Here is a 57,671-nt window from a genome sequence, read left to right on the forward strand (position 1 = left end):
CTGCTCGGCTTGTGGTGCCCGATTGCACATCCCTGCCTCAAACGATGGCTCATCCACCCAAGGCATCGGTCCTGGACGTGAAAACGAGTACGCCAAGAAGATGCCGACGAGAAACGCGACCATCGCGAACGTCAAGACACCGGTCCACTTCATCGTCTGAACCGTTTACGGAGTCCTTTGACGAGCGGAAGTCCTTTTTCGAGGGCGAAATAGAGCAGACGATTCAAGACGAGGTCGAACTCTCCGACCTTCTCAATCATGTCACTGCCCCACCCTGACTTAAAGGCGTAAAGTCCCGCGTATTCATCATCCGGGTCCGTTTTACCGGAGACGCCGCCGAAATCGTAGCGCTCGGCACCGCTCTCTTTTGCGGCTTGCATCATCGTCCATTGCATGAGGTGGTTCGGCATGAATTCACGGAACTCGTTCGATGACGCGCCGTACAAGTAGTACGAGCGGCGACCGGCGAGCGTCAACAGACCACCCGACAAGACGAGGCCGTCCGGATAGCGCTTGTCGAGTTCGACGAGCTCCGGCAACGCTGTCTCGATTTTTTCAATCTGTTCGCGTGTCTGTTTCTCGCGATTCGTCAAGCTCGACCGTTTCTTCTCGACGGTCTCCTTCTCGAGCGCCCGCTCGATTTTCGCGAGCTCTCGCGTCGCTTTCTCGAGCGTCTGTCGCTGTTGCTCGAGGGCAAGGCTCGGCTCGAGTTTCGTCAAGAACAGGCGGGCGTCATTCGGTTGAAGGCAGTCATACAGGTTCTCGAAGTAATCGAGTCCACGCGTGGAAAACCCGTCCCGTTCCCCTGTCACTTTCATCAACTCGGCGAACGTCTTCAGACCGTCACGACCGACCTCGGTACAGACGATGCCTTTCTTTTCCGCGAGCCGAACGTTATAGCGGAACTTATGATGAAATTTCCCGAAAATCTCTTTCTCGCTCGGGCGCAAATCCGTCTCCATCGTGAAGCGGGGCTGTGCATAATCGAATCCGCCGCCATACCCTTTATGAATAAAACCGAGCTCGGTCATCTCCGTCATCAAGCCCGGGACTTCATCGCGGTCGATGTTCGGGTCGATTTTGATCGTGATGGCACGTCGGTCTTTCGCGACACGTTTCGCCTCTTCGGTCAATACTTTGAGCGACTCTGTGTCGTCATAGTCGACGACGAAGCCACGCGGGGCGTAACATAGCGTGAACGGGAGCTTCGGCACTTGTTTGAACAATAACAGAGCGACCCCTGTCGTCGTTCCGTTCGTCCCGACGGCGATGCGTTCTCCTGACCAACCGTTTTGACGCTTGACGCTGGCCCAACTTGAAAGTTGGAGCAAATCTCCCCGGTCATGGGCTTTGACGAAATCGTCATGCTGTTTCTCTGTCAAACTGATAGGTTGTACTGCCATAAATCATGATTCCTCCGTCTTCAAGATTGTCGCTCGAACAATTTTCTCTTCATCGAGCGGTATTTTTTCGTTGCCGATGATTTGATATTTTTCGTGCCCTTTTCCGGCCAAGACGACGATGTTCGTCGGTTTCGCGAGGCTTGCCGCATATCGGACCGCTTCTTCACGGTCACCAATCTCGACGAAGTTGTCGTGCGTCATGCCTGAAGCGATGCCGCTCGTGATGGAGTCATATGCTTCAAAGCGGGGGTCATCCGTCGTGATGACGACCGTGCCGGCGTACTTTGAGGCCATCTGGCCCATCGTCGGTCGTTTCGTCACATCACGATTGCCGCCCGTCCCAATCAAGAAGATGATGTCTTCCTTCGGGACGCCGACGAGCGATTTCAAACATTGCTCGATACCATCCGGCGTGTGGGCATAGTCAGCGTAGACGTTATAACCAGGCACGTCGAGCCGTTGCATCCGCCCTTTGGCCGGATGAATCGCCTCGAGCGCCTCAATAATCTTCGCGAGCGAATAACCCGCAGCGAGCAGACACCCTGTCGCAAGGAGAATATTGTACACGTTGAAGCGTCCGATGAACTGAACCGTCACCGGCAAGCTCTCCCCTTGATAGTGAAGATGGAAACTCGTATCAGACAACGTCTGCACGATATTCGTCGCCAAGACGTCAGCCGGGGCGTCGATGCCGTATGTCATGACACGCGCACCCGTCATCGTCTCATAGAGCTTGCTATATGGATCGTCCGCATTCAAGACGGCGACTTTGCCACGGGACGCGATTTGACCGAGCTGGGCGAAGAGCAACCCTTTCGCACGGGCATAATTATCAAACGTGCCATGGAAGTCGAGATGGTCATGGGTCAAGTTCGTGAAGCCGACGATATCGAAATCGGTGCCGATGACACGGCCGAGTTCGAGCCCGTGTGACGACACTTCCATCATGACGTCCGTCACCCCTTCGGCCTTCATCTGCGCCAACAGTTGCTGCAGTTCTGAACTTTGCGGCGTCGTGTTCTTGCTCGGTACGACCCGGTCGTTGATGCGGACTTCGACCGTCCCAATCAAGCCGGTACTATGCCCGAGCTCTGCGAGGACGTCGCGTAAAATCGTCGTCGTCGTCGTCTTCCCGTTCGTCCCGGTGATGCCGAACATGCGCATCTGTTCTGACGGGTAGCCATAAAATGCTGAAGCCAACAGTCCGACGGCTCTCGAGCTGTCCCGGACGACCAAGTTCGGTACCGGCACGTCGAGCGGACGTTCGCTGACGATGGCGACGGCACCGCGTTCAACGGCGGTCGCGGCGTAGTCGTGTCCATCGACCGTGTACCCTTTGATCGCGACGAACAGCGTCCCGGGGACGACTTCGCGCGAGTCGGTCGTCACGTGGGTCACGTTGATGTCAGAGTTTGATAGTTGGTTAATCAATTGAATGTGTTTTGCTAAATCGGTTAAGTTCAAGTCTTTCCCTTCTTTCACCTGTATCCTGTCCAAAGTAAAGAATACCTCTTAATCAGTGTAGAGAACTTACAATTCGGTTTCAAGTCAGTCTTCGGACGGAAGGACATAAGATTTGGCAGGAGCATGGCTGAGCACTTCACGAATGAGGGCGTTCACGTCACGCGTCTCGATCCGGTCTACTTTATCGAGGACGACATCGATCGGTTCCACTTCATCTAATAGGACGAGGTTGCGGCCGTTGCGATTCATCCGCGCGCTCGTGCTCTCATTGCCGAGAACGAGCGAGCCTTTCAGTTGCCGCTTCCCTTTCTCGACTTCGTCGTCCGTCAAGCCGCTCGTCTTCAACGCCGCGAGTTCACGGTCCATAATCGACTCGACTTGGTCGAGCGTGTCTTTCGACGTCCCGATATAAATCGTGAACGTCCCGTGATCGTCGAACGTCGTATAATACGAATAGATTGAGTAGGCGAGCCCTTGTTCTTCGCGAATCGACTGGAACAAGCGGGATGACATCGTCGCCCCGATGGCGTTGTTCAGAAGGGCCAGATGCGGTAACCGGTCATCGGTCGCGGCAATCGCCTCGAAGTTCCAACAGAGATGGGCTTGCTCGGTCTCTTTTTCTTTTTTCACGACCTCGGCGTGTAGCGTCGGTACGGTCGATTCTTTCGAAGATTCCCCTGTTGGGAGACCGGCAAACCTCGCTTTAACGGCCTCGATGAGTTCATCCGGCACGTGTCCGGCAATCGACACGACGACGCGGTTGCCTGTATACCGTGTTTCCACGTATCGAAGCAACTGGTCGCGGGTGAGGCCGAGCACGCTCGACTCCGTCCCAAGAATCGGTTCGGTCAGCACGTCGTCTTGATAGACGGCCGTTGCGAGCAGTTCGTGGACGAGGTCTTCCGGTGTATCTTCATACATTTTGATTTCTTCGAGTACGACGCGTTTTTCCTTCTCGAGTTCGGCTTCATCGAAGACCGAGTTGAACAGCATGTCCGCGAGCGCGTCAAACGCGATTAAAGCGTGGTCGTCGAGTGTCTTCACGTAATAACACGTATGGTCTTTCGATGTGAAGGCGTTGACGCTACCACCGAGCTCATCGAAGAACGAGGCGATCTCTTTCGCCGACCTCGTCTTCGTCCCTTTAAATAGCATGTGTTCAATCAAATGACTGATTCCAATCTCGGACTTGTCTTCAGTGCGCGTCCCGGCTTTGATGAACACCCCGGTCGACGTGCTCCGGACGTCTGCCATCGGTTCGATGACGATGCGGACGCCGTTGTCTAATGTGATCCATTCCATCTTATCACTCCTATGAAAAAGGCCATCGCGATAGACGATGGCCAGCATGAATTAGTTTGTCGATCTTGGCGGGCGACGATCTCCGTCACGACGCGGCGGACGGCTATCACGTGGTGGACGACTCTCACGTTGCGCTTTCCGTTTCGCTTCATAAGCTTCGCGTTCCTCCGGTGACAACCCTTCAAGGATGAGCACTTTGTGTGAAGCGTTGACGCGGCCTTTGTCATCAATCTCGGTCACGCGGACTTTGATTGTATCGCCAAGTTTGACGACGTCTTCGACGTTCGCGACACGCTCTAAGCTGAACTCTGAGACGTGGACGAGTGCGTCCTTCCCTTTGAACAATTCGACGAACGCACCAAACTTCTCAATCCGGCGGACGGTCGCGTCGAACTCTTCGCCGATGACGACTTCACGGACGATGTCACCGATGAGCGCCATCGCCATGTCGATGCCGTCTTGGTCGGTCGAGGCGATGAACACCGTTCCGTCCTGTTCGATATCGATTTTGACACCGGTCTGGTCGATGATGCTGTTGATCATCTTCCCACCTGGTCCGATGACGTCGCGAATCTTGTCCGGGTTGATTGTCATCGTGACAATCTTCGGTGCATACTTCGACAACTGCGGACGTGGCGCATCGAGCGTCTCGAGCATGTGGCTCAAGATATGGAGACGGCCCACACGCGCTTGTTCGAGTGCCTCGACCAAGATGTCGCGTGTGATCCCTGCAATCTTGATATCCATTTGAAGTGCCGTGATTCCGTCTTTCGTTCCCGCGACTTTAAAGTCCATGTCGCCGAGGTGGTCTTCGAGCCCTTGGATATCCGTGAGGACCGTGTAGTGTTCGCCTTCCATGATGAGACCCATCGCAATCCCGGCAACCGGGGCCTTGATTGGTACACCAGCGTCCATGAGGGCGAGCGTCGAGCCACAGATTGAAGCCTGTGAACTAGAACCGTTCGACTCAAGTACTTCCGACACGAGACGAATCGTGTACGGGAAATCCGCTTCCTTCGGGATGACCGGGAGCATCGCACGCTCACCGAGTGCCCCGTGACCGATTTCACGACGACCTGGTGCCCGGACCGGACGCGCTTCACCGACCGAGAACGGCGGGAAGTTGTAATGGTGCATGAAGCGTTTGTTCTCTTCGAGACCGATGCCGTCGATGATTTGCGCATCACCGATGACGCCAAGTGTCGCGACCGACATGACTTGCGTCTGACCGCGTGTGAACAAACCGACGCCGTGGGCGCGCGGCAACAAGCCGACTTCCGAAGCGAGCGGGCGAATCACGTCAGGACGGCGACCGTCAGGACGGACCTTCTCAACTGTAATCAAGCGGCGGACTTCATCTTTGACGAACTTGTTCAAAATGCCAGACACTTCTTTCAACTTGGCCGGCTCGTCCGCGAGACGCTCTTCGTAAATCGCGACGTACTTGGCGATGACTTCATTGATCGCCTCGTCACGGGCATGCTTCTCTTCGACTTGAACGGCCTCGACGATTTCAGGGCGGGCCGCTTCGAGCTCAGCTGACAACGTCTCGTCAAACTTCGACACGGTATATTCGAATTTCGGTTTCCCGACAGCTGCGACGATCTCGTTTTGGAACGCGACGAGCTTTTTAATCTCATCGTGACCGAACAAGATTGACTCGAGCATGATGTCTTCTGAGACTTCGTTCGCACCGGCCTCAACCATGTTGATGGCGTCAGCCGTACCGGCGACTTGAAGCTCGAGTTCTGTCTTTTCGAGTTGTTCCGTCGTCGGGTTGACGATGAACTCGCCATCGATGCGGCCAACCGTGGCACCGGCAATCGGTCCGTCAAACGGGACATCCGAGATTGAAAGGGCGACCGACGTTCCGAGCATACCGGCCATCTCTGCCGAGCAGTCCGGGTCGTTTGACATGACGTAAATCATGACTTGGATATCGTGACGGAATCCATCCGGGAAGAGTGGGCGAATCGGACGGTCGATGAGACGTGACGTCAAAATCGCGTTCTCACCAGGACGACCTTCCCGACGAAGGAATCCTCCTGGAATTTTACCGACCGAATACAGTTTTTCTTCGTAGTTGACCGTAAGCGGGAAGAAATCTAAATCTTTTGGTGCTTTCGATGCGGTTACCGTGGCGAGCACGACCGTGTCACCGTAACGCACGAGCGCCGAACCGTTCGCTTGTTTCGCGAGTTGGCCGACTTCTACAGATAGCGGACGTCCGCCCCATTCTGTAGAAAATACTTGTTTCGTACCTAACATGAACATTCTCCTCTCAAACCTTATCTAGTTTATTATGTAACTCATTCCTACGAATGTCTAATGATTTTCCTTTTAAAAAAGAAGAAACGGACTAGGAACAAATGTCCCAGCCCGTCACGTGGTCCGGTCGGATTAGCGACGAAGACCAAGGCGTTGAATCAATTCACGGTAACGTGTAACGTCCTTGTTACGAAGGTACGTAAGCAAGTTACGGCGACGTCCAACCATTTTCAAAAGACCGCGACGTGAGTGGTGGTCTTTCTTGTGTGTACGAAGATGATCGTTTAATGTGTTGATTTGTTCAGTCAATACTGCAACTTGAACTTCCGGTGAACCAGTGTCACCTTGTTTTGTCGCGTATTCCGCGATGATTTCATTCTTACGTTCTTTTGAGAGTGCCATTTGCCTCTCCACCTCCAATTAAATAAAATTGCCGCGTTGCCGAGCCGACGTTGGTGAATCGATCAGCCAAGCGAAACGGTGTACTTTGCGTACCAAAATAGAATACAGGAGTCCGTGTTTAAAGTCAAGATAGGATTGAGCGGGCCGTCGTCTCGTCTTGCTTCAACTGCGCGATGAGCGAATCGAGGCCGTCGAACGCCCGCTCGTTGCGAATGAATCGGACCCATTCGATCTCAATCAATTGTCCGTATAAGTCCTCAGAGAAATCAAACAAGTGACTCTCGATTGAGACGTCGCCCGTGTCATAAAACGTCGGGCGCCGCCCGACGTTCGTCATCGCATGAAACGTCCGACCGTCACGCAACCGGACCCGCGTCGCGTACACGCCGAGCCGTGGCATGACGTAAGAGGCGTCCATGACGACGTTCGCCGTCGGGTATCCAATCGTGCGTCCGCGGGCATCTCCGTGGATGACTTCCCCACAAATCACATAAGGGGAACCAAGCAGCGTTGCCGCCGCATCCACTTCCCCGGCACCGAGCAGTTTTCGAATCCGGGTCGACGAGACTTTCTCCCCACCCTCGGTCTGTTCATTGACGACCGACGTCGTGAAGCGACCGCGGGCATGGAACGGCATCGTCTCCATTGTCCCTTCCCCGAACTTGCCATACGAATAATCAAATCCGGCCGTCACGTGGACGGCACCGGCGCCAATCAAATAGTCGTCGACAAACTGTTGCGGCGATAGGCCCGCGAGTTCTTTCGTGAACGTCAAGACGAGGCAGCGTTCGACTCCGAGCGATTCGATGCGCTTCAACTTGCGCGAGAGCGGCGTGATGTAACGCACCGCGTCCGGTTTGTTGGACAGCACTTGCTTCGGATGTGGGTCGAACGTGACGACCGTGACCGGTACGTTCAGCCGCTCCGCTTGTTCCTGCGAATGGCGAATCACGGCTTGATGGCCCGTGTGGACACCATCGAAGAATCCGAGCACCATGACCGAAGGGACAACGTCCGGCGTCTCGGGATATGTGAGATGTATCGTTTCCATACTTTCGTTTCCCCCTTAGTCGATCGTCAACATGACCTCGACTGTTGCGTCTGTCGTTCCGTCAAGCCGTCGGTAGAGGGCGAGCGGAATTCCTTCTTCATTATAGACAGTAAACAGCTCGAATTCGAGCGAGACGTCGTTCAACTTGCCGCCGTTACGGATATACCGTTCCCGGTTCGCCGCAATCGTCATCGTCGGCCAGCGTTTGATGACTTCTTCGAGCGGGATGACATAGTGCATCCGTTCCTCGACCGTCTCAAGCGCCATGAGCGTCTCAAGGCTGACTGCGGCCGCTTCATCGAACGAACCCGACATGGTTCGGCGAAGGTCGCTCATGTGCGCCGGATACCCAAGCTGTTCGCCAATTTGAACGGCGAGTGTGCGGATGAACGTCCCTTTCCCGCAGTCGACTTCGATTCGGAAACGACAGACGTTGTCATTGAACGTAAGTTCGCTCGTCCTTACGAGTTGGTGAACCTCGACCATCCGGCGCGGCCGTTCGACCGTTTGCCCTTTCCGAGCATACTCATACAGCTTCTTCCCGTTCACTTTGACGGCCGAGTAGTAAGGGGGGATCTGTTCAATCGTTCCGGTCAGCGTCTGTAGGACACGATCGACGTCTGCGGCCGTGAACGCCGTTGCCTCGACGTCACGCGCCTCGACAACTTCGCTATGGGCGTCCTCGGTCATCGTCGCCGTCCCAATCGTCACCTCGGCAACATATCGCTTCCCTTCGTCCGTCAAAAAGCGTGATAACTTCGTCGCCCGACCGAGACAAATCGGCAACACCCCGGTCACTTCTGGGTCGAGGGTGCCCGTATGGCCCACTTTTTTCGTTTGGAATAACTTGCGCAGTTTGAAGACACAGTCATGACTCGTCATGCCGGCATCTTTATCAAGGATGAGTACTCCTGTCGGTTCCATGTTTTTCCCTCCACATGAAAAAGGGAGACGTGAGTCCCCCTTTCCATTATTCGCCTTTGTTCAAGTCGCGAATCAACGAGTCGATATGGCTACCATATGCGACCGATGAATCGTACGCGAACGTCAATTCCGGTGTTTTCCGAAGACGGATGCGGCTGCCGATTTCACGGCGGATGAAACCGCTCGCCTTATCGAGTCCTGCTTGCGTCTCTGCCTTTACTTCAGCGTCGTCTCCGAGCACGGTATAATAGGCGGTCGCTTGTTGTAAGTCTCCCGTCACTTCGACGCTCGTGATCGTCGCGTTCTTCGTACGCGGATCGCTCACTTCACGAAGTAAAATGTCTGTGATTTCTTTACGCATCTGTTCAGCGACGCGTTGGGCACGAATGTTCATACGTGTTCCCTCCTCGCTTTATTTCCGTTCGACTTCTTTCATGACGAACGCTTCGATGACGTCTTCGACTTTGATGTCATCAAACTTCTCGACTTTAATTCCACACTCATAACCTGTCGCAACTTCTTTGACATCATCTTTGAAGCGGCGGAGCGTGTCGAGTTTGCCTTCGTAGACGACAATCCCGTTACGGATGACGCGGACACCGGCGTCACGTGAGATTTTACCTTCCGTGACGTAACATCCTGCGATCGTTCCGACTTTTGAGACTTTGAAGACGTCACGGACTTCAACTTGTCCTGTGATCTCTTCAACGAACTCTGGGTCGAGCATCCCTTTCATCGCGCTCTCGATCTCTTCGATGGCGTTATAGATGATGCGATGGAGACGCATTTCAACGTTCTCTTGTTCCGCCATAGAACGGGCATTCCCGTCAGGACGGACGTTGAAACCGATGATGATGGCGTTCGCAGCCGAGGCGAGGATGACGTCACCTTCTGTGATCGCACCGACACCTTGGTGGACGATGTTAACTTTGACGCCTTCGACGTCAATCTTACGGAGTGACCCAGCGAGTGCTTCCGCTGAACCTTGAACGTCCGCTTTGATGATGACGTTCAAGTCTTTCACTTCGCCTTCTTGAATCCGGCTGAACAAGTCGTCAAGGCTGACTTTCGCCGACTCACGACGCTGTGATTCGAGGTAACGTTGGTAACGTTTTTCCCCGATGGCCCGTGCCTTCTTCTCGTCTTCAAACACGATGAACTGGTCACCGGCTTGCGGAACGTCGTTCAATCCTGTGATTTCGATCGGTGTCGATGGACCGACTTCTTTCACACGACGACCGATATCGTTGACCATCGCCCGGACACGACCGAACGTGCTGCCGACGACGATCGAGTCTCCGATGCGAAGCGTTCCGTGTTGAACGAGGAGCGTCGCGACTGGACCACGGCCTTTGTCGAGCTTCGCTTCGATGACCGTACCGCGGGCTGGCATGTCAGGCGTCGATTTGTATTCTTCGACTTCTGAAACGAGAAGGATCATCTCGAGCAACTCGTCGATGCCTTCACCTTGAAGGGCTGAAATCGGAACGAAAATCGTTTCGCCGCCCCACTCTTCAGGAATCAATCCAAATTCAGTCAACTCTTGTTTGACGCGGTCGGGGTTCGCCCCTTCCTTGTCCATCTTGTTGACTGCGACGATGATTGGAACGTTCGCCGCTTTCGCGTGCGAAATCGCTTCTTCTGTCTGTGGCATGACACCATCATCCGCTGCGACGACGATGATCGCGATGTCCGTCACTTCGGCCCCACGAGCACGCATCGTCGTGAAGGCGGCGTGACCAGGTGTGTCGAGGAACGTGATCTTCTTGTCGTTGACTTGTACTTGATACGCACCGATATGCTGTGTGATGCCACCTGCTTCGCCGGCAACGACTTTCGTGTTCCGAATCGAGTCGAGAAGCGTCGTTTTACCATGGTCGACGTGACCCATGATCGTCACGACTGCCGGGCGTTCTTCAAGGTCATATTCTGAGAAGTCGACTTCGACCGTCTCAAAGTCGATTTCATCGACGACGACCTCTTTCTCGACTTCAAACCCGAACTCTGATGCGAGCAATTCAATCGTCTCGTCATCGAGCGTTTGGTTGATCGTCGCCATGACACCAAGACCCATCAACTTCATGATGATCTCGTTTGGCTTTTTATTCATTTTCGAGGCCAAGTCCGATACGCTCAAGACGTCCTCATACTTGATGACGTTGCCCATCTCCGCCTCTTGTGCGAGACGCGCAGCTTTCCGTTGGCTCGTCTTCGAGTTTGGATCCGCTTCTTGCGGGATGGCTGCCTTCGCCGGCTTGCCTTTCCCTTTACCGCGTTTCTTGTTGCGGTTGTCGTTCCGGTTGTTCCCACCGAAACGGTTGCTTCCGCCGCGGTTTGATTGATTGCCTTGCGGAGCAGCTTGACGCGTTTTTGGCGCTTCTTTCTTCTCTTGCTTCGGTTGCTCTTTCGGCTGTTCAGTCGCCGCTTTCGGTGCCGCTTTCTGTTCAGCCGCACGATATTTCTCAGGGTTAAAAATTCGATCCAATTGTTTCACCGATTCCTCATCTAAAACAGCCATATGATTCTTCACCGGCTTGTTCAATTTTTCGAGCTGGGTAATGACTTGTTTACTTGTTACGTTCTGTTCTTTTGCAAATTCATAGACGCGTTTTCCCAAAGCATCCACCTCCGTTAATAGTTACGAGAGAAGTTGCTTAAGCTTGTTCGCAAATCCGGATTCGGTCACTGACACGACGACCCGCATATCTTTCCCCATGGCAGCGCCGATCGTATATCGGTCGCTCACTTCCACGTAAGGAACACCATACGATGTACATTTGTCGGTGACCCGTTTTCTCGTTGACGGTCCTGCGTCTCCGGCAAGGATGACGAGCTTGGCGCGGCCAGCCCGAATATCCTTTAATACAAACTCTTCTCCCATCGTTACTTTCCTCGCTCTTGCGGCAAGGCCTAACAATGATTCCCACTGGCTCATGAGACGTCTCCTTCAACTGCTTGTTTCAGCTGTTCATAAAGTGTCTCATCCGTCTTCACTTTCAAATGATGGTCGAGCGTCCGTTTTTTCTCTGCTAAACGGATGACGTCCATCTGTTTCGACAAGTATGCGCCTCGTCCGTTCATCTTCCCGGTCGGGTCGATGACGACGTCGCCTTCAGGCGTCCGGACGACACGAATCAAGTCTTTTTTCGGTAACATCTCTTGCGTGACCACACATTTGCGCAAAGGAAGTTTCTTTTGCTTCATGATCATTCCTCTTCTTTTACCGTCGTCGACTCAAGCACTGTCTCGTCAGCCTGTTCCATTTCATTGTGAACAATTTCTGGCTCCGATTCAACTTTTTCGGCGTACGTATCGAACAAGTCGAGCGCTTCCGCATCCGTTTCGCTCTTAATGTCGATCTTCCATCCTGTCAACTTGGCCGCAAGGCGCGCGTTTTGACCACGCTTCCCGATTGCGAGCGACAATTGATAGTCCGGGACGACGACCGTCGTCGACTTGGCCGGTTCATTTACGTAAACCGCCACGACTTGGGCCGGGCTCAGTGCGTTTTTGACGAACTCTTTCGGGTCTTCCGACCAGCGAACGATATCGATTTTCTCACCGTTCAACTCATCGACAATCGTTTGGACACGCTGCCCTTTCGGACCGACACACGCGCCGACCGGATCGACGATGTCGGAATGGACCGCGATCTTCGAACGGTCCCCCGCCTCACGCGACACCGACATGACGTCGACCGTCCCGTTCGCGATTTCCGGCACTTCGAGTTCGAATAGACGACGGAGGAGGCCCGGGTGCGTCCGCGACACTTGAATCGCAGCGCCAGAACCTTTCGTCGTCGAGTCGACTTTTGTCACGTACACTTTGATCCGGTCATGAATCTGGTACGATTCGTTCGGCATCTGTTCGTTCGGTGTGAGCACCGCCTCGATGTTGTTCTCAAGGCCGATATACAAGTTGCGCGGATCGAAACGTTCGACGATTCCCGTCATGATCTCGTCTTCTTTGTCCGCGAAGTGGTTGTAAATCCGCTCGCGCTCGGCTTCGCGCATCTTTTGCGTGACGACTTGTTTCGCCGTCATCGCCGCGACGCGACCGAAATCGCTCGGCGTCACTTCTTCCTTGTGGAAGTCACCGAGCTCGTAGTTCGGGTCGATTTCGTGCGCTTCTTCGAGCGAGAGCTGTTGCTCGGGCTGCGTGAGACGCTCGACGACTTCAAGCAAGGCGAAGACGCGAATATCGCCTGTCACTTGGTCGAACTCGACTTTGACGTGTTCGTTCGGGTTGGCGACATTTCGGCGATATGCCGAGATGAGCGCTTGCTCGAGCGCATCGATGATGATGTCTTTCTCGATCCCCTTTTCTTTTGCAATCTGTTCGATTGTTGTGAGTAATTGTGGCCCCATCTTTACCTCTCCTTAACTAAACGTGACCGCTAGGCGGGCTTGTGCAATTTTGTCTACTGGTAGCGAGATCGCTTTTTTACGTGTCTTGATTTTTGTCTCGACGACAGCCGTTTCACCGTCGTACGCCGTTAAAATACCTTCGAACTCTTTGGCACCCTCGATTGGGGCGAACGTCTTGATGTAGACGTTTTTTCCAATCGCCCGTTCAAAGTCGACCGGTTTCTTGAGCGGGCGCTCCGCACCGGGACTCGAGACGTCAAGATAATAGGCTTGTTCGATCGGGTCGGTTTCGTTTAGTTTCTCCGAGAGTTGTTCGTTGATATTGACGCAATCATCTAAATCGACACCCCCCGGCTTGTCGATGTAGACGCGCAAGAACCAGTCTGGACCTTCTTTCACGAATTCAACGTCGACTAATTCCATGTTCGCTTGCTCGACGATCGGCAAAGCGATGGCTTCGACGACCTCTGTTATTTTGGACACTCTCATCCCTCCTTCTTGGCTTTTACATACAAGAAAGGAGTAGGGTTCCCTACTCCTTTCCGTCGTAGTATCCAACTTTGTTCGATACTAATATATCATATTTTCCCGATATTCTGCAACTTACACCCCAAAATCAAAGAATGACAGCTGGTTCTCATCCGGCAGGCCTTCAAGACATTTCATCGTGTCGAGCGTCTCGATAATCGTTTTCGATAACTTGGCCCGTTTCCGGAGATCTTCTTTTGACAAGAACTGACCTTCGGCCCGTGCCTCGACGATGGCCTTGGCCGCATTCGTCCCTAAACCGTCGACTGCGTTGAACGGCGGGATGAGCGTGTTGCCTTCAATCAAGAATTCGGTCGCGCTCGAACGATATAAATCGATGTTTTGGAACTTCATGCCCCGCTCGAGCATCTCGAGTGCGAGTTCGAGCACGGTATGAAGCCCTTTGTCTTTCGCCGTCGCATCGAATCCTTTTTCGCGGATATCCGACATCGCTTTCCGGACGGCTTGCGACCCTTTGATCATCGCCGACAAATCGAAGTCGCCGGCCCGGACCGTGAAGTACGTCGCGTAATACAAAATCGGATGATGGACTTTGAAATACGCGATGCGGACGGCCATCAAGACGTACGCCGTCGCGTGCGCTTTCGGGAACATGTACTTAATTTTCTTACAAGAGGCGATATACCATTCCGGTACCGCGTTCGCGCGCATCTCGGACTCCATCTCCTCGGTCAAGCCTTTCCCTTTTCGAACCGACTCCATGATTTTGAAGGCGAACGACGGTTCAAGTCCGGCGTAAATCAAATAGACCATGATGTCGTCTCGACACCCGATGACGTCTTTTAACTCACACGTACCGTTGTAAATCAATTCGTTCGCGTTCCCGATCCAAACGTCGGTCCCGTGAGACAATCCTGAGATTTGGACGAGCTCCGAGAACGTCGCCGGCTTCGTCTCTTCGAGCATCTGCCGGACGAACTTCGTCCCGAACTCAGGGATGCCGAGCGTCCCCGTCTTCGATTCGATTTGTTCCGGCGTGACGCCGAGCACTTCCGGTGATGAGAAAATCTTCATGACCGTCGGATCATCCGTCGGAATCGTCAGCGGGTCGATGCCCGACAAATCTTGGAGCATCCGAATCGCGGTCGGATCATCGTGCCCGAGAATGTCGAGCTTGAGCAAGTTGTCATGAATCGAGTGGAAGTCGAAATGGGTCGTCTTCCATTCAGACGTCTTGTCGTCAGCCGGATATTGAATCGGCGAGATTTCCGCGATGTCCATATAGTCCGGGACGACGATGATTCCGCCCGGGTGTTGCCCGGTCGTCCGTTTGACACCGGTCACACCGGACACGAGCCGATCGACTTCGGCGTTCCGATAAATCTTATCGTTCTCGGTCGCATACCCTTTCACGTAACCGTACGCCGTCTTGTCAGCAATCGTCCCGATTGTCCCGGCACGATAGACGTACTCTTCACCGAACAATACTTTCGTGTAGGCGTGGGCGTGCGGCTGATATTCCCCAGAGAAGTTCAAGTCGATATCCGGGACTTTATCCCCTTTGAAACCGAGGAACGTCTCGAACGGGATATCGTGGCCGTCTTTCTTATACCACGTGCCGCATTCCGGACACTCCTTGTCCGGCAAGTCATATCCTGAACCGACCGACCCATCATTGAAGAAGTAAGAATGCTTACACTTCGGACAGACGTAGTGCGGTGGGAGCGGATTGACCTCGGTAATCTCGGTCATCGTCGCGACGAGACTCGAACCGACCGACCCCCGTGACCCGACGAGGTAGCCATCGTCGAGCGACTTCTTCACGAGTTTATGCGAAATGAGATAGATGACGGCGAACCCGTGACCGATAATCGATTTCAGTTCTTTCTCGAGCCGGGCCTCGACGATTTCCGGAAGTTCCTCGCCATAAATCGAGCGAGCCATGTCATAGCTCATGTTACGGACTTCGTCGTCCGCCCCTTCAATCTTCGGGGTGAACAGCTCATCCGGGATGATTTGAATCGACTCGATTTGGTCGGCGATCGCGTTCGGGTTCGTGATGACGATTTCACGGGCCAGTTCGTCGCCGAGGAACTTGAACTCTTCCATCATTTCCTTCGTCGTCCGGAAATGCGCGTGTGGGAGTTCTTTACGCGTGTTAATGAAGTTCGCCCCACCTTGCGTCCGAATCAAGATTTCACGGTACGAGCGGTCCGTCCGGTCGAGATAATGGACGTTCCCCGTCGCACAGACAGGCAGATTTGCTTGCTTCGCGACACGAATGATCCGTTTGATGATGTCACGGAGCTCGAGTTCGTTCGCGACGATTTCTTTATCGATTAAATGTAAATAAAGCGCCGGCGGATGAATCTCGATAAAGTCGTAGAACGCCATCATCTTCTCGAGTTCTTCGTCCGACTTGTTCAGCGCCGCGTCAAAAATCTCACCGTTGTCGCAGGCCGATCCTATCAAAAGGCCCTCACGACGTTTGATGAGTTCAGAACGTGGCATCCGGGCCATCCGGAACAAATAGTCGATATGTGAGAGCGAGATCAACTCATACAAGTGACGTAATCCAGGTTTCTTATTTTTCGCATAAATCGTCGCATGGAATGGCCGAATCTTCGAGACGTCACTCCCGACTTTCGCGTTGAGCGAGCGGTGCGTCTGCATCTCGAACATCTGCTTGGCGAGATCGAGCAGCTTCATCAATAGATAAGCCGTCGCCTCGGCATCGTATATCGCCCGGTGGTGCTGGGTCAATTCGATGTCGAATCGTTTGGCGAGCGTGTTCAGTCGATGGTTTTTGAGCGTCGGCAAAATCGTCCGCGCGAGCTCGAGCGTATCGATGACCGGATAGTCGTCCGGCTCATGGCCACCGCTCCGGAGCGTCGCCTCGAGGAAGCCCATATCGAACGCCGCGTTATGCGCGACGAGGATACTGTCGCCGCACCAGTCGACGAACTGTTTCGTGATCACTTCCGGGTCCGGCTGACCATGGACCATGTCGTCAGTGATGCCCGTCAACTCGATCGTCGTCGCCGAGAGCGGATGTTTCGGGTCTGCGAACGCCTCGAAGCGGTCGATGATTTCCCCGTCTTTAATCTTCACCCCGGCCAGTTCGATAATCTTGTTATAGACTGCCGAAAGACCGGTCGTCTCGACGTCGAAGACGACGTATGTCGCATCGTCGAGAGCGATATCGGTCGGATGGTAGGCGACCGGGACACCGTCATTGACGACGTTCGCCTCAACACCGAACAGCACTTTAATATCGTTTTTCTTGCCCGCGTAATACGCCTCAGGAAACGATTGGACGCCGGCGTGGTCCGTGATCGCGATGGCGCGATGTCCCCATTTGGCGGCTCGGGCGACGAGCGCCGACACGTTCGTGACGGCATCCATCTGGCTCATCTGCGTATGGGCGTGCAGCTCGACACGTTTCTCACCGTCCCACTCGTCACGGACGGGCTCGACTTTCACTTCTTGGAGCTGCGAGGCCATCATGCATAGTTCGCGCATGAAGCTATCGTCTTCGACACGTCCCGCCGCTTGAATCCACATGCCTTTTTTGACGGCGCTGAGCATGCGGTCGTCATCATCGTCACGGGCGAACACTTTGACGATGAGCGAATCGGTATAGTCCGTCATCTTGAACGTGAACAGTTTCTTCCCGCTCTTCAATTCTTTTCGTTCGGCCGAGAAGACGAGTCCACGAATGGCGACGCGTCGTTCTTCTTCGATGATCGTCTTAATTTGGACGATTTCATCTTTAATCAGCGCACCCATGCGCACCTCGGTAACCGGTTCCTCGTTCGACTCGGTCGTCTTGGCGAACTGGGCGGCGAGCGCCATTTTCGCTTGTTCGATGTCTTCCTGAACGACTTGCTCGCGGAGGGCTTGGTTCGCTTCCACGTCTTCTGAGAACTGGGCTTGGCACGGCTTTTTCGTGAAGCCGTACGCACTGTACAGCGCCTGGACTTCTTGACATAACTCTTTATCGACATAACTCGCCTCAGGTGCGGAGCGCACGGGGATGAGCAGTTTATTTTGCATAAAGCGCGGTTGGACGGAGGCGAAGTACGTACGCATCGCCCCGGACACTTGACTCAGTTCGCTGACGATACGCGGCCAGTAGTCGATATAATCGGCGTCTTTGCCGCCCTGTTCCGTCGTGAAGCGCGCATACACCTCATCGGCGAACGTCGCATAACGATTTTCAAGTCGGCTCATGAACAGCTGGTGCACCTCATACGGCAACACACGTTGCAACCGAAAATGGAACGTCCACGTCCGCCGTTGTTTATTGACGACGAGCCGTGTCAACTCGGCACCGTCAAATTGATCGGTCTCGGTCGTGATGCCGAGGTCATTCAGTAGCAATAACATTTTTTGATTGGCTTCCACGGGTCAGTAATCCCCCCTTATCGTTCAACATCGACAAATGAAGGTGACGGCGTGAACCGTCACCTTCATGTCATCATTGGAGTGCGTCTAACTGTGCGGTCAAAACGGCTGCTAGGTCGTCGACAGTTGTCTCGATGACTTCACCTGTCGTACGAAGCTTCACTTCGACGACACCTTCACCGGCCTTTTTCCCGACGTTGATTCGAATCGGGAGGCCAATCAAGTCCGCATCGGCGAACTTGACGCCGGCCCGTTCTTTACGGTCGTCGTATAAGACGTCATATGATGCTGACAATTCCTTGTACAAGCGGTCGGCGAGCGCGAGTTGCGCCTCGTCTTTCGCGTTGATCGCAATCAAGTGCACATCGAACGGCGCGATGCTCTTCGGCCAGACGATGCCACGGTCGTCATGATGCTGTTCGACGACCGCCGAGAGCGTACGCGACACCCCGATACCGTAACAACCCATGATGAGTGGCTCGGCCCGTCCTTCTTCGTTCAAGAACGTCGCACCCATCGCTTCTGAGTAACGTGTACCGAGCTTGAACACTTGTCCGACCTCAATCCCGCGGGCGAAGCGGACCGGCCCTGACTCGTCAGGTGCCAAATCCCCTTCCACGACGAAACGGAGGTCGTGGAACGTCAAGTCAGCCAAGTCACGTTCCGCGTTGACGTGCAAGAAGTGTGTGTTCGCCTCGTTGGCACCACATACCGCGTCGACCAAATACTTGACGGCGTAATCGGCGACGACTTTGACCGGCGAATCGATCGGCCCGAGCGTTCCTGGTTCACAACCGAACAAGTCGATGATTTTCGCTTCTTCTTCCATTTGAATATCGAGTCCACCGAGTGCGTTCTTTACTTTCACATCGTTCGCCTCGTGGTCGCCGCGGACGATCGCCATGACCGTCTCGCCATCGACGTTGAAAAGGACCGACTTGATCGTCGTCTTCACATCGACGTCAAGGAAACGTGCCACGTCTTCAATCGTCTTGTGCTCTTTCGTGTCGACTTTTTCAAGTTCTGTGACCGTTCCGGCTTGCATCTCATATCGGTCGAGCGTCTCGGCCATCTCGATGTTCGCTGCGTAGTTCGAGCTGTCCGTATAGACGATCGTGTCTTCCCCGATTGCGGCGAGCGCTTGGAACTCGTGCGTGTCTTTCCCGCCAATCGCACCTGAATCGGCAACGACTGGGCGGTACTCGAGCCCGACCCGGTCGAAGATGCGCGAATAGGCGTTATACATGTTGTCGTACTCTTCGTCTAAACCGGCTTGGTCGGCATGGAACGAGTACGCGTCTTTCATCAAGAACTCACGACCTCGGAGCAACCCGAAACGCGGTCGACGCTCGTCGCGATATTTCGCTTGAATCTGATACAAGTTGACCGGCAACTTTTTGTATGAGTTCAACTCGTCGCGAACGATTGACGTGATGAGTTCCTCGTGTGTCGCACCGAGGGCGAAACGACGGTCATGACGGTCCGTCAGACGCATGAGTTCAGGACCGTAAATGCCCCAGCGCCCCGTCTCTTCCCAAAGCTCGGCTGGCTGGATGGCCGGCATGAGCAACTCTTGTGCGCCCACACGGTTCATCTCTTCACGAATGATGGTCTGGATATTTTGTAATACTTTGTGACCGAGCGGCAAATACGAATAAATGCCGGCTGCGTTTTGACGAATGAACCCGCCCCGGACGAGCAGTTGGTGGCTGACCGCCTCGGCGTCAGCTGGCACTTCTCGGAGTGTAGGCATAAGCAATCTCGATTGTTTCATAGGTATCAACGTTTCCCTTCTCTAACACGTTCTATTTGAAAAATGATTGAATATCGTTCCACGTGACGATGAGCATCAACACCATCAACAAGGCGAAGCCGATGAAATGCACAAAGCCTTCTTTTTTCGGGTCGATCGGCCGACCGCGCACCGCCTCGAAGAAGAGGAAGATGAGTCGACCTCCGTCGAGTGCCGGGAGCGGCAACAAGTTGAAGATGGCCAAGTTGACGGAAAGTAGAGCCGTCCAGTTGAGGAGCATAATCAGCCCGCTCGCTGCGACTTCATCCGTCATCCGGACGATCCCGACCGGTCCGGCAAGTTGGTCGACACCGACTTGACCGGTCACGAGGTCTCCGACGGCAGAAAAGATGAGCGTCGACATCGTCCACGTCGTCTCAGCACCCGTCGTGAACGCTTTCGTCGGAGAGCGTTCGAGCGCGTTCGTCACCCCTAAAATTCCGACCGTCTCACCGTTTTGTTCGAGCGGTTGCGGTGTGAGCGTGACCGTCTGTTCGGTCCCGGCTCGGACGTACGTCACTTCAGTCGGGACATCAGCACGATCGGCGAGCGCTTCACGTAAGTCGGCCCAGTTATCGAGCTCGTTCCCTTCGATTGAGATGATTTCGTCTCCCGCCATGAGCCCGGCTTGTGCTGCGGCCGATTCTGGCTGTACGGTACCGATTTGGCCGTCATCCGTCGGCGTGCCTTGGACGAGGCCGACGATGACGAGCAGGATGAAGGCGAGGACGAAGTTCATCGCCGGACCAGCCGCGATGGCGAGCACGCGTTTCCACACGGACTGCGCCCCGAACGTCCGGTCGTACGGTGCAATTTGAATTTCCATCCCTTGGTCGACGAGAAGCGTCTCGCGCTCAAGTTCGTACACACGGACTTCCTCATCGACGAGCAATTGGACTTTCAATTCCCGAATCGAATCAAATTTATCGACCGTACCGACGACATGGACATCCGTCGCCTGGTCCGGCTGAAAGTAGACACGGTCGACCGTGCCGGCTGCTGTCAGACGCAGACCGACATGTTGCCCGGCTTTGACTTCGATCGGTTCAAAATCTTCCCCTGCCATCTTGACGTAGCCCCCAATCGGCAACAGCCGAATCGTGTAGAGCGTCTCGTTTTTTCTGAATGACAGAATTTTCGGCCCGAAGCCGATTGCAAATTCATGACAGAGAATTCCTGCCCGTTTCGCCATGACGAGGTGACCCCATTCATGCACTGAAATGAGAACACCAAACATCAAAACGATGGCGATAAAAGTCGTCATTGTTTATTCCCCACCTTCACTTTCCTTGCTGAATCTGTAATCGAACCGCACGGTCAACTTCTAAAATGTCCGCGAGCGTCGGTTCCGCAATGATTGTATGGGCGTCCATCGCCTGTTCGACGAGCCGTTCGATGTCTAGAAAGGCGATCTCGCCGTTCAAAAACTTCTCCACGGCCGCCTCGTTGGCGGCATTGAGTACCGTCGGCATCGACCCGCCGGCCCGGCCCGCCTCATAGGCGAGGCGAAGAGCCGGATAACGTTCGAAATCGGCTTCTGCGAAATGGAGCGTCCCGATTTCTCTCAAGTTTAACCGCTTGCTCCCTTCGATTTCAAGCCGTTTCGGTGCAGCGAGAGCATAGAGGATTGGACCGCGCATATCCGGGGTGCCGAGCTGGGCGATGACGGCCGCGTCTTTATATTCGACCATCGAGTGAATAATCGATTCACGATGGAGCACCACTTCAATATCATTATAGTCGATATCGAACAACCAGTGCGCTTCGATGACTTCAAGCCCTTTATTGAACATCGTCGCCGAATCGATCGTGATTTTTGCCCCCATCGACCAGTTCGGATGATTGAGCGCCTCGTCGACGGTCACCTCGGCGAGCTGTTCCCGCGACTTGTCACGGAAACTCCCTCCAGAGGCAGTCAAGATGATTTTCGCGACGTCTTCTCGGCGCTCCCCGTTCAAGCATTGAAAAATCGCTGAATGTTCGCTGTCGACCGGAAGCAAGTTGACGCCGTGCTCTTTGACGGCGGCCATGACGAGATGCCCGGCTGTGACGAGCGTCTCCTTATTCGCGAGCGCGATGTCTTTCCCGGCTTCAATCGCAGCGAGCGTCGGCTCGAGACCGACGGCACCGACGACCGCCGTCACGACCACGTCCGCCCGTTCTGCCGTCGCACATTCAATCAACCCTTCTAGTCCGATGAAAAAGAGTGGTTCGTATGTAAGGCGGGGCTTCAACTGTTCAAGTACTTCAATCGATTTGGCCGATACGTATTTCGGGCGAAGCCGGTTAATCCACTCCTCCGCCACTTCAACGTTCGTCCCAAACGCGTACGCCTCTAATTCAAACAAGTCGGGGTGCTGTTCGATGACGTCACACGTTTGTACGCCAATCGATCCAGTCGCCCCGAGTAAGCTGATTCGCTTCATCTTGACACTCCCTTATAACAAATTAAAAATCCAAATGACGGTAAAGACGGCAATCATGCTATCGAACCGGTCCAAAATCCCGCCGTGTCCCGGTAAAAGGTGCCCCGAGTCTTTCACCCCATAGTGGCGTTTATACGCCGACTGGACCAAATCGCCGAGCTGGCCGACGACCGCGACGACGAGGGCGAGAATGATCACTTCCCAAAGCGGCAAAATCGGATCGACGAGAATGAACGCGATGCCGATGACGATCCCGGAAAGAATTCCGCCGACCGCCCCTTCGATCGTCTTATTCGGACTGATGGACGGCCAAAGTTTCGTCTTCCCGATCGCTTTCCCGGTGAAATAGGCACCGGAATCGGTCGCCCAGATGATGAACAAGACGAGCAACACTTTACTCAGTCCGTCATCCGATAATCGCACGAGCGCGAAGCTCGTAAACCCGATGACGAGATAGACGGCGGAGACGAAATAAAAACTGGCATCTTCATACGTGAACCGATTTTTCGTCACGACGGTCCAAAACAGAAGCAACGTCAAACCGAGAATCATCCATTGGTTGACGGACATCGGCAGTTCGCTCATATCCATCTGCCGTTCGAGCAACATCATGACGAACGGGAAAGCGACGAGCAGTGCGGTGACGAGAAACGGGAAAGCGGTCAGTTTGTGACGCCGCATCAACGTGAATTCACTCAACCCAATCAAAGCGAGCACACCCATCAAGATGACGAACGGGCTGCCGCCGAGGGCGATGAGCGTGACGAAAATCGCGCCGGCCCAAAGTCCGGTAATAATTCGAGTCTTCATATTAGACACCACCAAATCGACGCGTCCGGGCATTGTATGCCGCAATCGCCTCTACGAAATGGTCGCGCTTAAACTCTGGCCATAAGACGTCCGTGAAATGTAGCTCGGCATACGCCCCTTGCCAAAGCAAGAAGTTCGAGAGCCGTTGCTCCCCGCTCGTCCGAATGATTAGATCAACGTCCTGTATGTTCGTCATGAGTCGTTCCCCAATCATCGCGTCATCGATGTCTTCCGGCAAAATCCGGCCGGCAGCCACGTCCATGGCGATGAGGCGCATCGCTTGAACGAGCTCATCGCGCCCACCGTAATTGAGGGCGAACACGAGGTCAAGTCCTGTATTCGTCGCGGTCCGCGTCCGCGCCTCCTCGACCGCTTCACGTGTGCCGCGCGGCAATTTTGACACGTCGCCGGCCACAAGGACACGGACGTTTTGTTCATCGAGTTCGTTTAAATCTGTCTCGAGAAACTGCTTCGGCAACTTCATCAAGAAGTTGACTTCTTCTTCAGGGCGCGTCCAGTTCTCGGTTGAGAACGCATAGAGCGTCAGCGACTTGATGCCAAGCTCTTGCGCCGTACGGACGGACTCGCGCACCGATTTCATCCCTTCCCGGTGACCCATGATGCGCGGGAGCCCACGTTTTTTCGCCCAACGGCCATTGCCGTCCATGATGATGGCGACGTGTTCGGGAATGCTCAGTTCCGCTTCGGTCTTCGTTTTAGGATTCACCCATTTAAACATACTCTGTCCTCCTGATTGTATGAAAGAGGGACCCTCTCATTAAAAGGGTCCCCACACAGCTTTTTGGTATACCACTTCCGTGATTACACTTCCATGATTTCTTTTTCTTTCGTCGCTGCAGACTCATCAATCTTTTTGATGTACGAATCCGTTAACGTTTGGACGTCGTCCGCATAACCACGGAGATCGTCTTCCGTCATCTCGCCGTCTTTCTCGAGCTTCTTCAAGTTCTCGTTCGCGTCACGGCGAACGTTACGGACAGCGACTTTCGCTTCTTCCGCATACTTCTTCGTGATTTTAACGAGTTCTTTGCGTCGCTCTTCCGTCAAAGCTGGGATAGCAAGACGAATGACCGTCCCGTCAGATGATGGTGAGAGACCGAGGTCCGCTTTTTGAATCGCTTTCTCGACTTCCGATACCATCGATTTATCCCACGGTTGAATCAAAAGAAGGCGGGCTTCCGGCGTGTTGATGTTGGCCACTTGGTTAAGCGGTGTCGGCACACCGTAGTAATCGACTTGAACCGGGTCTAAAATCGAGGCGCTGGCACGACCTGTGCGAAGCGTCCCGAAGTCGCGTTTGAGTGCGGCGTGGGCTTTCTCCATTTTTTCTTCAGCAGTTTTCAACACTTCGTTTACACTCATGAATTGATTCCTCCTACTACCGTCCCGATATGTTCCCCGAGTACGACACGTTTAATGTTTCCTTCTTCAAGCAATGAGAATACAATTAGTGGAATGTGGTTATCCATACAGAGTGATGTGGCTGTCGAGTCCATGACTTGAAGTCCGTCTTTAAGCACGTCCAAGTACGTGAGCGTCTCATATTTCACCGCTTCCGGGTCAAGTTTCGGGTCAGCCGAATAGACACCGTCCACGTTGTTTTTCCCCATCAAGATAACGTCTGCCTCAATTTCAGCTGCGCGAAGCGCTGCAGTCGTATCGGTTGAGAAATACGGGTTTCCGGTACCGGCTGCGAAAATGACGACCCGCCCCTTTTCAAGGTGACGCATCGCACGGCGACGGATATACGGTTCGGCGACTTGACGCATTTCAATTGATGTTTGGACGCGCGTTTGGACACCGTTCGTTTCAAGGCTGTCTTGAAGCGCAAGTGAGTTAAGAACAGTTGCGAGCATGCCCATATAATCGGCATTCGCCCGGTCCATCCCGAGTTCACTCCCAGTCTTGCCGCGCCAAATGTTTCCGGCACCGACAACGACGGCCACTTCGACGCCCATAGCGACGAGTTCTTTGATTTGTCCAGAAATCGAGTTGACAATCGATGGATCGATTCCATACCCTTGATCACCTGCGAGCGCTTCTCCACTCAATTTTAACACAATTCTCTTATATTTCGGTTCCATACTTTGCCTCCTCTTGCTTGAAAAAAGGGAACACGCTCCCTTAACGAACTAACTCAAGGTTATACAGACGTGTTCCCAATTTTGAATGCATCACGTGTGACGCAGATTATTTTTTAAGTTGGTTCATAACTTCTTCAGCAAAGTTTTCTTCGCGTTTTTCCATGCCTTCGCCGACTTCGAAACGTACGAACGAGTTGACACGGCCGCCTTTAGACTCTACATATTTCCCAACTTTGAAGTCAGCGTCTTTGACGAATGTTTGGTCGACGAGGCAGATTTCCTCGAAGTACTTGTTCATGCGTCCTGCGATCATCTTCTCGACGATGTTCGCTGGCTTCCCTTCGTTGAGGGCTTGTTCAGTCAAGACTTTCTTCTCACGGTCTGCTTCTTCAGCTGATACTTGGTCACGTGTCGCGTAAAGTGGACGTGCTGCAGCAACGTGCATCGCGACATCTTTCGCAACTGTCTCGTCAGTCGTACCGTCGATGATGACGACCGAACCGATGCGCCCGCCCATGTGGAGGTACGTGCCGAATACAGCATCGTCAGCTTTTTCAAGAACAGCGATGCGACGGAGTGAGATTTTCTCTCCGATTGTCGAAGCTTCTTCTTGAATGTGCGTCTCAAGCGTTTTGCCAACGACGAATTCAGAAGCGAGCGCTTCTCCAACTGTCGATGCGCCTGAAGTGAGGACAGCTGTCGCCACGTCAGATACGAGTGTTTGGAACTTCTCGTTCTTCGCAACGAAGTCCGTTTCTGAGTTTACTTCGACGAGTGTAGCTTTGTTGCCGTCAACCGCTACTGCTGTCAAACCTTCTGCTGCGATGCGGTCGCCTTTCGCTGCCGCTTTCGCGATTCCTTTTTCACGAAGGAAGTCGATTGCTGCTTGCATGTCACCGTTTGTTTCAGTGAGTGCTTTTTTGCAATCGAGCATACCTGCGCCTGTTTTTTCACGAAGTTCTTTTACCATTGCTGCTGTAACTGCCATCGGAAATTCCTCCTTGTAACATTACAAATTTTAAGAAGAAGGCACGGTGCCTTCGTATACATGTCCTAAAAAAAGGTGATAAAAGGCTTTCCCTTTATCACCTGTTGTCTAACTGATTACTCAGCTTCTGTAGCTTCTGCTTCAGGTGCTACAGCTTCTTCAGCAACTTCTTCTTCACCTTGCTTCGCTTCGATGATCGCGTCTGCCATCTTAGAAGTAAGCAATTTAACCGCACGAATCGCATCGTCGTTCGCTGGGATAACGTAGTCGATTTCGTCTGGGTCACAGTTTGTATCAACAATCGCAACGATTGGGATGTTCAATTTGTGAGCTTCTGCAATCGCGATACGCTCTTTGCGTGGGTCAACGATGAAGAGAGCATCTGGAACGCCTGGCATATCTTTGATTCCGCCGAGGAACTTCTCAAGACGCGTCATTTCTTTTTTCAAGATGATGACTTCTTTCTTAGGAAGTACTTCGAACGTGCCGTCTGCTTCCATTTTCTCAAGCTGCTTCAAGCGGTTGATACGCTTTTTGATTGTTGAGAAGTTTGTGAGTGTTCCACCCAACCAACGCTCATTGATGAAGTACATACCTGAACGGAGTGCTTCCTCTTTGATCGTGTCTTGAGCTTGTTTTTTCGTACCGACGAAGAGGACGTTTCCACCTTCTGCCGCGAGTTCACGAACGAAGTTGTACGCTTCGTCTACTTTTTTGACCGTCTTTTGAAGGTCGATGATGTAGATTCCGTTACGCTCCGTGAAGATGTATTTCGCCATTTTTGGGTTCCAACGGCGTGTTTGGTGACCGAAGTGTACACCAGCTTCAAGCAATTGCTTCATTGAGATTACTGCCATGATAAATTTCCTCCTTGTGGTTTAAAAAAGTCCTCCGCCTCGTTCATCGTTGTATTCCGACCTTTCGGCACCGAGGAATACCATCCCGAGACGTGTGTGATGTGTTTAACACCGAGAATTACTATAGCATATGTCATCGAATCCGGCAACTCTCACTTGCCCCGAAATTTTGCATATAACGCCATCTCGCCTTCCCCTTTTCCGAGGAGGCGGGCCGCGTCACGCACAGAGTGACGGAGTAGCGTCTCTTCGACGAGCTGATGGCCCGCTCGTTCCCCCGAGTCTCGTTGAACGGGAGTTGCTACGGGTTCGTGCTTTTCCGGTTCAATCACCACGTCACGGACGTCTTGTTTGACGACATCGTTCATCGATTCCATGAACGATAACAACAACAGCTCGGTCTCACGTTTTTCTGCTTCAAGCTGCTCGACTCGGCTCTTTAGCGTCTGCAACTGTTTAAAGGCGAGTAAGAGCGCATAGGTGAATCCGATGCCAGCAACCAATAAAATAATCGTCATCTTCATCCTCCTTATGACGTCTTCTCTTCTAAATAGGATCGTCCGAGCGCCGATTTGAGCGTCTTTAACGCTTTGGAGTGGATTTGCGAGATGCGTGACGTCGACAAGTCGAGCACCTCCCCAATCTCTGTCAACGTCAACTCGTCGAAATAGAACAATGAGACGACGAGCCGTTCCTTCTCCGTCAATCGCTCAATCTCGTCCGTCAAGACGTCGAGAAGCTCACGTTGCAAGAGCGTATCTTCCGGCTTTTCTGAATCAGGGTCAAAGTACGTGACGGAGATCACTTTCCCTTCTTCTTGAAGCGTCACCGCCTCATCGATCGATAGCATGTTCGCGAAATACCCTTCCGCCATCGCTTTTTCAATCTCTGAAATCGGGATGCCACAAGCGGTCGCGAGCTCTTCTTTCGTCGGTGCCCGGTGCAGTTTCTGTTCGAGCTGCTCTGCCACTTGGTCAATCTTTTTGACCCGTTCACGCACGGACCGCGGGAGCCAATCGATTTTACGAAGTCCATCGATAATCGCCCCGCGAATCCGAAACGCCGCATACGTGTCAAACTTGTTGTTGTGATCTGGATCATATTTCATGAGGGCATCGTACAATCCCATGTAACCCAAACTTTTCAATTCGTCGCGTTCGACGCTTTTTGGGAGCGTCACGATCATTCGTTGTACGTGATAATGGATTAAAAATTCATAATGAGATAACAGTTCATTCGCCGTCTCCATATCACGGTCACTGTTCCAACGATCCCACAACTGAGTAAGCTGAGTCGTCATGTCGATCCCCCCTTAAAGTTCTTTCGTGCCTACACTGACCGTCCGAATCGACAATACGGATGTGGCCACATCAAATTCGATTGTGCGCCCGTTATGGCCGCCGCAATCTTCCGCGATTAGCGGAATGCGATGGGCCTTCAGCGCTTTGCGGATTGCCTCGGCGTTACGCTCGCCGATCCGCATCGCCTCGTTTTCGTATTTGAACTGAAACATTTGGGCGCCACCGGCCATTTTTGCCTGTATTCGACCGGCCCCGGCCCGTTTCAACGAGTCAACGAGTGCATCGATTGCCGTATCGGCATATTTTCCTACCTCGAGCGTCTGGTGTTTTCGGGCGATATTTGAGTCCGGCAGCATGACGTGTGCCATCGCCGCCACTCTCGTTTGCGCATCGTACAGAATCACACCGACACAAGAACCGAGACCGGCCGTTCGGAGTCGATTCGGTGCCGTCGTCTGTTTCCATTCCGCGATGCCGATTTTGAGCACCTCAGCCATGGCCGAGTAACCGCCGCTCGATTTGTTTGAGCGAGCCGTGTGTCGGTAGGAACAACACGTGGCCAGCACTCACTTTCTCGTCAATCAAGAACGTCGTGTCGATATAAAGCGCCGCGTCCTCTTCCGGCTGAACCGACGAGACGACGAACTCGACGATGGAGCCGGCCATGTCGATTGCTGTCGCCGGGACTTGAATCAGAATCGGTGTCGTCAACCAGTCGCTCAAGGCACGGGCGTACGCCCCGCTCATAATATTTCCAATCTCTTCCCATGCCGATTGGCCAAGGTCCGTCGCTTCGGCGAACGTGAACGGCCTTCCGATTAACGAGGTGACCATCGCCTCGGCGTCATCCACTGGAAACAGGATCAGAATCATGCCGCGAATCTCACCACCGAGTTCGAGCAAGACCGAGGCGACGTGCCGCTCGGGACCGCCGACCCGTTCCGGTAAATACGAGATCGGTTCCATCTCGGCCGACGAGACCGTGATGTTGACGGGTTTGGCCAACAGCGTCGACAACGCCGTCGCGGCGTGACCCGACCCGATATTCCCGAGTTCTTTCAATAAATCTTGTTCAAATTCACTCAGCATGTTGATCCTCGAACAAGGCGTTGGCATCTAGGAGCGAGAAAAGCTTGTCTTCCCCTTTGGCAATCGCCGTCAAATGCGCAGCGAGCATGTCTTGACTCGACTCAGGGATCGGTTCGATACGCACGTCGTCGCTCTCGACGACTTCATTCGCCCGGTCGACGATGAACCCGGCATCGCCTTGATTCAACGAGGCAATCAAGATACGCGTCTCGTCCGTCGCCTCAAGTTCCTCATAGCCGAGGCGGAGGCGAAGGTCGATGACCGGTGTGACGACCCCGCGCAAGTTGATGACCCCTTTGACGTGAGCCGGTGCGTTCGGGACGCGCGTGACCGGTTGCATACGCTCGATTGAACGGACCGACTGAACGTCAATTCCGTACGTGTTGTCGGCGAGTGAAAAGACTACCCATTTTTGTTCCATCTTGCTTCCTCCTTAGAAGAGATCGTTGCTGTCGACAATCAAGGCGACACGCCCGTCTCCAAGAATTGTGGCGCCCGAGATGGCTGGAATCCCCTCTAAGTAAGAGCCGAGCGGTTTCATGACAATCTCTTGCTGGCCAATCAAATCGTTCACGACGACACCGACGAGCTTGTTCCCTTTTCGTACGACGACGACCGGGAATTGCGACTTCGTCTCCGCCTCGATGCCGAACATTTCTTTCAAATAGACGAGCGGGACGAGTTGTCCTCTGAAATCGAAGACGCGCTCACGATGCGCCGTCAAAATATCCGCTTCATCGAGCAACGTCGTCTCGAGAATCGAGGATAACGGGATCGCATACGTCTCCTCGCCCGCCATGACGAGCATCGCCGAGATGATCGACAACGTGAGCGGGAGGCTGACTTGGAATTTTGTCCCTTGTCCGACTGCCGTCTCGAGGGAGACGACGCCGCCGAGCGACTCGATTTTGTTTTTGACGACGTCTAAGCCGACGCCGCGGCCAGACAAGTCGGTGACGACGTCTGCCGTCGAGAAACCAGGTGCGAAGATGAGCATCGCCAATTCGTTATCTGTCATGCTCGCAGCCTCTTCTACCGTCAACACGCCACGCTCGAGCGCTTTGGCCCGGACTTTATCGACGTTGATGCCAGCCCCGTCATCTTCAATCTCGATGAAGACACGGTTGCCGCCGTGATACGCCCGTAGCGACAGGCGTCCTTGTTCCGGTTTGCCGGACTGGACCCGGACGTCGGGACGTTCGATCCCGTGGTCGATCGCGTTGCGAATCAAGTGGACGAGTGGGTCGCCGATTTCATCGATGACCGTCCGATCGAGTTCCGTCTCCGCTCCTGAAATATCGAGCTGGACTTTCTTCTGAATATCTTTTGCGACAGAACGCACCATCCGTGGGAACCGGTTGAACACTTGCTCAATCGGCATCATCCGTAACGTCAAGACGAGTGATTGCAACTCATTCGTTCCGCGTTTGATTTTTTCGACCGTCTCGTTCAATTCAGGCTGTCCGACTTCGTCGGCGAGACGTTCGAGACGTCCACGGTCGATGATGAATTCTTCAAACAAGTTCATGAGGCGATCGATTCGCTCTAAGTTGACACGGATCGTCTTCGCTTGCGCGACCGGTTGTTCTTTCACTTCATCCGTCTCTTGTGGCGTCGGTACGGCGTTCACAACGGGTGCGATCGGTGCCTCGACGCTCGCTGCGACTTCCGGCTCACCGATCGCTTCGGTCGTAAACACGTGGACTTCGACCCGGTCGACTTCGGACACTTGCGATACGGCATGCTCGATCACTTCGGCCGATTCCTGTGACAAGAATAAGACGTCAAATGACAAGTCGAACTGTTCTTGTTCAATCGCTTCTGTGTCCGGCACCGTCCGGACGACTTCGCCGAGCTCTTGGAGCCGATCGAACACCATGTAGGCACGCGCCGCCTTCAAGACGACCGCATCGGACAGCTTGACGTGAAGCCGGAACGCTTCAAACCCGGTCTGCTTCGCCTGTTCGATGACGGAGTCGGTATACAAATCGACCGCGAACGGCGAATCGACTGCTTCGACCGCTTCTGGCTCACCGTGACCGATGAAGCTTTGGAACGCCTTCACTGTCGCGCTCACATCGACGTTCGTCCCGTTGCCGCCACCTTCAATGTGGGCAATCATCTCTTCGATTTGTTCCATCGCCGTGAACATCGTATCGAGCAGAAGTTGATTGCTTGCTTTCTTTCCGCCTCGAACGAGGTCGAGGGCACTTTCCATCTCATGGGTCAAGTTCGCGACGCTCTCGTATCCCATCGTCGCCGCCATTCCTTTCAGCGTGTGCGCCGAACGGAATATTTCTTGGACCGCGTCCATGCTGCCTGACTGTTCGAGCTTCAACAACTGTGTGTTCACAGACTGGATATGTTCTTGTGCTTCATCTAAAAACAATCCTAAGTATTCGTTCACGTCCATCTATATTGCCTCCCTGTCGTTAAACTCGGTTCCATTGGCGGCGCAAATTCCCCATCAGACGATCCATGAAGTGACGCTGGCGTGGCGGCGTCCCGGTGAGCGTCGTCAAAATCCGCTCGAGCCTCCAACTGATGTCACTCTTGCGGTCGAACGTGTAAAACGGGACTTGCGCGATGACCGCTTTCCTGACGGACGGGTCATCCGGTAAATAGCCGAGGAATCGAATCGTTTTCTTTAAAAACTGTCGACATGCGACTTCCATCCGTTCAAAACATTGAAGCGCCTCTTCTCCTGACTGGGCGCGGTTGACGATGACGCCGAGCGGCAAGTCAGGATACAGTTGGTGGACGAGTTTGGTGTACGCATATCCGTCCATGAGCGAAGTCGGTTCCGGTGTCAAAATTAAAAACATCTCATCACACCCGGCGATGAATTGGAGTGACGTGTCCGTCGCCCCGGCACCCATGTCGAATAACACGTAGTCATAATCGGTCAACACTTCGAGTTCTCGCATTAAAAATTGCATGTCGCTGTCTGAGAATTGGACTAACGCATCGAGTCCGCTTCCCCCATGTAATATATCGACACCGTAGACATGTTTCTGAACAGCGGAGAGCAGTGGAATCCGGGTCTTCACACAATCGACCATCGTTTGCGAACGGGCGGCATCAAGTAAGATGTGTACGTTCGCCATCCCGAGGTCGAGGTCGACGATCAACACGCGTTGCCCGAGTTCGACGAGCCCGACGGCGGTGTTGACACAGACGTTCGTCTTGCCGACCCCACCTTTTCCGCTCGCGAACGCGATCGTCGTCGGATGACGGTCCGTTTTTGCCCTCAGACGCCTTGCTTGGTCCATCGTGGCCACCCTTCTTTCTCCAAAAGCTTCTCGGTCAATCGTCCAGCATTCCCTTCGACGAGGTCGTCCGGTACTTCTTGCCCATCGGTCAACCAGGCGACCGGAAGACCGCTATCCCGCACGAGTTTGAACATCGCATGGATGTCGCTCGTCTCATCGGCTTTTGTGAAGATGAGCGACCGAAGCGGCAACGGCGCGAATTGCCCATAAATCGTCTCCATGTCCTTTAACTTCGAGGTCAGGCTGAGGACGAGGGACAAGTTCGTCTCTGAAAAATCATGATGGTGATGGAACTGCTCGATATACGCCTCGTCACGGAAGTTGCGGCCGGCCGTATCGATTAAGACGATGTCTTTTCGAGCGAATAGTTGCTTCGCCCGCTTGAAGTCATCAAAGTCATACGCGACTTCGACCGGAATGTTTAAAATCTCGGCGTACGTCTTCAGTTGCTCGATTGCGGCAATCCGATACGTGTCCGTCGTGATCAATCCGACCGTCTTCCCTTCCTCGAGCTTATAATGGGCCGCGAGTTTCGCAAGCGTCGTCGTCTTCCCGACACCTGTCGGTCCGACGAGCATGACGTATCGCGACGTCTCCGGTGCGGCTTTAAATACACGTTGAATCTCGTCGCGGACGAAACGTTCGACCGCCTCGACCGACCTCGTCGTATAGAACAGTTCGTTGATCCGTTCTTCCCAGCCCAATCCGACGAACGAATCGGTCGAAAGCAACGACTCGATGCGCTCTAGTCCGGCCGGCAGGTGCCGTGGCGTCACCGTAGGGTGGATGACCGGCTGTTGCGCTGTTTGCGGGACGGATGGCGCCGGCGTCTGCTCCTCGACGCGCTGTCTCGGTTTCAGGCGTACCGGCTCTTTCTCGAGCGCGGCGATGACTTCGACTTGTTTCGAGGCGAACAGTCCGAACCACCCGGTCTTCACTTGTCGGGAGTTCAAGATGACGGCATCGTCACCAAGCTCTTGCTTCACTTTCGCCATCGCTTCAGCCATCGTCTTGCCCGTATACTTTTTGATTTGCATCTTAAATCACCCCAATACTTTTCACTTCGACAGAACTGAGTAACTCGTTATAGGCGAGTACCGGGACGTCTGGATAATAGCGTTCGAGCAGCTGTCGAACGAACAAGCGAATCGTCGGCGAGCAGAGAATGACAGCCGACGCGCCATAGCGTTCGAACATTGATAACTGTTCGGCCGTACGTTCGATGATGTCACGCGCCTGATCCGGGTCGAGCGCCAAGTAGTTGCCAAATTCCGTCTTTTGGACGGCGTCTTGAATCAATTGTTCGGTCTGACCGCCGAGCGTGACGACATAAAGCGGGCCGTCCGGCGGGCTGACTTGGTCTGTCAATTGACGGGCCAATCCTTGCCGGCAATACTCGCCGAGGATATCCGCGTCTTTCGTCACTTTGCCGTAGTCGGCCATCGTCTCGAACAGAAGTGGCAAGTTGCGGATGGAGACGTGTTCTTTCAGCAAGTGGCGCAACACTTTTTGGATATCTCCAATCGAGAGGACCGAAGGCGTGACGTCTTCGACGAGCACGGGATGCGTCTCTTTCAAATGTTCGACGAGCTGTTTCGTCTCTTCGCGGCCGAGCAAATCGGCGGCGTGTTTCTTGAGCGTCTCCGTTAAATGCGTCGCCACGACCGAAGGCGGGTCGACGACCGTGTAACCGCTCATCTCGGCACGGGCACGCGTCTCTTCGTCGATCCATAGCGCCGGGAGACCAAACGCCGGTTCCGTCGTCTCAATGCCGTATACTTCCGGGTCTTCGATCCCCGGGCTCATCGCCAAGTAATGATCGAGCAACAATTCGCCTTCGGCGACGACGTTGCCTTTTACTTTGATGCGATATGCGTTCGGTGACAATTGCAGATGGTCGCGTATCCGTACCGTCGGCAGGATGAAACCGAGTTCGAGCGCGAGCTGGCGTCGAATCATGACGACTCGGTCGAGCAGGTCGCCACCTTGTGATTCATCGGCGAGCGGGATCAGCCCGTATCCGAATTCGAACTCGATCGCATCGATTTGTAACAGCGAGACGACGGTCTCGGTCTGGGCCATCGGTTCTTCTTCGGGTAACGGCTCTTCGACGACCCGCTTCATGTTCCGTCTCATCGCATACGCACCATAGAAGGCGACACCGGCAATAAGGATGGTGACCGGGAGCAGACTCGGAGAGATCAACCCGAGCATGATGACGATTGACCCGGCGATATAGAGCAGCGTCGGGTTTTGACCGAGCTGGTCGACGACGTCCTCGCCGAGGTTCCCGTCCGAGACGGCACGAGTGACGATAATGCCGGTCGCTGTCGAGATGAGGAGCGCCGGAATCTGTCCGACGAGCCCGTCACCGATTGTCATGAGCGAGAACGTTTGGAACGCTTGTCCGACCGGAAGGCCCATTTGCACCGTTCCGATGATGATTCCGAAAATCAAGTTGATGACGACGATGATAATGCCGGCGATGGCGTCCCCTTTGACGAACTTCGAGGCCCCGTCCATCGAACCGTAAAAATCGGCCTCACTTTGAATCTTCTTCCGACGGACTTGCGCTTGCTTGTCGTCAATCAACCCCGAGTTCAAGTCGGCATCGATTGCCATCTGCTTCCCTGGCATCGCGTCAAGCGTGAAGCGGGCCGATACTTCCGAAACGCGCTCGGCCCCTTTCGTGATGACGACAAATTGGATGATGACGAGAATCAGGAAGACGACGAACCCGACGAGTACGTTCCCGCCGACGACGAAGTTCCCGAACGTTTCGATGACTTCCCCACCGTATCCGGTCGATAAAATCGAACGGGTCGTCGACACGTTCAAGCCGAGTCGAAACAGCGTCACGATTAGCAAGAGCGAAGGGAAGACCGAGAAGTCGAGGGCTTCCCGGGCGTTCATGGCCACGAGCAGGATGAGTAAGGCGATCAATATATTTACAATAATCAAGAAATCTAACATGAACCCCGGTAACGGGATGACGAGCATGACGACGATCATGAGAACGCCAATCAATACCGCAAAATCTTTAGCTCTTACAGCCAACGCATACTCCTCCTCAAGACGGTTGTTTCAGTTGATACACGAACGCGAGCACTTCGGCGATCGCTTGGTAGAACGATTCGTCGACAGCCTCTCCGATGTCCACCTGGGCATAGAGGGCTCGCGCGAGCGGTTTGTTCTCGACGATGGGAATCTCGTGTTCTTTTGCCACGTCACGGATGTGGAACGCGACACGGTCGACTCCTTTGGCGACGACGAGCGGGGCAAAATCTTTCGAGTCGTCATAGCGAATGACGACGGCGAAGTGAGTCGGGTTCGTGATGACGACGTCCGCGTTCGGAATCTCTTGCATCATGCGACGCATCGCCATCTCCCGCTGTTGTTGCTTGATTTTCGATTTGATGAGCGGGTCACCTTCACTATTTTTATATTCATCTTTGATGTCTTGCTTCGACATGCGAATCGACTTCTCAAAATCAAACCGTTGATAGAAAAAGTCGAACAATGCGAGCGCGAGCAACGCGACGCTCACCCAAAGGCCGAGTTCAATCGTGATACTCGTCAAGGCGACGACCGATTCACGGACGTGCTCGACGGCCATACGCGACAATTTCTCTTGGTTTTGCCAAAGGACGGCGACAGCGGTCGTCAGGATAATCAATAATTTGAATAAGGACTTTAAAAATTCGACGACGGCTTTCATGCTGACAATCCGTTTGACCCCTTTGATGGGATCGATTCGTTCAAGCTTCGGTTGAATCGCTTCTGTCGAGAAGAGCGGACCGATTTGGAAATAGTTGACCAAGACGCCAAAGACGACGGCGACGATGAAGAACGGGGCTAAAATGATTCCGACCCGTAACAATAAATCGACGAGCATACCGGCCATTCCGTCTGACAAGTCGGTCAATAAATACGTCGGCCCGAGCAAATCTTTCGTCAACGTGAACAACTGCTTCCCGATATACGGGCCAAGAAACGACAACATGAGGAACATGGCGAACAAGGCGAACGCCCCGGTCAAGTCGGCGGATTTGGCGACTTGTCCTTTCTTTCGTGAGTCTTGTCGTTTTCGTGGGGTCGCCTTTTCTGTTTTTTCACCTGCAAAAAACTGAAGATCGACCGATAAAGAGTATAGAGGCTTCATGCAACGTCTCCTAAAAGCGTCATAAAATCACGCAACACGTCTTGTAACAACGGGATGAACTGGCTGATCCCATTCAGCGTCAAGCCCATCATGACGACCATCACCGAGAAACCGGCGATGAGTTTGAATGAAAAACCGATGGCGAAGATGTTGAACTGCGGCGCCGATTTCGCAAGGAATCCGAGTGCCAAGTCGACAAGGAGTAGCGATGCCATCATCGGCAAGGCAAGTTGCAACGCGACGAGCATCGTCATCGTCACGACCTTGACGGCCATCATGAGCGACGCCTCGGTGAAGTTGATCATCGGCTGACCGGGCGGATAAATTTGAAAGCTATAATAAATCCCATCGATAAGCAGTAAATGCATATTCGTCGATAACATGATGAACAACGTGAAAATATAATAAAATCGACCGATAAGCGGCGACTGACCACCAAACATCGGGTCGTACGCCGACGCCATCGCCAAACCGAGTTGTAAGTCGATGACACCCCCAGCGATTTGCGGGGCAAAGAACAAGATGTTGATTAAAATGCCGAGCAAGAGCCCAATCAATACTTCATACAACACTTGTACGATGAACGCCTCGCTCATCACAATCGGTTCTGTCACGGTGAACATCGCATAATACGCGAGCAGCGCACTGAACGCGACGCGATGCATGACCGGAAGTTGCCGGGACGAGAAGAGCGGTACACTGACGAAGAAACCGGATAGCCGGGCGAACGTCAAACCGTAAAGGCTGATGAAATCGACGGCGTTCATTTCGAAGCGACCTCGACCATCAGTTCAAAGATCATCCGAGTAAACCCTTCGATTTGTTGCAACATCCATGGACCGAAGATGACGAGTCCGATAAAGACCGAAACGATCTTTGGGACGAATGAGAGCGTCTGCTCTTGAATTTGAGTCGTCGCCTGTAAAATCGAGATGACGAGACCGACGACGAGCGAGATGAGTAAAAGCGGCATCGCAATTTTTAACAATGTCCACACACTCTCTGTCGCCAAATAAATGACCATTTCCTGCGTCATAATCGTTCCTCCTACATACTTCTAAGCAATGACTCCACGATCAAATGCCACCCATCCACTAATACGAACAACAACAGTTTGAACGGTAAGGCGATCATGACCGGCGGTAACATCATCATCCCCATCGACATCAAAACGCTCGCCACGACCATATCGATAATCAAAAACGGCAAGAAAATCATGAATCCGATTTGAAACGCCGTCTTCAGTTCACTGATGGCGTAAGCAGGCACCATCGCGAGGAGCGGAACATCCTCAATCGACTCTGGTTGCTCGTAGTTGCCGTATTTGATGAAGAGCTGCAAATCTTCTTGGCGTGTATATTTTGCCATGAACCGCTTCATCGTATTGCTCGCCTCTTCGAACGCCTCGTCTTGACTGATTTGATCTTCCATGTACGGTGTGAGCGCTTTCTCATTCAAGTCGGATAAAACCGGCGACATGACGAATAACGTAATGAACAGTGCCAATCCGATAATGAGTTGGTTCGGTGGTGTCTGTTGCGTCCCGAGTGCCGGTCGGATGAACGACAAGACGACGACGACACGCGTAAAGCACGTCATGAGTATAAGGAATGACGGGGCGAGCGTCAGGAGCGTCAAGACGACTAACAGTTTAATGGACGTCGACGTACTGTCTGGCGTCTCTAAATTGATTAATTGCTCAATCGTCGTCATTGATTCTTCCTCGCTTGCTCAATTTGGGCCAATTGTTGTTTAAACGTATCTAAAAATGCGGAGCCGTTCGAACCGGTTACCGGCAAATGTTCTGTCACTTCCTCATCGAGCGTATCTGCCTCGACACGATCGATCAATTGAATCGATTCCCCGACACCGAGCACATACACTTGATCGCCGAGTTTGACGAGTTGGACCGATCGATCTTTCCCGAGCGGAACACCGCCTAAATGTTTCATATGTTGGGCCGTCTTCACCCCTTGCGTCCGAGCGCTCAACCAGCGCATCAAGACGAGAAAACCACCGATGACGACGACGAGGCTGAGAATAACCTGAATCAGTGTGCCAATCGTTGAAACGGTAGTCGACTCCGTTTTCGGGGCCTCTGTCTGTTCTTGCTGTTGCTCGAACTGCTTCTCGACGGTGGCGGCCTCAACCGTGGCCGGTCCATACAGACCGACCACGAGAAGGAAAATCAACCACCATTTGTTCATTGTGCGACCGTTTTAGAGACCGCTTCAATGACACGTTCTGCGTTGAACGGCTTCACGATGAAGTCTTTCGCCCCAGCTTGAATCGCGTCAATGACCATCGCTTGTTGCCCCATCGCCGAACACATGATAACTTTCGCGTTCGAGTCGAATCCACGAATCTCTTTCAATGCTGCGAGTCCGTCCATTTCCGGCATCGTGATGTCGAGCGTGACGAGATCCGGTGTGAGTTCACGATACTTCGCGACCGCATCCACCCCGTTCTCGGCCTCCCCGACCACTTCAAACCCGTTCTTCGTTAAAATATCTTTAATCATCATGCGCATGAACGCCGCATCGTCTACTACTAAAATCTTTGCACTCATTTTTCTTCCTCCTTAAACGATTCCAATCCGCTCATGCGGTTGAATGATTTCTGTCACGCGCACCCCGAAGTTCTCTTCGATGACGACGACCTCGCCACGGGCGATGCGCTGTTGGTTCACATAAATATCGACCGGTTCGCCTGCCAACTTATCGAGCTCGATAATCGAGCCTTGCGACAGTTCGAGCACTTCCCGGACCGAGCGTTTCGTCCGGCCAAGCTCGACCGTCACGTTGAGCGGCACATCATACAAGAGACCAAGGTTGGCCGGTGCCGCCTCGTTTGAGGTCGGTGCATGAAGTGGCATGAACTCGGCTTGACTGACAGCGACTTCTGGTGCTGACTTTGGTTCCGGACGTGGCGCTACAGCCTGTGCTTGGGGCTGTGGCGGCGCTTGCTTGACCGGTTCCGGTTTCGGTGCTGGTGCTGGCGACGGCGCCGTCGCAGCCATCAGTTCGTTGACGAGCTGCTTCCCGAACTTGATTGGCGCGATTTGAACGATTTTCGAATCGATTAACGTCCCGACTTTCAAGTTGAACTCGATTAACACCATCGTCTCCCACAGTTCGAGTCGATCGATAATCGTCTGCGTCTTCGTCGCATCGAACACTTCGACGAGCGGCGGTGAGATGTCGATTTTCTTCGAGAAGACGGTCGAGAGTGACGTTGCCGCAGCTCCCATCATCTGATTCATCGCCTCTTGGACGGCCGATAATCGAATCTCGTCAAGTCCATCCGGATCGACACCGACGCCGGTGCCACCGAGCATCAAATCCGAGATGATCGCGGCATCCTCTCGCGTCAAGACGAGGACGTTCTCACCTTCTAACCCTTCGGTGTAGCCGACACGAAGTGCGACATGCGGCGTCGGATAACGCTCGCGCAACGCGTCGACTGTCACTTCGCTGACGATCGGTGTCGTAATCTCGACTTTTTGTTGGAGTAAAGTCGACAACGCCGTCGCCGAGTTCCCAAACGAGATATTACCGATTTCACCGAGCGCGTCGCTTTCCATCGAGTCTAGATGCACTTCTTGTTTTGTTTCAGTTGACGAGGTACTCTCGCTCGTCCCTCGCAGTAACGCGTCGATTTCATCTTGTGACAACATCTCACTCATTGCTCTTCCTCCTTCACCCGGTGTAACACTTGAACCGCCATCCGCTTCCCGCTCACACCGGCTTGCCCTTTGAACACTTTATTTTCCCCTACCATGACCGATAGCGGCTCTTTCACTAATTGGTCGAGCGTCAAACAGTCGCCAATCTCTAAATGCAACAAGTCACCGAACGTGATCGTCGTCTCACCGAGTAGTGAAACGACCTCGACGGACGAGTTCATCAGCTGGGCCTTGAGTGGCTCTTTACTGTTACCTGTCGCGTTACGCCGGTTCGCCTCTTGCATCCAATAATGACTCGACAGTTTGGACAGAATCGGTTCGATCGTCACGAACGGCAAGCAGACGTTGATCGTGCCGCTCACTTCCCCAATCGTCACGCCAATCGAAATTAAGACGACCGTCTCGTTCGGCGAGACGAGTTGGAGAAACTGCGGGTTCACTTCGACCGCGGCCATCTGTGACTTCACCTCGGCAATCGACTCCCAGGCGTCCCCGTAGGAAGCGAACGCTCGCTTGTACAGTTGCGTCAAGATGCGCATCTCGATTTCCGTGAAACTGTCGACTTTCTCAATCTCGACACCTGGTCCTCCGAGCAGACGGTCGAGCATCGCATAGGAGATGTTCGGGTTGACCTCGATGATGAAGCGTCCGTTAAGCGGCGGTGCTTCAATCAAATTGATCATCGTCATGCTCGGGATGGAATGGATGAATTCGTCGTACGGCAACTGTTCGACCGAGTTCACGGTGAACTGAACGTACGTCCGTAGCTGCGCCGAGAAAAACGTCGTCAGCATGCGCGCAAAGTGCTCGTGGATTCTCGTCAGGCTTCGAATTTGGTCTTTCGAGAAGCGGACGGCCCGTTTAAAGTCATACTGCCGGACTTTCCGCTCTTCTTCTTGTGCCAAAAACGAGTCTGCTTCGACATCGCCGCTACTTAACGCGGATAACAAGGCATCAATTTCTTGTTGAGATAATACTTCTCCCATGATGCCACCTCACTGTATGATTTTCTTCGTCATATAGACGCGTTGAACTTCGCCTTCCTCGAGGAGGCTGTTCAATTGTTCGCGCAACGACTGTTCAAACTTTTGCATGTCTTCTTTCGTCGTGAGTTGCGCTTTCGTCATCCCCGCCAAATCCCCGAGGATGACGTTATGGACTTGGAACTTCCGGAGTTCTAAGTTTTCTCTCGTTTCAACCGCGTCCGTGACGATGGTGAACTGGACGTTGATGAACCGCTCGTCTTGGATGTTCGTCGTCATGTCATCGGTCGTGAAGCTGCGTTCGGCGAGTTCTTCTGCCGTCACCGGCTTCGTCTTCGCCGTCACGTTGTCACCGAACAAATATTTATAAGTCATAAACCCGGCCCCACCCATGACGAGCAACACGACGAGCATAATCAGCACCATCTTCATGGCGCCGCCTTTTGGTTTCTCTTCACTCATCTTCTTCACCTCTTGTCACTGTCGTTCCAATCAATCCGACCGTGCGATAAAATGCTGATGCGCGATCGACGACTTCTTGCTTTGACTCTTTGACGATATACGTCTTGCCGTTAAATAAATGGATGATCGTGTCCGGCTCCGCCTTGACCGTCTCGATGAACAAGGCGTTCAACACGAACGCTTCACCCCGTAGCGCTGTGACGTGAATCATTAGCGTTTCAAGTTGACGAGTTCTTGTAAAATCTCGTCCGATGTCGTGATGATGCGGGTGTTCGCTTGGAAACCGCGCTGTGCGACGATCATTTCTGTGAATTCTTCTGACAAGTCGACGTTCGACATTTCAAGCGCACCGGAGACGAGTTCACCGCGGCCGTTCCCGCCAGCAGCACCAATTTGAGGCGCACCTGAGTTTTGTGATTGTAGAAAGTTATTTGCGCCAATTTTAGAAAGTCCAGCATTGTTCGCAAAGTTAGCAGTAACAATATATCCAGCTGTTTGAAGATTACCCGCGGCATCGACATAACTGACTTGTCCATCTTTTCCGATTGACAATGACCGCGCATCTGTAGGAATCTGTATTTTTCCATAAGTAGTTGAACCTGCTGCCACGTCAGCTTGAGTAATGTTAGGAATATTTCCCAAAAGGTTAGGAGCTGCTAAGTTTGCAGCCGGTTTGCCCCCCGTACCCAATAAATACGTCCCATCACCAGTCACCAAGTTACCTTGGTTGTCTGTATAGAAGTTCCCAGCTCTCGTATATTGCGCTTGTCCGTTTACCATTGTCACAAAGAATCCTTCACCCGAAATTCCTACGTCAAGCGCGCGTCCCGTATTTTGCATCGCGCCTTGGTTATATACGTTATCAACTGTCGCCATCGTGCCGCCGAGACCGACTTCTTTCGGGTTAATCCCCCCCGTCGTTGTTCCATTACCTGAAGAGGCACTACCGACTTGCTGGCTGACGAGGTCTTTGAACGTGACGCGGCCCTTTTTATAGCCGAACGTGTTGACGTTGGCGATGTTGTTCCCGACGACGTCAAGCTTGGATTGGAAGTTCTTCAGTCCACTGATTCCTGAGTACATTGCTCTTAACATGATAATTCCTCCTATGCTTGTTTGATGGACGTGATGTCGTACACGCTGACGGACGTACCGTCTTCTAGGTCGGCCATGTAGCCGGCCTCATCCGTTCTTGAGATCGAGACGACACGGGCTGACCCTCGAATCGTCTCGGTCGCTGTCTCGGTTTTGTAGTCGATGGTCTTTCCGATCATATTGCTGAACTCGGAAATCGAGGACATATGCCGATCAACGAGCACCGAGTCGAGTTGTTTCGAGATCGTCTGCATCTGTTCGAGCGAAGAGAACTGCGCCATCTGGGCGATGAACTCACGGTCTTCCATCGGCGACATCGGGTCTTGGTTCGCGAGTTGTGCGAGAAGCAGTTTCAAGAACATGTTCTTGTCGTACTGGTTCGTCGCTTTCGGTGCGGATTGATCGGGCAACGAATAGTCACTCGTCTTCGGTTGGATGGTCGTCATCGTCAGATTCTCCTTTCGGCTGTTGCTGCCCTTCCCGTTCAGCGTCAGGTTGTTCGCCGCTTGAAGTCGGCGTTTTGGCATCAAGCGCCTGTTGTGTCAAGTTCACCTCGATGCGGACGTTCGGCGTGAGCGGTTGCAGCGTCTGATGCAATTGTTGAAGTTGTGATTGAAGCAGTTGTTTCGCATCTTGGTTGCTCGCGAACAACTTGACGACGAGCTCTCCGTTTTGACGTTCCAACTTCACGACAAGCTCACCGAGTTGTTCTGGATAGAGCCGGACCGTGAACACTTTCGATCCGTCCGCTCCACTTTGGAATGGGGCTCGTTGCAGTGCCGCCTCGATTCGCGCTTTCAAATTTTCAGGCAACGAACTCTTCGAAGCGTACATCACGGTGTCGACATCGATTTGAGGTCTCGTCCACGTCCCGCCTTTTGGCAACAGTTCGAGCGATTCTTTCACGATTGTCGTCAACGGGGTTTCAGGTTGTTTTCCTTCGGGTAAAGTGTTTTGAGCCTGGCCAAACGTCCCGTTAAATTGCGTCACGATTTGCTGCACGATGCGGACGTTCGTCTCGAACCCGCCTCGCGTCGACATGGATGGCACATCCCGTTTCAAATCACGTTCAATCATTGCTGGAATGATCGAAGCATGCGCCGTCTGCTTCGTTCCGTCTAACACGTGTGCCACGACGTTGGTCGCGGGCACCATCGCCTCTGGTGACATCGATTCTAAAGATGCCGCTTCCGTCAGCAAGCTCGTATAGGCGTCCATGAACTGGCGATAGGCGTCTCGTGGCAAGCCTTTTAACCACTCGAGACTGTCCGGCTGTTGCAGCCATCGCTCGAGCTCTGACGAGAGTTCTTCGGTCGGCAATGATTGAGCCGATTCACCGTCTGACTTGACCGGTTGCTGCGGCGTATCTGTGAACGACCCGAGCATGGAAGTGAGCAATTGTAAAAAATGACCTGTCGGAGAAGCACCCGCTTCCCCGTTTTTTTGTGCCGTTCCTTGCACGGCTTGTCCGAGTAACGCGATATTCATTGATTCGACCTCCTCCCTATTGCAACAGCTGGGTGACAACGGCGGCCCGTTGTGCATCCATTCGGCCAAGTATGTCGGCTTGTTGTTTTGGTGATAGTTCTTTTAACAGTTTGGCCACCTGTGGGCTCTCTAACTCGTTCATGATGGCCGCAGCCTGTTTGGCCGACATCTCTTCGTAGACGCGTGACACGTCGGACGTCGTCGCCTCGACTTCTGCAGCGGCACTCAGTTCGGCGATGAGACGGTCACGTTCTTTGATGAGACGTGACACTTCCTCTTGTCTTGCCTTCACTTCATTCGTCAATTCGACGTTTTCATTACGCAGTTTCTCGATTTCAGCGTTGGCCACTTTCAACCGGTTCGTAGCATCCGAATCAATCCCTGTCACGTTCACGCTCTTTTCCGTCACCGGTTCTTGCTTCGTTTCGATGAACGGTACCGATAAGAGTGGGCGATCCATCGCATAGTTCATGACGACGATACCTCCGACGAGTAGGAAGATCGCCGGGATGAGGACAAGGGCGACCAACAACTGGACTCCACGTCTACTGTTCTCTTTTTCCATCCGCTTACTTCCCTTTCCCGTGGTGAATGACGGCGAGCTCGTCAATGAAGGATTGCTCCGTCGCTTTTGTGGCGGCAACTTCTTGTTGGCTCGCCTTCTCATGGAGCGTCACGTATTTTTTCTCTTCGACGACTTTCCCGAGCAGACGCTCTTGCGCCAAATGATAGCGATTGCGCGATTGGGTCACGACGAGCTGTTGCGTCTCGATTTGTCGCTTCAGCAGGTCGCGCATCTTCTCGCGATACTGTGACATGAGCAAGTCGACCGTACCAGACTGTTCATCCTGACTCTTCATAAGCGACTCATACGTGACGAGCAGACGGTATAACGCTTCCATATCTGCCTCAAATCGTGCCTTCAACGACCTCATCTCGGTCGCCGTCTCTTCTTTTTCATGTTCAGCGATCGGCATGATTCGTTCTAGTAATAATCTGTTCATCTGTCACCTCTTGCGATTCCGGCCAACCGCTCGATTGTTTGCTCGAACGACGCCTCTTCTTCAATCGATTGCTTCAAAAACGTCAGCAGCCCCGGATAGTGATCGATGGCCGTGTCAATCGCTGGATTCGTCCCTTTTTTGTATGCACCGATATTGATTAAGTCTTCTGCGTCCAGGTACGTGGCGAGCCAGCTGCGGAACGTGATCGCATCTTCGCGATGTAGCGGTGAGGCGATTTGGTTCATGACCCGACTAATCGACTTCAACACGTGAATGGCCGGGAACTGGCCACGGTTCGCGAGGGCACGGTCCATGACGAAGTGACCATCGAGTATCCCGCGAACGGCATCGGCAATCGGTTCGTTCATGTCGTCCCCATCGACGAGTACGGTGTAAAACGCCGTGATGGAGCCGGTGACAGCCGTCCCGCTCCGCTCGAGTAGTTGCGGCAACATGGCGAAAACGGACGGGGTGTACCCTTTAGATGTCGGGGGTTCGCCTGTGGCGAGCCCGATTTCACGTTGCGCCATCGCGAAACGCGTCACCGAATCCATCATCAACACGACTTCTTTCCCTTGGTCGCGGAAATACTCGGCAATCGCCGTTGCCGTATAGGCACCTTTCAATCGGACGAGTGGCGGTTGATCGCTCGTCGCCACGATGACGACCGAACGCGCCATCCCTTCTGGCCCGAGCTCTTTCTCGATAAACTCTTTCACTTCCCGCCCCCGCTCACCAATCAACGCGATGACGTTAACGTGTGCGGACGAGCGTTTGGCGATCATGCCGAGCAATGTCGACTTCCCGACACCCGATCCGGCAAACAAGCCGACCCGTTGTCCTTTGCCGACGGTCAATAGCCCGTCGATGACGCGGACCCCGGTCGATAAGGAGTCGAGGATTCGCGGCCGTTCGAGCGGGTTCGGCGGCTTGCGCAATACGTCGTATCGTTTTGCCGGGCGCTTACCTTCCCCGGATAACGGACGGCCGAGCCCATCGAGCACTTGACCAATCAACTCGAACCCGACCGGCACTTGGAGCATGCGGCCGGTCCCTTTGACGATACAACCGGGTGCGATTTGAGTCGTCTCGCCGTAAGGCATGAGGAGCACGCGCGCATCGTTGAATCCGACGACTTCCGCTTCAACGGCTGGACCGTTCGGCAACTCGATGAGGCACCGCTCACCGATGAACGCGCTCGGCCCGCTCGCTTCGATCATCAATCCGACGACGCGACAGACGCGCCCGACTTTCCGGACGTATTCGTCTTCCGGTGACCGGGAGACGGTCTCCGTGACGAGATCAATAAGCCCCATCGGCCAATACCTCCTCGATCGTCGCCCGAATCCGTTCCAAACTGTAGGACATGTCGCGCTCACTGCCGTGGTGCGGCGTCTCGATTCGGACGCTCACCTCATCTAGCGACGCGTCGGCCCGATATTTCATCAACGGTGCATTGTCCGTCTGCCACATCGTCTCGAACCGTTGAATCGAGGCGAGGCGGGTCGGATGGACATAGATGGTCAAACTGTCGGCGTCGGGCTCACGCAAGACTTGGTCACGAATCAGATCGGCGAACAGCTGCTCATCTTTTCGGATGAGGTCGGTCGTCAACTTGGCGGCGACCTCGACCGCGAGCTCGACGAGTTGGCGTTCGGCCGAGCGCCACTTCTCGTCGTATAACTGTTCGAGTTCGACGAGCACCGTGTTCAATCGGGTCGTCAACTCATCGAACGTCGCCTTCCCTTCGCCATGCCCTTGGTCAAACCCCGCGGCATAGCCTTCGTTGTAAGCCGCTTCAAGCGCCTCGGCTTTCAAGCGCTCAATCGTCTCTTCTGCGGCGTGCCACCGTTCGCTGGCTTCGGCTTCTTCTTGCCTGAGTTTTTCATAACGGGCCGCGATTCCTGACTCGTGATCGATCTCGGGTACTACCTCAACCGCCTCAAACAACGGCTTCGAGTCGATCCGTTGCGGCTCGAACGCTGTCGCCCGTCCTCGTTTAATCACATTAGACAACGATGTCATCTCCTCCACCGCGACTGATCACGATTTCTCCGACGTCTTCTAGGCGACGGATAATCCCGACGATACGACTTTGCGCTTCTTCGACGTCACGCAACCGCACAGGTCCCATGAATTCCATGTCTTCTTTGAACGTATCCACCATTCGCTGTGACATGTTTTTGAAGATGATTTGTTTGACTTCTTCGGACGAGACTTTGAGCGCGAGCAGGAGATCGTCGTTCGCCACTTCCCGGATAATCCGTTGTATCGCCCGCGAGTCGAGCGTGACGATATCTTCGAACACGAACATCCGCTTTTTGATCTCTTCGGCGAGCTCCGGGTCTTCGATTTCAAGCGCATCGAGAATCGTCCGCTCCGTCGTCCGGTCGACGCCGTTGAGCACTTCGACGACCGCTTCGATTCCACCAGACTGCGCGTAGTCCTGCATGTCGGTCTGCGACAAGTTCTTCTCGAGAATCTGCTCGACTTCATGGATGACGTCCGGGTTGAGCCGGTCCATCGTCGCAATCCGTTTGGCGACTTCCGATTGAATCTCAGGCGGCAGTTCGGATAAAATTTGTCCTGATTTGACCGGCTCGAGGTGAGCCAAAATCAACGCGATCGTTTGCGGATGCTCGTTTTGGATAAAGTTGAGCAACTGCTTCGGATCGGCTTTTCGCGCGAACTCGAACGGTCTGACTTGGAGCGTCGAGGTGAGACGGTGGATGAGGGCCATCGCCTTCTCTTCCCCGACCGCTTTTTCAAGCACCGTCTTCGCGAAGCCGATGCCACCTTGCGTAATGTAGCTCTGTGCCATCGCGAGCTCATGGAACTCGCCCATGATCGTCTCTTTCTGTTCAGGCGATACTTTTTTCAGTGCCGAGATTTGTAGCGTCAACTGCTCCATCTCTTCTTCGGACAGATGCTTGTACACGTTCGCCGCGACTTCTGGTCCGAGCGAGATCATGAGCATCGCCGCTTTTTCTCGGTTCGATTGTTTTGCATAGTTCACGGTACTCACTCCTCAGACATCCAAGTACGAAGAAGCTTGGCGAACTCTTCTGGGTTGCTCTCTGCCAATTTCTCCAACTGTTTCTTCTTGACGGCGCCTTCGCCTCGTTCTTCAAGGTCGAGGTCCGGCACTTCGTCTTCATATGGGACTTCCCACTCGTTCGTCTCAGCGAGCGGCTCTTGCTTGCGCTTGCGTAGTGCGAAGAAGACGAGGGCGAGTAGGACGACCGCGCCGGCTGCGGCCGCATACATCCACCATGGCGTCGCTTGCTCGGTCGTCGCGACCGCTTCCGCTTCTGCGAACGGGCGAGACACGACGACGACTTTTTGTTCCAATTCCGCTTCCGTGAGGGCTTCGCCCGTCTTCGCGAGCGATGTGCGGATAATCGAATACATCATCGTCTCGAGGTCACCTTCGAGTTGCGGGTCAATCGTCGTCGCCCCGTTCGGTGGTTCGACGATGAGCTGGACACCGAGGTCTCGAATCGTGTACGGCGCGTTTTGGATCTGTTTTGTGATGCGATTCACTTCATAGTTGATGATTTCATGATTTTTCTCGCTCTCTTCGTTACCGGTACCCGTCGCGGCTGGGAAGTTGACCGTGTCGTTCTCGGCCGTCCCGGCTGCTGTTTGCGCTCCGGTCCCGCCTGTGTACGCCTCGGCGATTCGTTCGGCCGATGTGACGATCCCTTCCATGCTGTCTTCATTGACCGGGGTGACGAGGTTTTGCTCTTCTGCCGTCTGCGTCGTGTCGATGTCGGCTGTGACCGATACGAGCACGCTACGCTCACCGAGAAGCACCGAGAGCATCTGTTGAATCTGTTGACGTACGTCTTTCTCGACTTGGCGCTTCAAAGCGAGCGGGTCGGTCGAGCCACCGCCGACCATCGTCGACTGGTCCAGGTCGTAATACGTGAAGTATTGGTCCATAATCGAGATGTTTTCCGGCTTCAAGTTCGGTACGCTCTTACTAATCAAGTGATACAGTCCTTTCACCGTCGCCGGTTCGAGTGACGTCCCAGCACCAAGGTTCAAGACGATTGACGCCGTCGGTTCGCCTTGGTCCTCTGCTAGAAAGACAGACTTCTCGGGTAGCGAGATGATGACTTTTGCCTGATTGATGCCTTCGATTTGCGTGATCAATCGTTCGAGCTCGGTTTGCATCGCGCTTCGTTCGATCACGGCCATCTCACGGTCGGTCGTCCCGAACCCGGCGTTGTCGCTGAAAAAGCTATAATCGATGGCACCCGACTTCGGGATTCCAGCCGCGGCCAAATTGACTTTCAACTGGTCGACCCGTTCGCTCGGGACATAAACACTCACCCCGTTCGAGGTCGCTTTAATTTCTGATTTCACTCCGTCAGCCGTCAGCTTCTCAGTCACTTCTCCGGCTTCTTGGGCCGACAAGTTCGTGTACAGAGGCGCCATGTTCGGTCGTGCGAGCAACATGGTCAAGACCACCGCGACGAGTAATACGCCGGCGATGACGATGCCCCAAAAGATTTTACGGTTCTTCGGCAACGCTTGGAGCGAACCCGTCAGTGAACTGAATCGTTCTTTTAACTTCTCATTCATCGCAACTCGTCATCCTCTACATTAAACTTGCATTCGCATCATTTCTTGATAGGCTTCGACAGCCTTGTTCCGCACCTCAATCGCGAGTTGCATCGCTATCGACGACTCTTCACTTTGAATCATCACTTGATGAAGGTCGGCTTTTCCGACGGCAAGGTCGGCGCGAGCCGCACTCGTCGCCTGTTGCACGTCGTTCAACGAGCGCATCGCCTCATTCAAATACGATCCAAATTGAGATGGCGTATCTTTCACCGGGTTCACCCCGGTCGGTTGAGTTCCAATCATCGAAATCGGATTGATTTGCATCCGTCTTCACTCCTTATCCTTTACCAATTTCCATCGCTTTGACGAGCATCGCCTTCGTCGCATTCATCGCCGCCACGTTGGCCTCGTATGAGCGGGTCGCCCCCATCAGGTCGACCATCTCTTTTAACAAGTCCACGTTCGGCAACTGCACGTAGCCGCGTTCGTCCGCGTCGGGATGCGACGGGTCATAAGACAATTTATAAGGCGCCTCGTCCTCGACGATTCGTGCCACTTGCACGCCGCCCGAGACGGCGTTCGATAACTGTTTTCGAAACGGCGCTTCCTGAAGCACCGTCATCTTACGCGTATACGGCTGCCATTCTCCATCGACAAGTTTGCCGCGTGTCGTCTGCGCGTTCGCGATATTCGCTGAGACGGTGTCCATCCGTAACCGTTGTGACGTCAGCGCCGTCGCTGAGATATGAAAACTATCAAACATCCCCATCGTTAACGTCCTCCTCGTATCACCGTCTTCAAACCACCGAGCCGACGGTTGAGTTGTTCCATCATCGCCTCATATTGCAATTGGTTCCGCGCTAGTTCACTCATCTCGAAATCGAGGTCGACGTTATTCCCGTCACTGCGCATCGCACCTCCTGCACGGTCGACGATTTGGCTCGTCGCCCGCTCGCTCGGTCGCCCGCCGGCAAGTTTCAACCGCATCTCGTTCGATAGCGTCTGTTCGAAGACGGCTTGTTTCGCTTTAAAATTCGGGGTATCGATATTCGACAAATTATGACTGATCACTTTCTGGTGTAAGACCGAATGGTTGATCGCTTGCTTCATCAACTGATAGTCGGTGCCAATCCATTTCATGCGGCTCACTCGCTTTCACATAAAGATGCATGTATATACCTTATTTGGAAATTCTACTATTACATTGAAACAAATCTGTAACAGTTCTGAAAGATATTTTTAGGAAAACAGGTAAATGGTCTAGCTTCTTTTTGTCGAATTTACGACATATTCTGAAAATAATTACTTTTGCACTAAAAAACCCGTTCTTTCATTCGAAAGAACGGGTTTTTGGACCTAAAGCGGTCTTTATCTAGCGATTGTAAGGCTGTTCGTGATGAACTTGCTCTGTTTCAATTAGATTTCAGCTTCTGTAACTCAAACAAGAAATTATCATTCAGTATCTTGATATAGGTTCCTTTCATCCCGAGCGAGCGAGATTCGATGACGCCGGCGCTCTCGAGCTTCCGTAGCGCGTTGACGATAACCGAACGAGTGATTCCCACTCTATCGGCAATTTTGGAAGCAACTAACAATCCTTCGTTTCCACCGAGCTCTTCAAAGATGTGCTCAATCGCTTCGAGTTCAGAATACGAGAGGGAGTTGATCGCCATTTGCACGACTGCCTTCTTCCGGGCAGACGCCTCGGCTTCCGCCGCTTTTTCACGCAAGATCTCCATCCCAACGACTGTCGCGCTATATTCTGCGAGGACGAGGTCGTCTTGCGTGAATTCGTTATTCAAGCGTCCGAGCACGAGCGTGCCGAGACGTTCGCCGCCGCCGATAATCGGAACGATCGTCGTCTTCGATTCGAGAAAGAGTTCGCGGTTCTCAACCGGGAACGCCGTATATTCGCTATCGATATCGATATTTTCCGTCGTCTCTTTCACGTTGAACAAGTTCGACGCATACGGCTCCGGGAACTGGCGGTCGACAAGGAACGCCTTCATCCGCTCATTTTCAATCTGTTGTTTGATCGCAAAGCCGAGCAAGCGGCCGCGACGGCTGACGATGAATGTGTTCGCCTCAAGCACTTCACGCATCTTGTCCGCCATCTCTTTAAAGTCGACGTGCGCGCTCGCCTCTTGTTGAAGCATCGTGTTCAATTGGCGTGTTTTATCTAGTAAGTTCATAGTTCTGATTTTCCTCCCTGTATGTGCATACAGAATCTTATAGTATATATTGGCTTAAGTCTCGATCTTCCGCAATCGAACCGACTTTTTCTTTGACGTAAGCAGGTGTGATTTGAACGTTCGTCTGTGGCATGTCGGCCGCCTCGAACGACAAGTCCTCGAGCACACGTTCCATGATCGTATAAAGGCGACGTGCGCCGATGTCATCCGTCTCGCGGTTGACGTGCGTCGCAATCTTCGCAATCTCTTCAATCGCCTCATGGGTGAACTCGACCCCGATCTCTTCAGACTCGAGGAGCGCCGTATATTGCTTGATGAGCGCTTGCGACGGTTCGGTCAAAATCTTGACGAAGTCTTCTTCCGTCAAGCTGCTCAGCTCGACGCGAATCGGGAAGCGCCCTTGCAGCTCCGGAATCAAATCGGACGGCTTCGCCATATGGAACGCTCCGGCCGCGATGAAAAGGACGTGATCCGTTTTGACGGGACCGTATTTTGTCACGACCGTCGACCCTTCGACGATTGGCAGGATGTCGCGCTGGACGCCTTCACGCGAGACGCCGGCATGGTCTTGCGACTTCGTGGCAATCTTGTCGATTTCATCGACGAAGATGATCCCCATCTGTTCGCTACGCTGCACGGCCTCGTCATGGACCTCGTTCATGTCGAGCAAGTTCTCCGCTTCTTCGGCGATGAGGAGCGGGCGGGCCTCACGGACCGTGATTTTCCGCTTCTTCCGTTTCTTCGGCACGATTTGTCCGAGCATGTCTTGAAGGTTCGACAGCCCTTCCATCCCTTGCCCTTGGAACAAGTCGACCGTCTGCTTCTCTTCCAAATCGACTTCAATCAACCGTTCCTCCAACTCGCCGAGCTCGAGCAGGCGCCGAAGCTGGGCCCGATCGCTCGCTTGTGTCGAGTCGGTCGCCGGTTCTGCCTGTTGCGCCTGACCGCCAAACAGTGCCTCGAAAGGGTTCGAGGCTGTCGGGGCGGCTTTCGCCTTCCCTTGAAGCGCATCGAGGATCCGCTCCTTGGCGACGGCTTCGGCTTGGTCTTTGACGCCTTCCTTCTTGTCTTCTTTGACGAGACGGACTGACGCCTCAACGAGGTCCCGGACCATCGATTCGACGTCGCGGCCGACGTAGCCGACTTCTGTGAACTTCGTCGCCTCGACCTTGACGAACGGGGCACCGACGAGTTTGGCGAGACGGCGGGCAATCTCGGTCTTCCCGACACCGGTCGGGCCAATCATCAAGATATTTTTCGGCGTCACTTCATCCCGAAGGTCCGCGCTCAGCTTTTGACGGCGATAGCGGTTACGAAGTGCGATCGCGACTGCCCGTTTCGCATCTTTTTGGCCAATGACGAAGCGGTCTAGTTCCGACACGATTTGGCGTGGTGTCAATTCACGTTTCATTTCGAATCGCCTCCAATTGTTTCGACAATGACTTGGTCGTTCGTATAGACACATAGCTCTCCAGCAATCTCGAGTGCGGCTCGCGCGATCTCTTCGGCCGATTTTTCTGGCGAGTAGCGGACGAGGGCCCGCCCCGCAGCCAGGGCGTAATTGCCGCCCGACCCGATAGCGAGGATGCCGTCATCCGGTTCAATCACTTCGCCGTTACCTGAGACGAGAAGCAAGTGATCGGCGTCCATGACGATGAGGAGCGCTTCGAGCTGACGGAGCATTTTATCGCCGCGCCACTCTTTCGCGAGTTCGACGGCCGCCCGCGGCAAATTCCCGTTATACATCTCGAGCTTTGACTCGAACTTCTCGAACAGGGTGAACGCGTCGGCGACGCTACCGGCGAAACCGGCTACGACTTTTCCGCCATAGAGCCGGCGTACTTTTTTCGCTTTGTTCTTCATGATGACCGCGTTTCCGAGCGTGACTTGTCCGTCCCCGCTCATTGCGCCTTTGCCTTCGTGTCGGACTGCAAAAATCGTTGTTGCATGGAACATAGTATGACCCCCTACTTTCTCGGATGTGTTGCTTGATAGACCGCCCTCAGCCGTTCGGTCGACACATGCGTATAGCGCCCCGTCGTCGACAGCGATTCGTGGCCGAGTAATTCTTGGACGGCACGAAGATCAGCCCCGCGTTCTAATAGATCGGTCGCAAAGCTGTGGCGGAGCGAGTGTGGTGTCAACGGCTTCTGGAGACCACCGCGTTTCCGTAGCCGCTTCATAACATACCGGATTTGGTCTGTTGTCACTCGATTCCCGTTTTGACCGAGAAATAAAGCCGTTTCCTCGGCACTAGTATGCGCCTGTCTGACGAGCAGATAGCGGTCGAGCGCTTCCATCGCATATTTGCCGAGCGGGATGTAGCGTTCCTTCTTCCCTTTCCCGACGACATGGACGAAGGCGAGCGCCTTGTCATACGACGCGAGGTCCATTCCGCACAGTTCCGCCACGCGCATCCCGGTGCCATACAGCATCTCGACGATGGCGACGTCACGTGCGCGCATAAACGGGTCCTCCTCGGCTGCCGCGGCATGAAGCAGCTGTTCTACCTCACTCGGGACGGCAAACGTCGGCAACGACTTGCGTCGCTTCGGTGACGTCAGGCCATGAAACAGCGGTTCCCCCCCGTTTTCACGGGCGATGAACTTCCCGAACTGCTTCAGGCAAGATACTTTTTGCGAGACGGTCGTCGTCTTGGCGTCCGCCTCGTAAAGAGCATATAAATAACGCCGCGCCGACTCCACATCATACGGATCGAGATGCGTCGTTTGGCAATATGCGGCGTACTGGTCAAGCGTCTGCCCATAAGAGCGTTTCGTATGAGGCGACAGTCGTCGTTCGACTTGGCAATAGCGTAAAAATGATTGTTGATCCTCGCCGAATCCCATTCGCTCGCCCCCTTGTTTTTGGCATAAAAACGCCTGTTCCCGTCAAATCGAAATTAGCATAGCATACAGAAAGTAAGGTGACAATAGATAGCCCTTCAATAATCTGAAAATTTTCAAAGTGTTGTACAAATTACACAATTGAAATTTAAATTCAGAAAAAAGGAAGCCAAATAATGGCTCCCTTCCCTTAAATCTCTTTATACTGTTGGATCGTCTCAAGGGCACGATTGGCGTATTTCTCGTAGCGTTCTTGTTTCTTCATTTTCTTCGGCGCGTCTTCAAGCGACGGCACAAGTCCAAAGTTTGCGTTCATCGGTTGGAAGTGCTTTCCGTCCGTCGTCGTGATGTAGTGCGCCATCGAACCGAGCATCGTCTCACGTGGGAGCACGACCAACTCTTCCCCTTGAATCAGTTTGGCCGCATTGATTCCGGCAAGGAGTCCTGAAGCGGCAGACTCGACGTAACCTTCGACGCCCGTCATTTGTCCGGCGAAGAAGAGTGTGTCACGCGTACGCGCCTGATATGTCGGCTTGAGCAAGTTCGGCGAGTTGATGAACGTGTTACGGTGCATCACACCGTAACGGACGATCTCAGCGTTCTCTAGTCCCGGGATGAGTTGGATGATTCGTTTCTGCTCGCCCCATTTCAAATGGGTCTGGAACCCGACCAAGTTGAAGAGCGTGCCGGCCGAGTTGTCTTGACGAAGTTGTACGACCGCATGCGGACGCTTATTCGTCTTCGGATCTTCAAGGCCGACCGGTTTCATCGGTCCGAACAGAAGCGTCTTTTTCCCGCGCTGGGCGAGCACCTCGAACGGCATGCAGCCTTCGAAATAAATCTCTTTCTCGAACTCTTTGAGCGGGACGACTTCGGCTTTGACGAGTTCGTCATAGAAGACATCGAACTCTTCTTCTGTCATCGGACAGTTCAGGTACGCCGCCTCGCCTTTGTCGTAACGCGATTTCAAGTAAACTTTGTCTCGATCGATCGTCTCGCCGTCAAGAATCGGCGCGGCCGCATCGTAGAAGTACAAGTAGTCTTCTCCTGTGAACGCTTTGAGCGAGGCCGATAAGTCAGGTGATGTGAGCGGTCCGGTCGCCACGATGACGATGCCGTCCGGGATTGCTTGAATCTCTTCGTTGTGCACGGTCACGTTCGGATGGTTCTTCAACGTCTCGGTGACGAACCCGGCAAAGTCGTGCCGGTCGACGGCGAGCGCGCCGCCGGCCGGGACGCTCGCCGTGTCTGCCGCTTTCAAGATAAGCGAATCGAGCGTGCGCATCTCTTCTTTCAGGACGCCGACTGCATTTTGCAGGCCGTTCGCCCGAAGCGAGTTCGAGCAGACGAGCTCTGCGAATTGGTCGGTATGGTGGGCCGGTGTTTGACGGACCGGTCTCATTTCATATAAGTCGACTTGAATCCCGCGCTTCGCGAGTTGCCAAGCCGCCTCGGAACCGGCAAGCCCGGCCCCGATGACAGTTACACGTTGTGACAATCTTAATCCTCCTCTTGCTGATGTACCTCGGTATGGGTACAGTTCGTACATTGATATTTGACGCCGTCTTTAATTTTCTTCTCGACCATCATGTGGTCACATTCCGGGCAAGGTTTCGCGACCGGTTTGTCCCAAGAGACGAACTCACAATCCGGATAGTTCGAGCAGCCGTAGAATAGACGGCCTTTCTTGCTGCGCCGTTCGACGACTTGGCCGTCTTTACAGCTCGGACAAGGGACACCGATTTCAACTTGGACCGGCTTCGTGTTCGTACAGTTCGGGAAACCAGAACAAGCCATGAACTTGCCGTAGCGCCCCATCTTGATGACCATCGGCGAACCGCAAATCTCGCAGTCGATGCCGGCCGGCTCATCTTTCACTTCAATCTTCTCGATTTCCGACTCGGCCCGCTTCAACCGTTTCTCGAAACTGCGATAAATCGGCGCGACGACATCCGTCCATGCGACTTCCTCGTTCTCGATGGAGTCGAGGAGCGTCTCCATATCGGCCGTGAACTGGACCGTGATGAAGTCGTTGAAGTATTCGTCAATCATCTCGATTACGAGTTCGCCGAGCTCGGTCGGGACGAACTTCTTCTCTTCTAGCACGACGTAGCCACGCTTTTGAATCGTATCGAGCGTCGGTGCGTACGTTGACGGACGACCGATCCCGAGTTCTTCCATCGCACGAACGAGTCGGGCCTCTGTATAACGCGGCGGTGGCTGCGTGAAGTGCTGCTTCGGCTCAATCGTCTCGAACGCGAGCGTATCGTCCACTTCAAGCGGCGGCAACAAGCCTTCCTTCTCTGGGTTCGCTTCTTCGATATCATCGTCTTTTGACTCGATATACACTTTCATGAAACCAGGGAACTTGACGGTCGAGCCGTTGGCGCGGAACGTCATCCCGTTCGACTCGACATCGATTTTCACCGTGTCAAGGACAGCCGGTGCCATTTGGCTGGCGATGA

61 protein-coding genes (2 of these 61 running past the window's edge) are annotated in these 57,671 nt (G+C 53.6%); all 61 read right to left on the bottom strand.

What is annotated here, in order from left to right; translation table 11 throughout:
- On the bottom strand, window positions 1–153 hold the 5' portion of the coding sequence (locus KNP76_RS00610) for a M15 family metallopeptidase (RefSeq protein WP_034815152.1). 501 nt of this gene lie to the left of the window's left edge; only the first 153 of its 654 coding nucleotides appear in the window; the start codon lies at window positions 151–153; its stop codon lies beyond the left edge, outside the window.
- Window positions 150–1,403, bottom strand: a complete 1,254-nt coding sequence (locus KNP76_RS00615) for a lipid II:glycine glycyltransferase FemX (RefSeq protein WP_034808816.1) — start codon at window positions 1,401–1,403, stop codon at window positions 150–152. The genes KNP76_RS00610 and KNP76_RS00615 overlap by 4 nt, the downstream gene beginning before the upstream one ends.
- A gap of 3 nt (window positions 1,404–1,406) precedes the next feature.
- On the bottom strand, window positions 1,407–2,885 hold the full coding sequence (locus KNP76_RS00620) for a UDP-N-acetylmuramoyl-L-alanyl-D-glutamate--2,6-diaminopimelate ligase (RefSeq protein WP_214842079.1): 1,479 nt from the start codon (window positions 2,883–2,885) through the stop codon (window positions 1,407–1,409).
- 66 nt (window positions 2,886–2,951) lie between these two features.
- Window positions 2,952–4,169, bottom strand: coding sequence for a M16 family metallopeptidase (locus KNP76_RS00625; RefSeq protein ID WP_214842082.1), 1,218 nt, complete (start codon window positions 4,167–4,169; stop codon window positions 2,952–2,954).
- Window positions 4,170–4,220: 51 nt separating this feature from the next.
- Window positions 4,221–6,437, bottom strand: coding sequence for a polyribonucleotide nucleotidyltransferase (gene pnp / locus KNP76_RS00630; RefSeq protein ID WP_214842085.1), 2,217 nt, complete (start codon window positions 6,435–6,437; stop codon window positions 4,221–4,223).
- A 132-nt stretch (window positions 6,438–6,569) separates the two neighbouring features.
- The gene (rpsO, locus tag KNP76_RS00635; protein ID WP_015881433.1) at window positions 6,570–6,839 is read right to left on the bottom strand and encodes a 30S ribosomal protein S15; all 270 of its coding nucleotides are present in this window, start codon (window positions 6,837–6,839) and stop codon (window positions 6,570–6,572) included.
- 124 nt (window positions 6,840–6,963) lie between these two features.
- On the bottom strand, window positions 6,964–7,890 hold the full coding sequence (locus KNP76_RS00640) for a bifunctional riboflavin kinase/FAD synthetase (protein ID WP_214842087.1): 927 nt from the start codon (window positions 7,888–7,890) through the stop codon (window positions 6,964–6,966).
- A 15-nt stretch (window positions 7,891–7,905) separates the two neighbouring features.
- The gene (gene truB / locus KNP76_RS00645) at window positions 7,906–8,814 is read right to left on the bottom strand and encodes a tRNA pseudouridine(55) synthase TruB (RefSeq protein ID WP_214842088.1); all 909 of its coding nucleotides are present in this window, start codon (window positions 8,812–8,814) and stop codon (window positions 7,906–7,908) included.
- A 46-nt stretch (window positions 8,815–8,860) separates the two neighbouring features.
- Window positions 8,861–9,208: a 30S ribosome-binding factor RbfA gene (rbfA, locus tag KNP76_RS00650; RefSeq protein WP_034808825.1), complete on the bottom strand. Its 348-nt coding sequence runs from the start codon at window positions 9,206–9,208 to the stop codon at window positions 8,861–8,863.
- An 18-nt stretch (window positions 9,209–9,226) separates the two neighbouring features.
- A complete protein-coding gene (gene infB, locus KNP76_RS00655; RefSeq protein ID WP_034815136.1) occupies window positions 9,227–11,431 on the bottom strand; it encodes a translation initiation factor IF-2 in 2,205 nt (734 codons plus the stop codon).
- Between the two features lie 21 nt (window positions 11,432–11,452).
- Window positions 11,453–11,749: a YlxQ family RNA-binding protein gene (locus tag KNP76_RS00660; protein ID WP_034808829.1), complete on the bottom strand. Its 297-nt coding sequence runs from the start codon at window positions 11,747–11,749 to the stop codon at window positions 11,453–11,455.
- Window positions 11,746–12,018, bottom strand: coding sequence for an RNase P modulator RnpM (gene rnpM, locus KNP76_RS00665; RefSeq protein WP_034808831.1), 273 nt, complete (start codon window positions 12,016–12,018; stop codon window positions 11,746–11,748). Before rnpM ends, KNP76_RS00660 begins: the two co-directional genes overlap by 4 nt.
- 2 nt (window positions 12,019–12,020) lie before the next feature.
- Entirely contained in the window at window positions 12,021–13,181 is a 1,161-nt protein-coding gene (gene nusA, locus KNP76_RS00670) for a transcription termination factor NusA (protein WP_034808832.1), read from the bottom strand.
- Window positions 13,182–13,193: 12 nt separating this feature from the next.
- Window positions 13,194–13,664 (bottom strand): ribosome maturation factor RimP, encoded by a 471-nt coding sequence (gene rimP, locus KNP76_RS00675; RefSeq protein WP_034808833.1) that lies wholly within the window; start codon window positions 13,662–13,664, stop codon window positions 13,194–13,196.
- 120 nt (window positions 13,665–13,784) lie between these two features.
- Window positions 13,785–18,059 (bottom strand): PolC-type DNA polymerase III, encoded by a 4,275-nt coding sequence (locus KNP76_RS00680; RefSeq protein ID WP_251137273.1) that lies wholly within the window; start codon window positions 18,057–18,059, stop codon window positions 13,785–13,787.
- Between the two features lie 91 nt (window positions 18,060–18,150).
- A complete protein-coding gene (locus tag KNP76_RS00685; RefSeq protein ID WP_214842093.1) occupies window positions 18,151–19,851 on the bottom strand; it encodes a proline--tRNA ligase in 1,701 nt (566 codons plus the stop codon).
- Between the two features lie 31 nt (window positions 19,852–19,882).
- A complete protein-coding gene (gene rseP / locus KNP76_RS00690) occupies window positions 19,883–21,133 on the bottom strand; it encodes an RIP metalloprotease RseP (RefSeq protein WP_214842096.1) in 1,251 nt (416 codons plus the stop codon).
- Between the two features lie 16 nt (window positions 21,134–21,149).
- Window positions 21,150–22,295, bottom strand: coding sequence for a 1-deoxy-D-xylulose-5-phosphate reductoisomerase (gene dxr, locus KNP76_RS00695; protein WP_034815130.1), 1,146 nt, complete (start codon window positions 22,293–22,295; stop codon window positions 21,150–21,152).
- Window positions 22,296–22,307: 12 nt separating this feature from the next.
- Window positions 22,308–23,105 (bottom strand): phosphatidate cytidylyltransferase, encoded by a 798-nt coding sequence (locus KNP76_RS00700; RefSeq protein WP_214842098.1) that lies wholly within the window; start codon window positions 23,103–23,105, stop codon window positions 22,308–22,310.
- Between the two features lies 1 nt (window position 23,106).
- Window positions 23,107–23,844, bottom strand: a complete 738-nt coding sequence (locus KNP76_RS00705; protein ID WP_034808845.1) for an undecaprenyl pyrophosphate synthase — start codon at window positions 23,842–23,844, stop codon at window positions 23,107–23,109.
- Window positions 23,845–23,927: 83 nt separating this feature from the next.
- Window positions 23,928–24,488 (bottom strand): ribosome recycling factor, encoded by a 561-nt coding sequence (gene frr / locus KNP76_RS00710; RefSeq protein ID WP_034808847.1) that lies wholly within the window; start codon window positions 24,486–24,488, stop codon window positions 23,928–23,930.
- Entirely contained in the window at window positions 24,485–25,210 is a 726-nt protein-coding gene (pyrH, locus tag KNP76_RS00715; protein WP_034815124.1) for a UMP kinase, read from the bottom strand. The genes frr and pyrH overlap by 4 nt, the downstream gene beginning before the upstream one ends.
- A 106-nt stretch (window positions 25,211–25,316) precedes the next feature.
- Window positions 25,317–26,198, bottom strand: a complete 882-nt coding sequence (tsf, locus tag KNP76_RS00720) for a translation elongation factor Ts (protein WP_214842100.1) — start codon at window positions 26,196–26,198, stop codon at window positions 25,317–25,319.
- A 116-nt stretch (window positions 26,199–26,314) separates the two neighbouring features.
- A complete protein-coding gene (gene rpsB, locus KNP76_RS00725; RefSeq protein WP_021067146.1) occupies window positions 26,315–27,055 on the bottom strand; it encodes a 30S ribosomal protein S2 in 741 nt (246 codons plus the stop codon).
- A 152-nt stretch (window positions 27,056–27,207) separates the two neighbouring features.
- Window positions 27,208–27,573 (bottom strand): hypothetical protein, encoded by a 366-nt coding sequence (locus KNP76_RS00730; protein WP_034815123.1) that lies wholly within the window; start codon window positions 27,571–27,573, stop codon window positions 27,208–27,210.
- Between the two features lie 11 nt (window positions 27,574–27,584).
- Window positions 27,585–28,355, bottom strand: coding sequence for a FliA/WhiG family RNA polymerase sigma factor (locus tag KNP76_RS00735; protein ID WP_034808856.1), 771 nt, complete (start codon window positions 28,353–28,355; stop codon window positions 27,585–27,587).
- A 12-nt stretch (window positions 28,356–28,367) separates the two neighbouring features.
- Entirely contained in the window at window positions 28,368–28,853 is a 486-nt protein-coding gene (locus tag KNP76_RS00740; RefSeq protein ID WP_034815121.1) for a chemotaxis protein CheD, read from the bottom strand.
- Window positions 28,846–29,445, bottom strand: a complete 600-nt coding sequence (locus tag KNP76_RS00745; RefSeq protein WP_034815119.1) for a chemotaxis protein CheC — start codon at window positions 29,443–29,445, stop codon at window positions 28,846–28,848. The genes KNP76_RS00740 and KNP76_RS00745 overlap by 8 nt, the downstream gene beginning before the upstream one ends.
- Window positions 29,435–29,866, bottom strand: a complete 432-nt coding sequence (locus KNP76_RS00750) for a chemotaxis protein CheW (RefSeq protein ID WP_034808862.1) — start codon at window positions 29,864–29,866, stop codon at window positions 29,435–29,437. Before KNP76_RS00750 ends, KNP76_RS00745 begins: the two co-directional genes overlap by 11 nt.
- Before the next feature lie 12 nt (window positions 29,867–29,878).
- Window positions 29,879–31,858, bottom strand: a complete 1,980-nt coding sequence (locus KNP76_RS00755; protein ID WP_214842111.1) for a chemotaxis protein CheA — start codon at window positions 31,856–31,858, stop codon at window positions 29,879–29,881.
- Window positions 31,859–31,877: 19 nt separating this feature from the next.
- On the bottom strand, window positions 31,878–32,717 hold the full coding sequence (locus KNP76_RS00760) for a MinD/ParA family protein (protein ID WP_214842114.1): 840 nt from the start codon (window positions 32,715–32,717) through the stop codon (window positions 31,878–31,880).
- On the bottom strand, window positions 32,696–33,754 hold the full coding sequence (locus tag KNP76_RS00765; protein ID WP_214842117.1) for a flagellar biosynthesis protein FlhF: 1,059 nt from the start codon (window positions 33,752–33,754) through the stop codon (window positions 32,696–32,698). Before KNP76_RS00765 ends, KNP76_RS00760 begins: the two co-directional genes overlap by 22 nt.
- Before the next feature lies 1 nt (window position 33,755).
- The gene (gene flhA, locus KNP76_RS00770) at window positions 33,756–35,774 is read right to left on the bottom strand and encodes a flagellar biosynthesis protein FlhA (protein ID WP_034815109.1); all 2,019 of its coding nucleotides are present in this window, start codon (window positions 35,772–35,774) and stop codon (window positions 33,756–33,758) included.
- Window positions 35,775–35,787: 13 nt separating this feature from the next.
- Entirely contained in the window at window positions 35,788–36,879 is a 1,092-nt protein-coding gene (gene flhB, locus KNP76_RS00775; protein WP_034815106.1) for a flagellar biosynthesis protein FlhB, read from the bottom strand.
- Window positions 36,876–37,646: a flagellar biosynthetic protein FliR gene (fliR, locus tag KNP76_RS00780; protein ID WP_034815104.1), complete on the bottom strand. Its 771-nt coding sequence runs from the start codon at window positions 37,644–37,646 to the stop codon at window positions 36,876–36,878. Before fliR ends, flhB begins: the two co-directional genes overlap by 4 nt.
- On the bottom strand, window positions 37,643–37,915 hold the full coding sequence (gene fliQ / locus KNP76_RS00785; protein WP_034808874.1) for a flagellar biosynthesis protein FliQ: 273 nt from the start codon (window positions 37,913–37,915) through the stop codon (window positions 37,643–37,645). The genes fliR and fliQ overlap by 4 nt, the downstream gene beginning before the upstream one ends.
- An 11-nt stretch (window positions 37,916–37,926) precedes the next feature.
- A complete protein-coding gene (gene fliP / locus KNP76_RS00790; RefSeq protein ID WP_034808876.1) occupies window positions 37,927–38,592 on the bottom strand; it encodes a flagellar type III secretion system pore protein FliP in 666 nt (221 codons plus the stop codon).
- Window positions 38,589–39,086, bottom strand: a complete 498-nt coding sequence (locus KNP76_RS00795; RefSeq protein WP_214842120.1) for a flagellar biosynthetic protein FliO — start codon at window positions 39,084–39,086, stop codon at window positions 38,589–38,591. Before KNP76_RS00795 ends, fliP begins: the two co-directional genes overlap by 4 nt.
- Window positions 39,083–39,448, bottom strand: a complete 366-nt coding sequence (locus KNP76_RS00800; protein WP_024370114.1) for a response regulator — start codon at window positions 39,446–39,448, stop codon at window positions 39,083–39,085. The genes KNP76_RS00795 and KNP76_RS00800 overlap by 4 nt, the downstream gene beginning before the upstream one ends.
- A gap of 12 nt (window positions 39,449–39,460) precedes the next feature.
- Window positions 39,461–40,564: a flagellar motor switch phosphatase FliY gene (gene fliY / locus KNP76_RS00805; RefSeq protein WP_214842123.1), complete on the bottom strand. Its 1,104-nt coding sequence runs from the start codon at window positions 40,562–40,564 to the stop codon at window positions 39,461–39,463.
- The gene (gene fliM / locus KNP76_RS00810; RefSeq protein WP_034808883.1) at window positions 40,561–41,550 is read right to left on the bottom strand and encodes a flagellar motor switch protein FliM; all 990 of its coding nucleotides are present in this window, start codon (window positions 41,548–41,550) and stop codon (window positions 40,561–40,563) included. Before fliM ends, fliY begins: the two co-directional genes overlap by 4 nt.
- 9 nt (window positions 41,551–41,559) lie before the next feature.
- Window positions 41,560–42,009, bottom strand: coding sequence for a flagellar basal body-associated FliL family protein (locus tag KNP76_RS00815; protein WP_034808886.1), 450 nt, complete (start codon window positions 42,007–42,009; stop codon window positions 41,560–41,562).
- Complete coding sequence (locus KNP76_RS00820; protein WP_034808888.1) at window positions 42,002–42,220, bottom strand: flagellar FlbD family protein; 219 nt, start codon at window positions 42,218–42,220, stop codon at window positions 42,002–42,004. Before KNP76_RS00820 ends, KNP76_RS00815 begins: the two co-directional genes overlap by 8 nt.
- Window positions 42,220–43,104: a flagellar basal body rod protein FlgG gene (gene flgG, locus KNP76_RS00825; protein WP_214842126.1), complete on the bottom strand. Its 885-nt coding sequence runs from the start codon at window positions 43,102–43,104 to the stop codon at window positions 42,220–42,222. Before flgG ends, KNP76_RS00820 begins: the two co-directional genes overlap by 1 nt.
- An 11-nt stretch (window positions 43,105–43,115) precedes the next feature.
- Window positions 43,116–43,550 carry a flagellar hook capping FlgD N-terminal domain-containing protein gene (locus KNP76_RS00830; protein WP_034808890.1) on the bottom strand — a complete coding sequence of 145 codons (435 nt, stop codon included), beginning with the start codon at window positions 43,548–43,550 and terminating at the stop codon, window positions 43,116–43,118.
- Window positions 43,522–44,592, bottom strand: a complete 1,071-nt coding sequence (locus KNP76_RS00835) for a flagellar hook-length control protein FliK (protein WP_211779637.1) — start codon at window positions 44,590–44,592, stop codon at window positions 43,522–43,524. The genes KNP76_RS00830 and KNP76_RS00835 overlap by 29 nt, the downstream gene beginning before the upstream one ends.
- Before the next feature lie 16 nt (window positions 44,593–44,608).
- On the bottom strand, window positions 44,609–45,157 hold the full coding sequence (locus KNP76_RS00840) for a MotE family protein (protein ID WP_034808892.1): 549 nt from the start codon (window positions 45,155–45,157) through the stop codon (window positions 44,609–44,611).
- A 4-nt stretch (window positions 45,158–45,161) separates the two neighbouring features.
- A complete protein-coding gene (locus tag KNP76_RS00845) occupies window positions 45,162–45,596 on the bottom strand; it encodes a flagellar FliJ family protein (RefSeq protein WP_214842129.1) in 435 nt (144 codons plus the stop codon).
- Window positions 45,593–46,912: a flagellar protein export ATPase FliI gene (gene fliI / locus KNP76_RS00850; RefSeq protein WP_034808895.1), complete on the bottom strand. Its 1,320-nt coding sequence runs from the start codon at window positions 46,910–46,912 to the stop codon at window positions 45,593–45,595. The genes KNP76_RS00845 and fliI overlap by 4 nt, the downstream gene beginning before the upstream one ends.
- Window positions 46,899–47,621, bottom strand: a complete 723-nt coding sequence (locus KNP76_RS00855) for a FliH/SctL family protein (RefSeq protein ID WP_214842131.1) — start codon at window positions 47,619–47,621, stop codon at window positions 46,899–46,901. Before KNP76_RS00855 ends, fliI begins: the two co-directional genes overlap by 14 nt.
- Window positions 47,605–48,612, bottom strand: coding sequence for a flagellar motor switch protein FliG (fliG, locus tag KNP76_RS00860; protein ID WP_034808899.1), 1,008 nt, complete (start codon window positions 48,610–48,612; stop codon window positions 47,605–47,607). The genes KNP76_RS00855 and fliG overlap by 17 nt, the downstream gene beginning before the upstream one ends.
- A 5-nt stretch (window positions 48,613–48,617) precedes the next feature.
- Window positions 48,618–50,186 carry a flagellar basal-body MS-ring/collar protein FliF gene (gene fliF / locus KNP76_RS00865; protein WP_214842134.1) on the bottom strand — a complete coding sequence of 523 codons (1,569 nt, stop codon included), beginning with the start codon at window positions 50,184–50,186 and terminating at the stop codon, window positions 48,618–48,620.
- Window positions 50,187–50,207: 21 nt separating this feature from the next.
- Window positions 50,208–50,492 carry a flagellar hook-basal body complex protein FliE gene (fliE, locus tag KNP76_RS00870; RefSeq protein ID WP_034808903.1) on the bottom strand — a complete coding sequence of 95 codons (285 nt, stop codon included), beginning with the start codon at window positions 50,490–50,492 and terminating at the stop codon, window positions 50,208–50,210.
- Between the two features lie 13 nt (window positions 50,493–50,505).
- Complete coding sequence (gene flgC, locus KNP76_RS00875; RefSeq protein WP_034808904.1) at window positions 50,506–50,937, bottom strand: flagellar basal body rod protein FlgC; 432 nt, start codon at window positions 50,935–50,937, stop codon at window positions 50,506–50,508.
- 2 nt (window positions 50,938–50,939) lie between these two features.
- A complete protein-coding gene (flgB, locus tag KNP76_RS00880; protein WP_034808906.1) occupies window positions 50,940–51,308 on the bottom strand; it encodes a flagellar basal body rod protein FlgB in 369 nt (122 codons plus the stop codon).
- Window positions 51,309–51,580: 272 nt separating this feature from the next.
- Window positions 51,581–52,360, bottom strand: coding sequence for a GTP-sensing pleiotropic transcriptional regulator CodY (gene codY / locus KNP76_RS00885; protein ID WP_024370097.1), 780 nt, complete (start codon window positions 52,358–52,360; stop codon window positions 51,581–51,583).
- A gap of 37 nt (window positions 52,361–52,397) precedes the next feature.
- The gene (gene hslU, locus KNP76_RS00890; RefSeq protein WP_034808910.1) at window positions 52,398–53,771 is read right to left on the bottom strand and encodes an ATP-dependent protease ATPase subunit HslU; all 1,374 of its coding nucleotides are present in this window, start codon (window positions 53,769–53,771) and stop codon (window positions 52,398–52,400) included.
- Window positions 53,768–54,316 carry an ATP-dependent protease subunit HslV gene (hslV, locus tag KNP76_RS00895; RefSeq protein WP_034808912.1) on the bottom strand — a complete coding sequence of 183 codons (549 nt, stop codon included), beginning with the start codon at window positions 54,314–54,316 and terminating at the stop codon, window positions 53,768–53,770. The genes hslU and hslV overlap by 4 nt, the downstream gene beginning before the upstream one ends.
- A gap of 11 nt (window positions 54,317–54,327) precedes the next feature.
- Window positions 54,328–55,209, bottom strand: coding sequence for a tyrosine recombinase XerC (locus KNP76_RS00900; protein ID WP_034815088.1), 882 nt, complete (start codon window positions 55,207–55,209; stop codon window positions 54,328–54,330).
- A gap of 187 nt (window positions 55,210–55,396) precedes the next feature.
- On the bottom strand, window positions 55,397–56,704 hold the full coding sequence (gene trmFO, locus KNP76_RS00905; protein WP_034808916.1) for an FADH(2)-oxidizing methylenetetrahydrofolate--tRNA-(uracil(54)-C(5))-methyltransferase TrmFO: 1,308 nt from the start codon (window positions 56,702–56,704) through the stop codon (window positions 55,397–55,399).
- Window positions 56,705–56,706: 2 nt separating this feature from the next.
- A protein-coding gene (gene topA / locus KNP76_RS00910; protein ID WP_214842136.1) for a type I DNA topoisomerase crosses the window boundary here: on the bottom strand, window positions 56,707–57,671 show its 3' portion. Its footprint extends 1,132 nt past the window's final position; the window shows 965 of its 2,097 coding nt (coding positions 1,133–2,097); its start codon lies beyond the right edge, outside the window — the gene reads right to left on this strand; its stop codon occupies window positions 56,707–56,709.

The sequence above is a fragment of the Exiguobacterium sp. s150 genome (genome assembly GCF_018618435.1).
GTDB lineage: Bacteria > Bacillota > Bacilli > Exiguobacteriales > Exiguobacteriaceae > Exiguobacterium > Exiguobacterium alkaliphilum.

Coding starts and splice junctions, on each gene's coding strand:
- pnp (WP_214842085.1), bottom strand. CDS start 6,437: ATGTTAGGTACGAAACAAGTATTTTCTACAGAATGGGGCGGACGTCCG.
- rnpM (WP_034808831.1), bottom strand. CDS start 12,018: ATGAAGCAAAAGAAACTTCCTTTGCGCAAATGTGTGGTCACGCAAGAG.
- KNP76_RS00735 (WP_034808856.1), bottom strand. CDS start 28,355: ATGACGACTCAGCTTACTCAGTTGTGGGATCGTTGGAACAGTGACCGT.
- hslU (WP_034808910.1), bottom strand. CDS start 53,771: ATGAAACGTGAATTGACACCACGCCAAATCGTGTCGGAACTAGACCGC.
- fliM (WP_034808883.1), bottom strand. CDS start 41,550: ATGGGAGAAGTATTATCTCAACAAGAAATTGATGCCTTGTTATCCGCG.
- flgB (WP_034808906.1), bottom strand. CDS start 51,308: ATGAAATGGATTGGCACCGACTATCAGTTGATGAAGCAAGCGATCAAC.
- codY (WP_024370097.1), bottom strand. CDS start 52,360: ATGAACTTACTAGATAAAACACGCCAATTGAACACGATGCTTCAACAA.
- KNP76_RS00795 (WP_214842120.1), bottom strand. CDS start 39,086: ATGAACAAATGGTGGTTGATTTTCCTTCTCGTGGTCGGTCTGTATGGA.
- fliE (WP_034808903.1), bottom strand. CDS start 50,492: ATGCAAATCAATCCGATTTCGATGATTGGAACTCAACCGACCGGGGTG.
- KNP76_RS00705 (WP_034808845.1), bottom strand. CDS start 23,844: ATGTTTAAATGGGTGAATCCTAAAACGAAGACCGAAGCGGAACTGAGC.
- fliF (WP_214842134.1), bottom strand. CDS start 50,186: ATGAATGAGAAGTTAAAAGAACGATTCAGTTCACTGACGGGTTCGCTC.
- rbfA (WP_034808825.1), bottom strand. CDS start 9,208: ATGAACATTCGTGCCCAACGCGTCGCTGAACAGATGCGTAAAGAAATC.
- flgG (WP_214842126.1), bottom strand. CDS start 43,104: ATGTTAAGAGCAATGTACTCAGGAATCAGTGGACTGAAGAACTTCCAA.
- KNP76_RS00740 (WP_034815121.1), bottom strand. CDS start 28,853: ATGGCTGAGGTGCTCAAAATCGGCATCGCGGAATGGAAACAGACGACG.
- KNP76_RS00845 (WP_214842129.1), bottom strand. CDS start 45,596: ATGAACAGATTATTACTAGAACGAATCATGCCGATCGCTGAACATGAA.
- KNP76_RS00900 (WP_034815088.1), bottom strand. CDS start 55,209: ATGGGATTCGGCGAGGATCAACAATCATTTTTACGCTATTGCCAAGTC.
- KNP76_RS00745 (WP_034815119.1), bottom strand. CDS start 29,445: ATGCTGAGTGAATTTGAACAAGATTTATTGAAAGAACTCGGGAATATC.
- pyrH (WP_034815124.1), bottom strand. CDS start 25,210: ATGGAACCGAAATATAAGAGAATTGTGTTAAAATTGAGTGGAGAAGCG.
- KNP76_RS00835 (WP_211779637.1), bottom strand. CDS start 44,592: ATGAATATCGCGTTACTCGGACAAGCCGTGCAAGGAACGGCACAAAAA.
- KNP76_RS00760 (WP_214842114.1), bottom strand. CDS start 32,717: ATGGACCAAGCAAGGCGTCTGAGGGCAAAAACGGACCGTCATCCGACG.
- fliY (WP_214842123.1), bottom strand. CDS start 40,564: ATGAGTGAGATGTTGTCACAAGATGAAATCGACGCGTTACTGCGAGGG.
- KNP76_RS00680 (WP_251137273.1), bottom strand. CDS start 18,059: ATGTTATTGCTACTGAATGACCTCGGCATCACGACCGAGACCGATCAA.
- KNP76_RS00840 (WP_034808892.1), bottom strand. CDS start 45,157: ATGGAAAAAGAGAACAGTAGACGTGGAGTCCAGTTGTTGGTCGCCCTT.
- KNP76_RS00750 (WP_034808862.1), bottom strand. CDS start 29,866: ATGGAACAAAAATGGGTAGTCTTTTCACTCGCCGACAACACGTACGGA.
- fliR (WP_034815104.1), bottom strand. CDS start 37,646: ATGAACGCCGTCGATTTCATCAGCCTTTACGGTTTGACGTTCGCCCGG.
- KNP76_RS00820 (WP_034808888.1), bottom strand. CDS start 42,220: ATGATTCACGTCACAGCGCTACGGGGTGAAGCGTTCGTGTTGAACGCC.
- KNP76_RS00800 (WP_024370114.1), bottom strand. CDS start 39,448: ATGAGTGCAAAGATTTTAGTAGTAGACGATGCGGCGTTCATGCGCATG.
- fliQ (WP_034808874.1), bottom strand. CDS start 37,915: ATGACGCAGGAAATGGTCATTTATTTGGCGACAGAGAGTGTGTGGACA.
- flgC (WP_034808904.1), bottom strand. CDS start 50,937: ATGGGGATGTTTGATAGTTTTCATATCTCAGCGACGGCGCTGACGTCA.
- KNP76_RS00830 (WP_034808890.1), bottom strand. CDS start 43,550: ATGACGACCATCCAACCGAAGACGAGTGACTATTCGTTGCCCGATCAA.
- KNP76_RS00615 (WP_034808816.1), bottom strand. CDS start 1,403: ATGGCAGTACAACCTATCAGTTTGACAGAGAAACAGCATGACGATTTC.
- KNP76_RS00640 (WP_214842087.1), bottom strand. CDS start 7,890: ATGGAAACGATACATCTCACATATCCCGAGACGCCGGACGTTGTCCCT.
- hslV (WP_034808912.1), bottom strand. CDS start 54,316: ATGTTCCATGCAACAACGATTTTTGCAGTCCGACACGAAGGCAAAGGC.
- KNP76_RS00765 (WP_214842117.1), bottom strand. CDS start 33,754: ATGCAAATCAAAAAGTATACGGGCAAGACGATGGCTGAAGCGATGGCG.
- KNP76_RS00815 (WP_034808886.1), bottom strand. CDS start 42,009: ATGAGTGAAGAGAAACCAAAAGGCGGCGCCATGAAGATGGTGCTGATT.
- flhB (WP_034815106.1), bottom strand. CDS start 36,879: ATGAAGCCTCTATACTCTTTATCGGTCGATCTTCAGTTTTTTGCAGGT.
- tsf (WP_214842100.1), bottom strand. CDS start 26,198: ATGGCAGTTACAGCAGCAATGGTAAAAGAACTTCGTGAAAAAACAGGC.
- dxr (WP_034815130.1), bottom strand. CDS start 22,295: ATGAAGCGAATCAGCTTACTCGGGGCGACTGGATCGATTGGCGTACAA.
- nusA (WP_034808832.1), bottom strand. CDS start 13,181: ATGGGGCCACAATTACTCACAACAATCGAACAGATTGCAAAAGAAAAG.
- fliP (WP_034808876.1), bottom strand. CDS start 38,592: ATGACGACGATTGAGCAATTAATCAATTTAGAGACGCCAGACAGTACG.
- fliI (WP_034808895.1), bottom strand. CDS start 46,912: ATGGGGCTTATTGATCTCGTCACGGAGACCGTCTCCCGGTCACCGGAA.
- KNP76_RS00660 (WP_034808829.1), bottom strand. CDS start 11,749: ATGAGCCAGTGGGAATCATTGTTAGGCCTTGCCGCAAGAGCGAGGAAA.
- rpsO (WP_015881433.1), bottom strand. CDS start 6,839: ATGGCACTCTCAAAAGAACGTAAGAATGAAATCATCGCGGAATACGCG.
- truB (WP_214842088.1), bottom strand. CDS start 8,814: ATGGAACCGACAGGAGTACTCATCCTTGATAAAGATGCCGGCATGACG.
- rseP (WP_214842096.1), bottom strand. CDS start 21,133: ATGACGACTTTTATCGCCATCGTTTTGATGTTTGGTGTTCTCATTTCA.
- KNP76_RS00730 (WP_034815123.1), bottom strand. CDS start 27,573: ATGACGATTATTTTATTGGTTGCTGGCATCGGATTCACCTATGCGCTC.
- KNP76_RS00685 (WP_214842093.1), bottom strand. CDS start 19,851: ATGAAACAATCGAGATTGCTTATGCCTACACTCCGAGAAGTGCCAGCT.
- frr (WP_034808847.1), bottom strand. CDS start 24,488: ATGAGTGTAAACGAAGTGTTGAAAACTGCTGAAGAAAAAATGGAGAAA.
- rpsB (WP_021067146.1), bottom strand. CDS start 27,055: ATGGCAGTAATCTCAATGAAGCAATTGCTTGAAGCTGGTGTACACTTC.
- KNP76_RS00855 (WP_214842131.1), bottom strand. CDS start 47,621: ATGACATCGTTGTCTAATGTGATTAAACGAGGACGGGCGACAGCGTTC.
- KNP76_RS00700 (WP_214842098.1), bottom strand. CDS start 23,105: ATGAAGACTCGAATTATTACCGGACTTTGGGCCGGCGCGATTTTCGTC.
- KNP76_RS00755 (WP_214842111.1), bottom strand. CDS start 31,858: ATGGACGTGAACGAATACTTAGGATTGTTTTTAGATGAAGCACAAGAA.
- KNP76_RS00625 (WP_214842082.1), bottom strand. CDS start 4,169: ATGGAATGGATCACATTAGACAACGGCGTCCGCATCGTCATCGAACCG.